Genomic DNA, 57,671 nt, shown 5'->3' with positions numbered 1-57,671 from the left:
GCCTCGCTTTCGGGTCGGGTACCACTTCCTCGACGGAAGCGGCGGACACCGGGTACGAGGCGCTGACGCACCGAACCATTTACAAACGATTTTCAAGATTTTTCGGAGGCCTCCGAAACCGGGGCTGGCAGACGCACCCCTGTGCCTGCCAGCCCCCGGACCTGGTGTGTTTAGGCGCCTCGCTCCCCGCCCTGGTCTGGGTTCGGGCTGGTCGCCAGACGCCGCACCCACTGGGCCAGCGCCGCCCGGCCACGAGCCCACAGCCACCGCGTCCCCGCCTCGAGCAGACGCCCGGCCACCTGGCCACAGGCCATGGTTCCCAGCAGGGACATTGGGTCGTTCAACTCCACCATCGGCTAGTCGCCCTTCCGCTCCCGGGCCGGCCCGACGGGCCGACCTCGGAACGTACGTGGCAACCGACGTCGATTTCCTTTACTCGTCTGGTCCAACCTCTTCCCGGCTCATCTCCCGCCGGACCTGGGCACGGTGGTACTCGAACGCCCCTGCCACTCGAAGAAACCCAGATCGGCGGCAGGCACCCCCGCCTGCCGGGTCACAAAGGCAATCGCCTCGTCGCGCAACTCGCCACGGCCACGAGGGAACCGGCCGTACCGGGTGAAGAACTTCAAGATCGGCGCGAAGCCGAGACGGGTCGGTCCACGCTTGCCGGCCACCTGAGCCAGCTCATCGCCGACCAGCATCCAGTCAATGATCAACTCTCCCTCGTCGATCTGGCGGACGACCACGGGTCTCCTCCGGCGACTACAGGCCCGGCACGACCGAGCTGAGCGAGCGCGGGACGTCCGCCGTCTCGTCGGCGGCCTCGGCGGCAGGCGGCCCGACGGGAGCCGTCCGGTCCACCGACGAGGTCCGGGCGGTCTCGGCGCGCTCAAACCGCCCGGGGGCGTCGTCGAGCGGCACACCGGCCCCGTGGGCGTAGATGACAGGCGCGCAGGTCCGCGACGTCCACCTCTGCTCCCGCCGGCGGACCTCGTCCGGCCAGTCCGTGAGAAAGACGTCCGCGCGGCTGGCGAGGCCCCGGAGCACCCGGCGCCCCGGGGCCTGGGTGATGTCGAGCGCGATGCTCCTCTTGCCACGGTTCGCCCGCTCCAGCAGTTCATCCAGCGGGTCGGGCGAACCGCCCGCCGGGGCCGGGCGTGTCGCCTGGCCGACGAGCCAGGGGTGCTCGATTTTGATCACGTCGGCCCCCCACTGCGCCAGCACCGCCCCGGCGGTGGGGACGAAGACCCAGGAGGCGAGTTCGACGACCCGTACGCCGGCCATGACGCCGGTCGTCTCGCCGCCCTCCGCGCCGGTCCCACGGCTGGAAGATCCATACATTGCCCGTCCCATGGTCGCCTCGGCCGGCGCGACCGCCGAGGGAGCGACCGCACGCTCAGATTAGATAAAGTATGCGGTTATTGAGCCGGTGTCGACACGGCCCACGGCCCACGGTCGATGGACACGGGTGGCGGGTGGCGGGACGCTCATCCGGCCCGCCGACCGTGGACCGTGGACCGTGAGCGGACCAGACCTGGATGGAGATCTCGTGCTCGATGATGATGTGCGACAGGTCATCGCCTCGACCCGGCGTTTCGTGCGCGAGCGCGTGGTCCCGGCGGAGGCGGAGATCGAGCGGACCGACGCGATCCCGCCCGACCTGCGCCGTGCGGCGGCGGCGATGGGCCTGTTCGGGTTCGCCGTCCCCGAGGAGTACGGCGGCCTGGGGCTGGACATGAGCGCTGAGGTCCAGCTCGTCTTCGAGCTGGGCTACACCACGCCGGCCTTCCGCTCGATGTTCGGGACCAACAACGGCATCGCCGGCCACGTCCTGCTCGAGGGCGCCACCCAGGAACAGAAGAAGGCCTACCTGCCGCTGATCGCCTCGGGCGAGTGGACGGCCGCGTTCGCCCTCACCGAGGAGAACGCCGGCTCCGACCCCGCGGGCCTGGCGACATCCGCGCGCCGCGACGGCGACGAGTGGGTGATCAACGGTGCCAAGCGCTTCATCACCAACGCGCCGCTGGCCGACGTCTTCATGGTCTTCGCCCGCACCGACCCCGGTGCCGGGGGCGGGCACGGCATCACGGCGTTCATGGTGGAACGCGACGCGCCGGGGCTGAGCGTCGGCCCAAAGGACCACAAGATGGGCCAGGCGGGCGCGTGGACGGCGGACGTCCTGCTGGCTGATGTGCGGGTCCCGGCGTCGGCGGTGATCGGCGGCGAGGACGGGGTGGGCCGCGGCTACGCGACCGCGATGCGCTGCCTGGCCCACGGCCGGATCCACATCGCCGCGCTGTGCGTCGGGCTGGCCCAGCGGCTGGTCGACGAGTCCGTGTCCTATGCCGCGACCAGGGTGCAGGGCGGCGGCGTGATCGGTACCCACCAGCTCGTGCAGGGACTGCTCGCCGACTCCGCCACCGACCTCTACGCGGCGCGGGCGCTCGTCGTCGACGTGGCCGCCCGGTTCGACGACGGCAGCGACACCCGGATCGGCCCCTCGTGCGCGAAGTACTTCGCCTCCGAGGCGGTCGGGCGGGTCGCCGACCGGGCGGTGCAGATCCACGGCGGGGCGGGCTACATGCGCGGAGTCCCGGTCGAGCGCTTCTACCGTGACGCCCGGCTGTTCCGGATCTACGAGGGCACGAGCCAGATCCAGCAGATCGTGATCGCACGTCAGCTCCTGCGCGACGCCGGCGTCAGGTAGGCGCGAACGGCAGGTGACGGCCGACAGCGCGGGGCCGACCCGGTTCGGGGCGGCCCCGCGCTGTCGGCCGACCCGAATCAGCCGACCCGTTCGAAGATCGCGGTGATCCCCTGGCCGCCGCCGATGCACAGGGTCTCCAGCCCGTACCGGGCGTCCCGGCGCTCCATCTCGTGGAGCAGGGTCGCGAGGATCCGGCCACCGGTCGCCGCGACGGGATGACCGAGCGAGATCCCGGAACCGTTGACGTTGAGCCGGTCCAGGTCCGAGGTCGTGAGCCCCCACTCCCGGGTGCAGGCGAGCACCTGCGCCGCGAAGGCCTCGTTGAGCTCGATCAGGTCGATGTCGGCGAGCTTGAGGTTCGCCCGCTCCAGCGCCTTCGCCGTGGCCGCAACGGGTCCGATCCCCATCCTCGCGGGTTCCACACCGGCGACCGCCCAGCTCGCCAGCCGACCGAGCGGACGCAGGCCGAGTCGCCTCGCCGCCTCCGGATGGGTGACGACACACGCCGACGCCGCGTCGTTCTGCCCACTGGAATTGCCCGCAGTGACCGTGGCCTCCGGGTCGGTCCTACCCATGATCGGGCGCAGCGCGGCGAGCGTGTCGAGGCTGGCGTCGGCGCGGGGATGCTCGTCGACGTCCACGACGACCGAACCGCCGCGACCCGACACCGACACCGACACGATCTCGTCCGCGAACCGACCGGCGGCCTGCGCGTCCACGGCCCGGACATGCGACCGCAGCGCGAACTCGTCCTGCTCGGAGCGCGAGATCCCGTACTCCCGCCGCAGGTTCTCCGCCGTCTCGATCATCCCGCCCGGGACGGGGAAGTTCGCGCCGCCCGCGGTCACCCGGCCGCGGGCCAGGGCGTCGTGCAGCGTGACGTCCCCGCCGCCCGACCCCCGGCGCATCCGGGTCGAGTAGAAGGGGGCGTTGCTCATGCTCTCCGCTCCCCCGGCGATCACGACGTCGGCCACTCCGGTCTGGACCTGCATCGCGGCCGTCGTGACCGCCTGCACGCCCGATCCGCAGCGGCGGTCGAGCTGCAGGCCCGCGACGGTGACGTCGAGGCCGGCGTCGAGGGCGACCACCCGGCCAAGCGCGGGTGCCTCCATCGTCGGATAACACGACCCGAAGATCACGTCATCGATGTCCGCTGACCGCAGGCCGGTCCGGTCCAGCAGGCCGCGCAGCACGGCCGCGCCGAGCGCCTGCGCGCTCAGCGCCGCGAGCGCACCGCCGTAGCGCCCGACCGCGGTGCGCACCGGTTCGCAGATGACCGCCTCACGCATGAGTCCTCCGTTAGTTGTCGGGTGGCCCGGGGGGACCGGATGTGTGGCGCCGGAGGTGAACTGGACCAGAACGATGTCGCTGTCATAACACGCGGGCGCCGGCTTCCTGGCGTCCCGTGGTGCACAATTCCGGTGTCCGATCCGAGCCGGGGCGGCCGGTGTCGGGGTGGGAGGGAGGACGGGTTCGATGCGGTTCGTGGGATTGCGGGACGGACGGCGGGTCGTGGTCGGCCTGGTGTTCGGTGCCGACGGGGCCGGCCCGCAGGGCGGGCCCATGGGCACGGCCGGGGACGAACGCCCCCGGGTCGCCCGCGTCGCCGAGGTCGACGAGTTCTACGGAGACCTCGCCGGCTGGACGGCGAAGGCCCGCCGGATGACCGCCGGTGAGCATGACCTCGCCGACGTCGAGCTCGTCCCGCCCGTACCGGCCGGAGCCCGGATCCTCGGCATGGGGCTGAATTATCATGCGCACGCTGCGGAGACCGGGCTGGAACTGCCCAGGCGGCCACCGATCTTCGGCCGGTGGACCGCGTCCCTGACGGTGGACGGCACCCCCGTCCCCGTCCCGCCGGGCGAGCGGGGCCTGGACTGGGAGGGCGAGCTCGCCGTCATCGTCGGGTCCAGGATGACCGATGTCGACGAGGACGCCGCCCTGCGCGGCGTGTTCGGCTACGCGGTGTTCAACGACCTCAGCGCCCGCCGCGCCCAGGGCGCCTCGGCGCAGTGGACGCTGGGCAAGAACTCCGACCGCAGCGGGCCGATGGGGCCCGTCGTGACCGCCGACGAGGTCGGCGATCCGGCGGCGGGCCTGCGGCTGGTCACCCGCGTCAACGGCGAGGTGGTACAGGACGGCGACACCAGCGACATGATCTTCTCGATCGGCCGGATCCTGTCGTTCGTGAGCCGCACCCTGACCCTCAACCCGGGTGACATCCTGATCACCGGAACTCCCGCCGGGGTCGGCTACATCCGCAAGCCGCCCCGCTACCTGGGTCCGGGTGACGTCGTCGAGGTGTGGATCGAGCGGGTGGGCACGATCCGCAACCCGGTCGTGGACGCGTCCGCCCGGCCGTGACCCGGCGGTGGGCCGAACCCGTGGCGGGTCGGGTCGGCCCACCACACCCGTGTTCCGCGTCAACGCGGGCCGGGGTCACCGGGCACGTTCACGCCTTCGGCCCACCGGCGACGTAGATCACCTGACCGGACACGAATCCCGCGCCCTCGCTCACCAGGAACGAGACGGTGTGGGCGATGTCCTCGGGCTCGCCGACCCTGGCCACGGGAATCTGGGCCGCGCGGGCGGCGGCGTAGTCGTCCCACGTGTGCCCCAGGCGCTCGGCCGTCGCCCGGGTCATCTCGGTCGCGATCAGACCGGGCGCCACCGCGTTGCAGGTGACGCCGAACTTCCCGAGCTCGATCGCCACCGTCTTGGTGAATCCCTGCAGGCCCGCCTTCGCCGCCGAGTAGTTCGCCTGGCCGCGGTTACCCAGCGCCGACGTGCTCGACAGGTTCACGATCCGCCCGAAGCCCGCCTCGACCATGAACTTCTGCACAGCGCGGGTCGTCAGGAACGTGCCCCGCAGGTGCACCCCCATGACGAGGTCCCAGTCGGTCTCGGACATCTTGAACAGCAGGTTGTCGCGGGTGATCCCGGCGTTGTTCACCAGGACGGTCGGCCCGCCGAGCTCGGCGGCCACCCGCTCCACCGCGGCCGTGACCTGCTCGGCCTCGCTCACGTCCACGCCGAGGGCGATCGCGGTCCCGCCGGCGGCGACGATCGCCTCGACGGTGCCCTTCGACGCGCTCTCCTCCAGGTCGAGCGCCGCCACGGCCATGCCGTCGGCGGCGAGCCGGCGCGCCGTGGCGGCACCGATGCCGCGGGCGGCCCCCGTGACGATCGCGACGCGGTCCTGGGCAGCGGGCATGCTGGTCTCCTCGCACGATGACGTTCGTTTGTCGGACGAATGGCGACCGGGCCGCGCCGGGACCGCTTGGAACCGGGCGAGACCGGGCGGAGACCGGGTCGCCGAGAAAGTCTGTCAGGCGCCGACGACCGACGCGTCCAGGACGGCGACGACCTGCCCGGCGGGCCTCACGGGTAACGGGTTGACGCCGGGCTTCGAACGGCGGATCCCCGCCCCGCGGATCAGTCCGAACGACCTGCTCCGCGGGGAGGGGATCCGCCGGGCCAACGGAAATTGAATGGCCGTCGGCACGGAAACCGGCCATCGTTGATCTCGGCGGCACGCGGGGCACCGGTCCCGCGCCGTGACCGAGGAGTGATGCCCCGTGACCCCCGTCCACGAGCTGGCGGGAGCGACCGCGCCGATCTGGATGTGGACCTCTCCACAGGAGGTCGAAAGCGCCGCGCTCGACCAGCTCCGCACCATCGCGGAACTCCCCTACGTCCACCACCACGTCGCCGTCATGCCGGACGTCCACCTCGGCAAGGGCGCGACGGTCGGTTCGGTGATCGCGCTGCGTGACGCCGTCTCCCCGGCCGCCGTCGGCGTCGACATCGGATGCGGGATGGCCGCGCTGCGGACCAACCTGACCGCCGCCGACCTGCCCGATGACCTCGGGCCGGTACGGGCCGCGGTCGAGGCGGCCATCCCCGTCGGCCATCGCGGGCACACCGAGATCTCCCGCCGGGTCCGCGGCTACGCCGACCTGTGGGGGACCTTCGGCGACCTGCACCCCAAGGTCACCGGGCGCAGCGGCAGCATCGACCGGGTGATGGCGCAGATGGGCAGCCTGGGCTCGGGCAACCACTTCGTCGAGCTCTGCCTGGACACCGAGGACGCCGTCTGGCTCATGCTGCACTCGGGCTCGCGCAACATCGGCAAGACCCTCGCCGAGCTGCACATCGCGGCCGCGAAGAAGCTCCCGCACAACACCGGCCTGCGCGACCGGGACCTCTCCGTCTTCCTCGCCGGCACCCCCGAGATGGCCGCCTACCGGGCCGACCTCACCTGGGCGCAGACCTACGCGCGCCGCAACCGCGACACCATGCTCGCTCTCTACGTCGACGCGCTGCGCGACCACCTGCCCACGCTGCGCGTGCCGACCCCGCCCACGCACGGGCCGCACGCCGCCGACACCGCCTTCGCCGCGGTCAACTGCCACCACAACTACGTCGCCGAGGAGCACCACTACGGAGCGGACGTCCTGGTCACCCGCAAGGGCGCGATCTCGGCCCGGGCCGGCGAGTACGGGATCATCCCCGGCTCCATGGGCACCCGCTCGTACATCGTCCGCGGCCTCGGTAGCGCCGAGTCGTTCCACTCGGCCGCGCACGGCGCCGGGCGGCGGATGAGCCGTACCCGTGCCCGCAAGGAGTTCACCACCGACGACCTCGTCGCCCAGACCACCGGCGTCGAGTGCCGCAAGGACCCCGGAGTCCTCGACGAGATCCCCGCCGCCTACAAGGACATCGACGCCGTCATCGCCCACCAGAGCGATCTCGTGGACGTCGCCGCCGAGCTGCGCGCCGTCCTCTGTGTGAAGGGCTGACCCGGCCCGGACCAGCCCGCGTCCGCCCGGTCCGCGCTCCGCTGGCCGGGCGGGCGCTGCGTTGCCGGCGGGCGCCGGGCCGCCGGGCGGACGCGGGTCAGCGCGGTCCGTGGCCGTCCCGGACGGCGCCGCGGATCAGCTCGATCACCCAGCCGGCGACGCGGCTCGCCTGGCTGGCGTCCAGCTCCCACACGGTGATCAGGCGCTCGAACGACGGCACGCTCCAGAAGACGTCAAGGGCGGCGGCGACGAGCTCGCACTCGGCCGGCGACCAGTCGTCCGCGGCGGCGGCCACGGCGGCGACGAGCGCGTCGCGGCGGCGCCGGTCGAGCGCCGCGAACGTCGGGTCGCCGGTCGGCCCGCCGCTCGTGGGGAACGACGAGAGATAGGAGTAGACTCGGCCGATGACGTCGCCGAAGGCGTCCAGGCGGAGGGTGTCCACGTCCACGCCGGCCTCCTGCTCGAGGTGGCGCATCACCGCGTCACGCAGCCCCCGCTCGCTGCCGAAGTAGCGGTAGATCGTGCTCTCGTTGACCTGGGCACGCCGGGCGACGGCCCGCACGGTCAGCTCACGCCAGTCCCAGCTCGGGAACCCGTGGACCATCTCGGCTCCGGCCGCGACGATGCGTTCCCGGGTCCGCTCGGCCTGCTGACGGCGCACGGGGCTGTCGTAGGAACGGCGGCCCGACTCCGACTGCTCACCCTCGGGTCGCACCGCCGGCTCGGCCGCCGGTGGCACCGCCCGCTCGGCCCCGGTGGACGCCGGCGGCCCGGCCGTGGGTGACGCCGCCGGATCGCGCGCGGGTCTAGCCACGACCGTGGAACGTGCGGTCGTTGCGCATCGCGGCACCTGCCTCGGCCTGGGGGCTCGCCTGCCCTGCCTGGCCAGTCTGCCAGTTCCCGGACGGGACGCCGTCCCGCGCGGCGGGCTCCCTGCGGGACGCGGCCGGACCAGAAATGGTGAGTGCCCACTCCCCAAGACCTTCCGGAGACCCACCCGCGCCCGCAGGACGCTCACGTCGCCGCGCCCCGACACCGGCCGACGAACCGGGTCACCCGGCATGATCCGGGGGCCTTGGCGCCCGGAGTCCGGGACGGCGGCACACCACTTTAAGGCGAGACTTCTCGCACGAATGACGCTATGCTCCCCGGTCAGATCATCCTGAATGCCGTCGAACCAGGCATCAGGATTGCCCGCCTTCGCGGTCTCGGACCGCCCGTTCCGCATCGCCGTCACCAGCCGTCGAGCCGACACCGAGCCGTGCCGCCCACCTGGAAGCAGCCCCCGCGCCTGGAAACAGAGGATGAATCATCCCGATGAAGAAGTCAGGTACCCGCCGACACGATTACTGGGTCTACTGATGACCCTGGGCCTGGCGTTCACCGCCTGTTCCAGTTCCAGTTCCAGCGACGACGCCGACGGCGGGGAGACGACGGCCGCGCCCGACCTGACGGTGAACGGGGCGCCGGGGGTCACCCAGGACGAGATCCGCTTCTCGGTTCTCGGCACGAAGACCAACAACCCGACCGGCTCCTGCATGCTCGACTGCTTCTCCCGGGGGATCAAGGCCTGCTTCGCCTTCCGTAACAGCACGGGCGGGGTGCACGGCCGCAGGCTGACCGTCACCACCGAGATCGACGACGCGCTCGGGCAGAACCAGCAGGGCGCGCTGCAGATCATCACCAAGAACGACACGTTCGCCGACTTCGGCGCCGCGCAGCTGCCCACCTGCTGGGGTGACCTGGCCAAGGCCGGCGTCCCGCAGTACGTGTGGGCCATCCAGCCGCAGGCCATGGCCGGCCAGGACTCGATCTTCGGCAACGCCGGAGTGACCTGCCTGGAGTGCACGAACCGGACCTTCACGTACGCGGCGGAGCTCGCCGGCGCTAAGAAGATCGGCGCCCTCGGCTACGGGGTCTCGGAGAGCTCGAAGCGCTGCGCGTCGACCATCACCGACACGATCGAGCTCTACCACGACAAGACCGGCCAGGAGGTCGTGTACAAGAACGACGACCTGGCCTTCGGCCTGCCGAACGGGATCGGCCCCGAGGCTCCGCGATGAAGCGTGCCGGCGCCGACATGATCGGCACCTGCCTCGACCTCAACGGCATGAAGACGCTGACACAGGAGCTCGAGCGCCAGGGCATGGGCGACATCCCGCTTTACCATCCGAACACCTATGACCAGAAGTTCGTCGCCGCGGCGGGCGACCTGTTCGAGGGGGACTACATCGGCGTCGCCTTCCGCCCGTTCGAGGCCGACGCGAGCGGCAGCGCGCTCGCCGACTACTTCAAGTGGATGAACGAGACCGGCGCCGAGCCCACCGAGGCCGCGATGAACGACTGGATCGACGCCGACCTCGCCTACCAGGGAATTCTCGCCGCCGGACCCTCCTTTGACCGCGCCAAGGTCATCGCCGCGACGAACGTCATGACCGAGTACAGCGCGGACGGCCTGATCAATCCCGTCGGCTGGAGCCGCCAGCACGAAAGCCCGACGCAGGACGACCCGGCGACCCACGGCTACAAACAGGAGTGCTTCGCCATGGTCCAGGTGCGGAACGGGAAGTTCAAGGTCGTGGGCGGTACGGAGAAGGATCTCTTCTTCTGCTGGCCGAACAACGACCGGTCGCGGTCCGAGCCCCGGCCCGCCAAGCATCAGCTGAGGCCGACCAGGCCGATCGTCACCTCGACCGGACGGATCAGGAACACAGTGGACGGCGGCACACCCGGCAACCGGGATCCCCGCGCCACCGCCTCGTGCATCTCGTCCGCCGAGCTCGCGGACGCGAGCGCCATCCGCCGCGCTCCCACTCTCGACCACAAGTGAAGAAGTACTCACCCACTCCGCCCATCGGAGAACTGACGCGAGGTGGCCGGATCCCCGCGGGCGCGAGCCTGGCGACGCGGACGCGAGCACGACGGCGCCGCCGCCGATCCTCCGCGCCGCGCTCGCGGGGGCGGGCCGCACCCTCGGGAGACGACGACGCAGCCACACTCGGCGACGGCGACGGCGACGGCACCGGCACCGGCACCGGCACCGGCACCGCGATCGTGCCCACGGGGCGGCCCGGCGTCGCGGGCGGGCCTCGCGGTGCCGGGCGACCGGGGCCGGTCTCGCCCTGCCCGGAGACAGCCGAGCGCTGACCGCCGGCATGCATCCCGACCCGGACTGATCACGTTCGGCGGTATTCCCATGCCACCAGTTGACACCCCTGTCACGGTGCCGGCCGGCGACCCGGGACAGAATCATTCAACCAATTGTCGACCAGCCGGTTCGACGCTGCCGCCGCCCGCTTCACGACCGGCCGAGAACCGCCCTTCACCCGGATTTACGAGAAGCGCCGCCGGGCCGCGGCCGATGTCACGATCAGTGCGGGATTCGTACTTCCCGAGGACCGGTCCGCACTAGTGGACCGCACCAAACCAGGCCGCATATCTGTCTGATTCCCCCCTGTTCCCGGCCTGGCAGCGACCTGTTCCCGGCGGCCACGCGGACGCCGGCCACGCCGTGCCGGGCGGCGCCCGACCGCGGCCGCCGGGCCGCCGTCCGGGCCCCGCGCGCGGGCGGCACCGGGGGCCGCGGCCGCCCGCGCCGGTCGGCGGGGGCGGGATGGGACCGCGCCGGCCCGGCCGCCCGAGCGTCCAAAACCGCTGTACCGGTGGGTGCCGGCGGCTTGGCACCGCCCAGCGGCCAGCGCGGCGGACCGGCGGCGCCGACCGTGCCGATCCGGCACCACGGGACGTCCCGACCATGCGCTCCCGGCCACGACGGGCCACCCCCGACTGCTCACCAGGACACCACGGGCCAGGCCTCCTTGCAGCGCGAACGACCCGCACTCCAGTCCCGCCCGACCCGGCCACATCCGGTCGTGATGGAAATCACGGGATCTTCGTTTCGACACCCCACCCGGCGAGTTCCCCACCCCGTTTCAGTGGCGACGAGCAGTGGCCTGGGTCACCGTTCCCCCGCACCACCCGAACCACGAGAGCTTCCTCACAGCAACATGCACGGGCAGCCGTCAACGCCACCCGGCCAGACACCAAAAGAATGCTTAGAAAAGCATTCTCCAATGGACCGAAAACTTGCACAGAACGGCATTTTCATAACAGCGATATATGGGTTCCCCCCACGGGAACGACGTGTCCGATATGTCGCGACCACCACTGAGCCCACAAGATCAACATCGCCGGGGGGTGCCACCGAGCCCTACTCTGGCCCACGATGGGCTGGTCAGTGACGGTGCGGACGGAGGTGACACCGGGACACCCGAAATGTTGGCAACGGCGTGATCACCGGCTATAACTCTGTCCGAGAGATATCGGCGTATTCGCCGTCGGTGACGTTACGCAGACCGGTTCAGTCGTTGTCCGTGCGACCTTCGAAGGATCAAGGAAGCGAGCTGCATGCTGCTCACTGTTGCGAGACGTGTAGGCCGTAGCCTGCTGGTGGTCTTACTCGTGACCATGGGGGCCGTGGCGCTACTGAGCCTGGCTCCGGGGTCAGCGGCCTCCGTCATCCTGGGGGAGAACGCGACACCGGATGCCATCGCCGCTCTGAACGCCAAGCTGGGACTCGATCGGCCTCTGTGGTCGCAGTACACGCACTGGCTCGGCAACGCCGTCACCGGCGACCTGGGCACCTCCCCGGTGACCAACCAACCCGTCCTGGACGCGATCGTCGAGCGGCTGCCGGTCACCCTGCAGCTCGCCGCGATGGCTCTGGTCTTCGCGCTGCTCGTCGCCGTGCTGCTGGCGGTGGTGTCCGCAAGCTGGCCGGGTACTCCGATCGACCGGGCGATCACCGCGCTGTCCTCGGTGTTCCTCTCCGTACCCGCCTTCATCGCGGGCCCGGTCATGATCTACTTCTTCGCGCTGCAGGCCGGGTGGTTCCCGGTGACGGGCTGGTCGCGCATCAGCGAGGGCCTCGGAGACAACCTCCGCGGCGCCATCCTGCCCGTCCTCGCGATCTCCCTGACCGAGATCGCGTCCTTCCACCGGCTGCTGCGCACCGACCTGGTCGGCACGCTGCGTGAGGACTTCATCGGGGCGGCCCGCGCCAAGGGCATGAGCCCGTCCTACGTGATGTCCCGCCACGCCCTGCGGCCGTCCTCGTTCTCCCTGGTCACCCTCGTGGGCATCAACCTGGGCCGGCTGATCGGCGGCACGGTGATCGTGGAGTCCCTGTTCTCGCTGCCGGGCCTGGGCCAGCTCGTCGTCTACTCGATCACTGCCCGCGACATCATCACCGTTCAGGGCATCGTCGTGTTCATCGCCGTGGTCTACGTGGTCATCAACATGCTCGTGGATCTCAGTTACGGCTGGCTCGACCCGCGCGTCAGGAAGGCTGCCAACGCATGACCACCCCCGACGTGGTGGACCGCGAGGTCCACTTACCGCCGGCCCCGGCGCTGGACACGCCGATCGTCCCGGCGGTGCGAAAGTCCCGCTCGATCCTGGTGTACCTGGCGTACGTCTGGCTGATCGCGGTGATCGCGCTCGCCGCGCTGGCGGACGTGCTGCCGCTGGCGTCGTACTCCATTCCCATCGGGAAGCCGCGCCAGGGACCGGATTTCAGCTCGTTCGACCTGTGGCTGGGCACCGACCAGCAGGGCCGGTCGATCCTGTCGCGATGCGTGTACGGTGCGCGGGTCTCGCTCCTGGTCGGAACCGTGGCGGGCCTCATCGGGGCCGTCATCGGAACCCTGCTGGGCATGCTCGCCGGCTATCTCGGCAAGGCCGTCGACTGGATCATCCGGCTGATCACCGACGCGATGCTGGCGTTCCCGCCGCTGATCCTGCTCCTGGCGCTGTCGTCCATCCTCACGCCGAGCGTGCGGACGCTGCTGGTGGGCCTGACACTCCTGATCATCCCGACGTTCGTCCGGCTCGCGCTGGCGAACACCCTCGCCTGGTCGTCCCGCGAGTTCGTCACCGCCGCCCGCAACATGGGCGCGGGGCACACGCGGATCCTGGTGAAGGAGATCCTCCCGAACCTGCTGCCACCGCTGGGCGCGTTCCTGCCGGTCGTGATGGCCGCGCTGATCGTGGCCGAAGGGTCGCTGAGCTTCCTGGGAATGGGCATCCCGCCGCCCCAGCCCAGCTGGGGCGGCATGATCTCCGACGGCAAGGAGGCCATCGCCGACTCCCCGCACATGGTGCTGGTGCCGGCGGTCGTCATCTTCTTCACCGTCTTCGCGCTCAACCAGGCAGGCGACCACCTGCGCAGCCGCTTCGACCGGACGATGCGCGACTGACGACCCGCCCGAGCAGGACACGCGACCGAACGCACCCCACTTGGCGTGCGCGACTGGCTCTTCCCAGCGCGCACCGCCTGGGCCGTGAACAAACGGCGCTGCCCCCACCCGCCGTTTGCACGGCTTCCCGTTCCACACTCTCCGTTTCTAGAGCTGACGAAAGGTCAACGATGTTCCGTAAGTCCCGGTTAGTCGCCACCGCTGTCGTGTGCGGCGCGGCACTCGCCCTGGGGGCCTGTGGTGGTGGAGGCGGTGACGACACCGCTTCGTCGACGAGCGGCGCCGCGGGCCAGCCGGTCGCCGGCGGCGAGGGCCGGATCCTGCTGCTGAGCGACCCGCGCAGCCTGGACCCGGCGACCCTCAGCAACCAGGCCGCGATCACCGCCCCGGTCGGCAACGCGCTGTACGGCACGCTGATGATCACCGACGAGGCCGGCAAGGTCAAGTACACGATGGCCGAGTCGTTCGCCACGACCGACAACGGCAAGACCTTCACCCTGAAGCTGAAGCCCGGCCTGGTGTTCTCGGACGGCACCCCGCTCAACGCGGAGGCCGTCAAGTTCAACTGGGACCGCATCAAGGACCCGACCGTGGGCTCCTCCTACGTCGTGGACGCGCGGATGATCGAGTCGACCGAGGTGGTCGACGACGTCACGCTGAAGGCCACGATGGTCAACCCCGTGCCGGCGTACGCCCAGGCCGTCCTGAACTCGTCGCTGAACTGGATCGCCTCGCCCGACGCTCTGAAGGCCGGACGGGACTCCTTCGACAAGAACCCGATCGGCGCCGGGCCGTTCACCCTGGCGAGCTGGACCCGCCAGGCGGACATCAAGTTCGTCAAGAACCCCAAGTACTGGGACGCGCCCAAGCCCTACCTGGACCGCCTCACCATGCGCTCGGCGACCGACGCCACCCAGCGCCTCAACACGGTGATCAGTGGTGGCGCCGACGTCGCGATCGACACGAACACGGTCAACATCGACAAGGCTGAGACGTCCGATCTCAACGCCGTGGTGACCACCCTCAACGGCGGCAACTTCATGGCGTTCAACTCGCGCCGGGCGCCGTTCGACGACATCCGCGCCCGCCAGGCGGTGTCGGCGGCGATCGACCTCGACGCGCTCAACCTCGCCGCCTACAACGGCACCGCCCCCATGCCTGACACGCTGTTCGACAAGACCTCGCCCCTCTTCTCGGACACGCCTCTACACAAGACGGACAAGGCTCTCGCCCAGAAGCTCCTCGACGAGCTCGCCGCCGACGGCAAGCCGGTGAAGTTCACCTTCTCCAGCTTCCCGTCCTCGGAGAACCGGGCGATCGCGGAGAACATCCAGGCCCAGCTGAGCGCCTTCAAGAACATCACGGTCTCCGTCAAGATCGTCGACCTCGGCCAGGTCGCGGCGCTGCGCACGACCTTCGACTTCGACCTGCTCGTCTCGTCGGCGTCCTTCCAGGACCCGGAGCCGCGGCTGTGGCAGGCGTTCAGCCAGGACTCCGTGGCGAACCTGTCCGGCGTCAAGGACAAGGAGCTCTCGGACGCGCTGCTCACGGGTCGGACCGCGACGACGGAGGCGGACCGCAAGGACGCCTACGCGACGGTGCAGAAGCGGCTGGTCGCGCTGAGCCCGGTCGTGTTCTACCAGCGGTCGACGAACGCGGCGATCGGCACCGCCAAGGTCGGCGGGATCGTCCAGTACGGCAGCGGCTCGCTGCTGGTCGAGGAACTCTGGATCAAGAAGTAGCCGTAGGTCCGGAGGATGGATGAGAGGTCCCTACGCCCATGAGTACTGATCCTGTCCTGCAGGTGCGCAACCTGCGCGCCTACATCGGCACCCCGCGTGGAGTCGTGCGCGCCGTCGACGACGTCTCCCTCGACCTCGACTCCGCCCAGGCCATGGGCGTGGTCGGGGAGTCGGGGTCCGGCAAGTCGGTGATGGCCCGCGCGATCATGGGCCTGATGCCGGCGCGGTCCGGGTGCTCCGGCCAGGTGGTGTTCCAGGGCCGGGACCTGCTCACCCTCCCCCGCAAGCAACGCGCCGAGATCTGGGGCAAGCAGATCGCCATGGTGTTCCAGGACCCGGGGCGATCGCTCAACCCGGTGGTCCGGGTGGAACGGCAGCTCACCGAGGGGATGCGCAAGCACCTCGGCGTCGGCCGCTCCGAAGCACGCGGTCGGGCCCTCGACCTCCTCCGGGAGGTCGGGGTGCCCGACCCCGAGCGGCGCCTGCGCAACTACCCGCACGAGCTCTCCGGCGGCATGCGGCAGCGGGTCATGATCGCGACCGCGCTCGCCTGCGAGCCGACACTGCTCATCGCCGACGAGCCGACCACGGCGCTGGACGTGACCGTCCAGCGCCAGATCCTCGACCTGTTACGCCGGGTCCAGCGCAATCACGGAATGTCCATGATTCTGATCAGCCACGACCTGGCGGTCGTCGCCGGCCGCACCGACCGGGTCGCGGTGATGTACGCGGGGCGCCTGGCCGAGGCCGGGGCCACCCGGCAGGTCTTCGAGGCCCCCCGGCACCGCTACACCCACGCGCTGCTCGAGGCGACCCCGACCATCGACCACGAGCGGCACGCACCGATGCGGCTCATCCAGGGCTCGCTGCCCAACCCCATCGACCCGCCCCCGGGATGCCGGTTCGCCGCGCGCTGCGGGCACGTCGACCCCAAGTGTGCCGACCCCGGGCCGCAGATGGTCTCCGTCGGTGCGGATCACGATGTCGCCTGCATCAGCCCGGTGCAGGACGGCGCCGCGGTCGTCCCCGGAGGTGAGCTCGTTGGCCGGTAGCGGAACCGCCCATCTGCGCGGCGAGGATGCGCTGCTCAGCGTGCGCGACCTGGTGGTCGAGTACCCGACCAAGGGCGGGGTGGTCCAGGCCGTCTCCAAGGTCAGCTTCGACGTCCTGCCCGGCGAGACGCTCGGGATCGTCGGTGAGTCCGGCTGTGGGAAGTCCACGACCGGGCGCGCCGTGCTCCGGCTGGACAGGCTGACCTCCGGCCAGATCACGTTCGCCGGCGAGCGCATCGAGGGAGTCGGCGAACGCCGGATGCGCGAGCTCCGCCGCTCCATCCAGATGATCTTCCAGGACCCGGTGGCGTCGCTGAACCCCCGCCGCAGCGTCAAGGACATCGTCGTCGAGGGCCTGGCGGTCGCCCGTGCCCCGGCGTCCGAACGGGCCACCGTGTCGGCGTCCGTCCTCGGACAGGTCGGGCTGGACGGCGACCGCTTCGCCGACATGCTGCCCCGCCAGCTCTCCGGCGGCCAGGCGCAGCGGGTGGCGATCGGCCGCGCGCTCGCGCTGCACCCGCGGCTGCTGATCTGCGACGAGCCGGTCTCCGCCCTGGACGTCTCCGTGCAGGCGCAGATCCTCAACCTGATCGAGGAGCTGAAGGCCGAGTTCGACCTGACCGTCGTGTTCATCGCGCACGACCTCGGGGTCGTACGGGCGGTCAGCGACGACGTCCTGGTCATGTACCTCGGCAAGGTGTGCGAGTTCGGCGACTCCGACCTGGTGTACGACCAGCCCGCCCACCCCTACACCCGGGCGCTGCTGGACTCCGTCCCGCTGACCGACCCGGAGCGCGGCTTCACCGGCCCCGCGTTGGAGGGCGATCTGCCCTCCCCGCTGTCCCCGCCGACGGGATGCCGTTTCCGCACCCGGTGCCCGTTGGCCGAGGAGCGCTGCGCCTCCGAGGAGCCGGAGATCCGCGAGGTCCGCCCGGGCCAGTACGTGGCCTGCCACTTCCCGCTGACCTCACCGCTGGCCGAATCGGCGGCCGCGGCAGCGGCCACGGAAGTGGCCACGCCGGTCACCGCCACCCTGACCGAGACCACGCCCGACGCCACCGAGCCCCCGGCGAGCGAGCTCACAGTCACCACACCCGAGGCCACCAAGCCCCCGGTCACCGAAGAGCCCTCGGTCACCGAGCCCGCAGCCGCCAAGTCGGTGACGGCCGAGCCCGCAGCCACCGAGTCGGTGACGGCCGAGCCTGTGGCGGCCGAGCCGGTCGCAGGCAAGCCCGCGGCCAGCGAGCCCGCGGTCGCGGCCGCCAAGCTCACGCCCGGCGAACCGGCGACTGCGACGGCGGCGGAGCCCACGGCTGCCGAGTCCAAGGTCGCCGAGCCCAAGGTCGCCAAGCCCAAGGTCGCCAAGCCCGTGGTGGCCGAGCCCACGCTCGCCACGTCGGTGACCGCCGAGCCCACGCTCGCCACGTCGGTGACCGCCGAGCCCGCGCTCGCCACGTCGGTGACCGCCGAGCCCACGCTCGCCAAGGCCGCCGCGGCACCCGCCACCACGGGCGACGAGGCGGCGGCCGCGGACGACCAGGCCGCGGACGACCAGGCGGCGGACGACCAGGCGGCGGACGACCCGCCGACGGTCGAATCGGCCGTCGGTGAGCAGACCTCGACCGCGACCGAGGCCTCGACGACGCCGACCACCGACGAGTCAGTGGCGGCCGGGACCGCCGCCGTGCCAACCCCGGCCACCGACGACCCGGCCACGGCCGAGACCGCGACGACGCCGAGTGGCACCGCGGCGCCCGCGAGCACCGAGCCTCCCACAGCTACAGCGACCACGGAGCAGGCCACGGACGCTGGTGACCCGCCCACCGTCGAGACGACCGTGAGCGACGACGCGGACGGCAGCGCAGCCGGGGAGACGAAGAAGACCTCTGGGGGCACCACCGCCTGACCTGGAGCCGATCCCAGATTTCCGGGATCGGCTCCGGCAACGCCGCATCAGACCTTGGTCTGCGCCTGGGGCCTCGCTTGCCGGAGGCCCCAGGCGGTGGCACGTACGTCGGGCGAGATGAGCCGTCAGCGAGGACACACCTCGGGCGTCACCCGTTGAGCAGGGGATTGTCCCAGGTGTCGAGGGCGGCGACCTTGTGCAGCGGACGGCGGCGGACCGGTCCGTGCTTGCCCACCGGCCAGCCGACGGACACCAGCGAGGCGATCCGCCATTCGTCCGGGATACCGACGACGGCACGCAGTTTCTCCTCAGCGAAGGTGAACCACGTGCTCGGGACGGTGCCCAGGCCCTCGGCACGCGCGGCGAGCAGGAAGTTCTGCATCGCCGGGTAGATCGAGCCGCCCTCGACGAACTCGGGCACGAAGCCCGTCAGCCGGTAGCAGAACAGCACGTAGACGGGCACGCTCTCGAAGTTGTCGACGAGGTGCAGCATCGTGCGGGTCAGCCGGGCCTCGCGCGAGTCGTCGTCGGGCGCCGGCCGCTCGTCGGCCTGGCCGTAGATGGTGCGGACCCAGTCCCACCCCTCGCGGAACGCCGGGCCGAGCACGGCGCGGACCTCCGGGGAGCGCAGCACGACGAACCGCCAGGACTGGGCGTTGGACCCCGACGGCGCCCAGGTCGCCGCCTCCAGGCAGCGGGCGAGCACCTCGTCGGAGACCGGGTCGGGCCGGAAACGGCGCAGCGAGCGCGCGGTACGCATGGCCTCGCGGAGCTCGATGGCGGGCGCGGCGGATCCCGGTTCCAGATCACTCATTCGGCAGCTACTCCTCTGGTCCGACCCGCGACGGGCATGGCGACATGTCAACCTTCACCACACCCGTGACGCGCGTCAAACCGCCCGGAGCCCACGGCCCGCGGCGGGGAGCCGGCGGCGCTCCCGGCGGAGCGCCGCCGCGTACCGCGAACCTCGATCAGGTCAGATTCTCGTCAGCCCACTCCAGCAGTACGGGGGCGAGTTTCGGCCAGTTGAAGAAAAGACCTTCCTTCGCCGCCTCCGGGGTGTGCCGGTCGTTCCATTCAGTGTCGCTCCACGGCGGCTCCTTGAGCTCCGCCCTGGGCAGCAGCTGCGCAATCTGCTCGGAGGTCTCCCGCCGGTGGTGAATATCGCTGACGCCGCTGCGCAGGACAAGCGCCGGGATATCGAGCTTGCGCGCGTCGTCATCGGGAAGGCCAGGCACGAGCTCGCCTTCCCGCGGGCAGTAGACCGACATCCAGCGTTCCATGGTGGCCAGGAACTCCTTGCGGTCCTGGTCGAGAATACGCTGGCGGTTCCCCGGGTTACGGCTGATGGGCTCGCTCCATTCCGGGAGCGCCGCGACCGCTTCCATTCCGTCGTTCCAGGCGGCGGTGAACGAGCCGCTGCCGTAGTGCACACCAATGCTCATCAGACCGTAGATGCCACCGCTGAGCCACCAGATGGCCAGGCCGGAGGTGACGTCCCGATGACGTGCGGCCGTGAGCAGCGACACCCTGGAGCCACCCGAGCCGCCCGCGATGACCGTGGGCCCGAGGTCAAGATGCCTGATCAGCGCGGCGAGCGTGTCCGCCTGCATCTCCGACTCGGACGCCCCGTCGAAGCTGACGTCGGACTCGCCGGTGTTCGGCCGGTCCCAGATCAGGACCCGCCGACCGGTCAGCGCGATCTCCTGGGCCAGCTCGCGCACACCCGGCGTGTCCTTGCTGTAACGCCCACCCGGCGTGATCGCCCAGGGCTGGCCTGTCTCGCCGATCAGCTCGTAGGCGACCGACAACCCGTTAACTGTTGCTCGTGTCATGAGTCACATATTAACATCGACATCCATGTCGATATCTTTGAAAGAGAGCGACCTGTTCATCGTCGATGCGGATTCGCACTGGTCAGAGCCCCCGGATCTGTTCACCAAGCGTGCACCGGCTGCATACCGTGACCGGGTGCCTCGCGTAGAGGATGTCGACGGCACCCCGATGTGGGTCTTCGACGGTAAGCCTGTCGGGCGTTTCAGCGCAGCCGGTGTCATCGGCCGCGACGGCCACAAGGAGAGCGCGGACACCGCGCTGCACCACTGGACGATCGACCAGGTCCACGTCGGCGCCTACGACCCGGCCGTCCGCCTGGGCGTGCTCGACGAGTGCGGCATCGACGCGCAGATCATCTTTCCGAGCACGATCGGCCTCGGCGGCCAGGACCTGGGCGCGGCCAGTGACCCCGCGCTGACCCGGCTCTCGGTCGAGATCTACAACGACGCCATGGCCGAGATCCAGAGCGACTCGGGGAACCGGTTGTTACCCCTGCCGCTCATGCCGGCCTGGGACGTCGACCTGTGCGTCGCCGAGGCCCGCCGGGTCCACGCCCTCGGCGCACGCGGGGTCAACATGACCTCGGACCCGCAGGACCTGGGCGCCCCCGACCTCGCCAACCCGGCCTGGGACCCGTTCTGGGAGGTGTGCACCGAACTGCAACTGCCGGTCCACTTCCACATCGGGGCCAGCGTGACCACGATGACGTTCTACGGTAAGTACCCGTGGCCGTCACACGACAACAACACCAAGCTCGCCATCGGCGGCACACTGCTGTTCATCGGGAACGCACGGGTGGTGACGAATCTGATCCTCTCCGGGATCTTCGACCGGCACCCCGACCTGAAGACGGTGTCGGTGGAGAGCGGTGTCGGCTGGATCCCGTTCATCCTCGAGGCGTTGGACTACGAGATGTCCGAGAACGCTCCCGAGGAGCTCGGCCGGATGCGCAAGCCGCCGTCCGAGTACTTCCGGAGCAACATCTACGCCACGTTCTGGTTCGAGAAGAACCGGAACAAGCTCCCGGCACTGATCGACGCGGTCGGCGAGGACAACATCCTCTTCGAGACGGACTTCCCCCACCCGACCTGCCTCTATCCCGACCCGCTGGGGACCGTCGGGCCGAAGCTGGCCACGTTGTCTCCGCAGGCCCGGGCGAAGATCCTGGGAGAGAACGCCCGCAGGCTGTACCGCCTCTGAACCAGTCAGCCGGGGCAGCCGGGGGTCCTGCCCCGGTCGCCCCGGCGCTTCATGTCCAGACACAATCGGGCATCCGTACAGGATGCGAGTCAGGAGTAGGAACGCGTGAAGACGATCGGGCACTGGATCAACGGCAAGTCCGCCCCCTCGGCCTCCGGCCGCGTCGGCCGCGTCTTCGACCCGGGCCGCGGAGTGCAGACCGGGGAGGTCACCCTCGCCTCCCCCGCGGAGGTCGACGACGTGGTGCGCGTCGCCCGGGACGCCGCCGTGAGCTGGGGCGCGTCCTCGCTCAGCAACCGCTCGACGCTGCTGTTCCGGCTACGCGAGCTGCTCGACGCCAGCCGTGACGAGCTCGCCGCGGCCGTCGCCGCCGAGCACGGCAAGGTGCACTCCGACGCGCTCGGCGAGGTCGCCCGCGGCATCGAGTGCGTCGAGTTCGCCTGCGGCATCCCCCACCTGCTGAAGGGCTCGCACAGCTCGGAGGTCTCCCGGGGCGTCGACGTCCACACCGAGCTGCACCCGGTCGGCGTGGTCGCGGGCATCACCCCGTTCAACTTCCCCGTCATGGTGCCGCTGTGGATGCTGGCCAACGCGGTGGCGACCGGCAACACCTTCATCCTCAAGCCCTCGGAGAAGGACCCGTCGGCCTCGCTGATCCTGGCCGACCTCGTCACCCGGGCCGGTTTCCCGGACGGCGTGTTCAACGTCCTGCAGGGCGACGCCGAGGCGGTGCGCGCCCTGCTCACCCACCCCGGGGTGGACGCCGTGTCGTTCGTCGGCAGCACCCCGGTGGCCCGCTCCATCTACGAGACGGGCACCGCCGCCGGCAAGCGGGTGCAGGCACTCGGCGGCGCGAAGAACCACATGGTTGTGCTGCCGGACGCCGACATCGAGTCGGCCGCGAACGCCGCCATCTCGGCCGGCTACGGGTCCGCCGGCGAGCGCTGCATGGCGATCTCGGTCGTGGTCGCGGTCGGCGCGATCGCCGACCCGCTGGTCGACGCGATCGCCGCACGCATCCCCGACGTGGTGGTCGGCCCGGCCTCGGACGAGTCGTCCCAGATGGGCCCCCTGATCACCGCCGAGCACCGCGACCGGGTCCGGTCCTACGTCCAGGGCTCGACCGACGAGGGTGCCCGCGTCGTCGTCGACGGCTCCGCCGGCCGTGAGGAGGGGTACTTCGTCGGCTGCTCGCTGCTGGACGGCGTCAGGCCGGGGATGCGCGTCTACGACGACGAGATCTTCGGCCCGGTCCTGAGCGTGGTGCGGGTGGACAGCTACGACGAGGCCATCGAGCTGATCAACAGCAACCAGTACGGCAACGGCGTGGCGCTGTTCACCCAGGACGGCGGCGCTGCCCGCCGCTTCACCCGCCAGGTCGACGTCGGCATGATCGGGATCAACGTGCCGATCCCGGTGCCGGTCGCCTGGCACTCGTTCGGCGGCTGGAAGGCGTCCATCTTCGGCGACGCCCCGATCTACGGCCCGGAGGGGATCCGCTTCTACACCCGGCCGAAGGTCGTCACCTCACGGTGGCCAGAGTCGACCCCCACCGCCGTCGACCTGGTCTTCCCCGCGAACCGCTGACAGCCCCGGGTTCCGGGGGGACGGGGCACACACCAGGCCCGCTCCCCCCGGCGCCCGGCCGGCACGGCTAGGCGTCCGCCCGGCGCAGGATCTGGCGGGCCTGCGCGACGAGCGGCGCGTCGATCATCTGGCCGTCGAGCAGGAAGACGGCACTGCCCTCGCTGCCCTTCACCACCCGCCGGGCCCAGGCGACGTCCTCGTCGGACGGCTGGAACGCCCGGCGGACGACGGCCGCCTGTGAGGGATGGATGCACGCCTTGGCCACGAAGCCGGACGCGACGGCCTCGTCGGCCTCCGCGGCAAGGCCGGCGACGTCGGCGACGTCCAGGAAGACCGTGTCGATCGCCGGCACGCCGGAGGCGGCGGCGTGCAGCAGGACGGTGGACTTGGCGTGCCGCGCGACGTCGCGGTACCGCCCGTCGGGCAGCCGGCTCGAGCTGCCACCGAGCGACGCCATCAGATCCTCCGCGCCCCACATCACGCCCGCCAGGTTCCGCGCGCGCACCACCTCGGCGCTGGCGAGGACCCCGCGCGCCGTCTCGCACAGCGCGACCACCTGGTAGGGGTCCGCTTCCTCGACCTCGCGGACGTCCTCGGTCTTCGCCAGCATGATCGTGCGGTACCCGGTGCGGGCGAGGCAGCGGATGTCCTCGTCGTAGTCGGCGGTCGACCGCGGGTTCACCCGGACGATCACGCGGGCCGGATCCACGGGGTGCTCGACGAGCGCCACACGGGCCTCAGGGCGCCGCGCGGGGGCGACCGCGTCCTCGAGGTCGAGGATCACGGTGTCCGCGGCCGCCAGGGCCTTCTCGTACCGGTCCGGCCGGTCCGCCGGGCAGAACAGAAGCGACGATCCCAGTGCCCAGTCGGTCACGCTGTCTCCCACCTCGAAACTCCCGGCAGAACATCGACCACCGGATACGTCAGCCGGCGTCCGGGCCGGCAGGCTCCCCGCCGGCGCCCTCACCGGCCGGCAGCCGCAGCATCAGCGCGGTCCGCTCGGCCTGCGCGACGAGCACGCCGCGCTGGTTGCGGGCCCGGTGCACGAAGACGACGATGCCGTTCGCCGGCCGCGAGCGGGAATCCCGCTTCGACAGGACCTCGGTCTCGGCGTAAATGGTGTCGCCGGCGAGGACGGGCGCGGGGAAGCTGATGGCGCCGAAGCCGAGGTTCGCCACCGTCGTGCCCTGCGTCAGCTGCGGGACGCTCAGCCCGACCATGACCGACAGGGTCATCATGCTGTTCACGAGCCGCTCACCGAACTCCGTGGACGCGCTCGCGGCGGCGTCGAGATGCAGGCTCTGCGGGTTCATCGTGAGAGTGGAGAAGAAAGTGTTGTCGGCCTCGCCGAGGGTGCGGCCCGGGCTGTGCACGTAGATCGCGCCGGTCTGCAGCTCCTCGAAATAAAGCCCGCGCTGCTGAATTCGCGTCACATCTCCGCCTGATCTGTCTGCCCGATTTTCGCCCGCACTATTCCACCGACGATTTTCCGGATTATCCGTCCCGCGACGAACTGTACTGTACGGACCAGCCAGCGCGACTGTCAACGCGCGTATACGCGGTCGCCGCGCCCCGGACTAACCCTTATAGCAATTTCGCGCGCGACGGTCGACCGTTAGCCGCCGATAGTGGTCGACGTCGCCCGTAGCGCACCGCCCGGCGTCGCGCACGGCCCCGGCAGGGCCCGCGGCTCGGCACGCGAACTTCCACCCATCATTCAAAGTGAGCGTTTCCTCTCCGATGTCAGGCCAGGCCGGACGGCACTCGTCCCACCTCCGACGAGGGGCTCCGGCGGACGGGCCGGGCGGGCGCGGGAGGCAGGGGGTCTTGCGGGTTGCCCGCGTCATATGTTTACACTGACGTCAACTTTGAACGTCGGCTCGGAAGAGCCGTCATCCGGCGGACACACTGCGGCGCCGCCCCCCGGTCGCGCCGTCGGCGCACCAGGGCGGGACGGGCGATGACATCGGAACCGAAAGTCCAGCTGGCGCTGACGCCCGACTCGCGCTGGGACGTCGACACGGCCGGCCTCGTGGCGGCGGCCGCGGGCGCCGGGTTCGGGTCGGTCGGGCTCGCCGAGGCCAACGCCGACGCCGCCGGAGCGGCCGTCCTCGCCGCGGCGGGCCTGCGCTGCCACGAGATCCTGGCCCTGATCGTGACCGACGACGAGCAGGCCACGATCGACCAGGCTCGCCGGGTCGCGAAGGCCGCGGCCGCGGTGAACGCCCGGTGGGTCCTGACCGGCTTCCGGGTGGGGCTCGACGAGCGGAGCGCCCCGTTGATCGCCCGGTGCGCCGCGCTGTTCGCCGCCGCCGGCGCCGGGATGGCGGTGGAGTTCAGCCCGCTGGGCGGCACGAAGTCGATCGCCACCGCCGTGGACATCGTGGAGGCCGCCGGCCCCGACCGCGCGGGCGTGCTGATCGACACGTGGCACTTCTTCAACGGGGAGAGCACCTGGGAGCAGCTCGAACAGGTGCCCCTGGACCGCATCGCCTACGTCCAGTTCGACGACGCGCTCCCGCCGATCTCCCCGAACGGGATCAAGGAGACGATGCACCGCCGCGCCATGCCCGGCGAGGGGATCTTCGACCTCGAGCGGTTCGCCGCCACCCTGCTCGACCGGGGCTGGTCGGGCCTGGTCAGCGTCGAGGTGCTCAACGCCGAGCTGCGTGGGCTGCCCGTCGCCGAGTTCGCCCGCCGCGCCTACGAGACGACCGCCGGGTTCTGGCGATGACCTCGCGCCGCCCACCCGGGACGCGCGCGTGACCAGGACCGGCGCCGGTCCTGGAGCCGGCGCGGCCCGCGCCGGAGCCGGTGCCGGTGCCGGTCCTGGCGCTGCGGCCGGTGCCGGTGCCGCCGCCGACAGCCGTCCCGACGGTGGCGGTGGCCCCCGCTCGCGCCGCGGAGCCGAGACCAGGGCGCGCCTCGTCGAGGCCGCCAAGGCGGTCTTCGAGGAGAGGGGCTACCACGACACGCGGGTGGCGGACATCGCCGAGCGCGCCAGCGTGTCGCACGGGTCCTTCTACCACTACTTCGACTCGAAGGACCAGATCTTCCGGGAGGTGGCGGCGGTCATCGACGCCGCCCTCAGCGCCGGGATGGCGATCATCCTCGCCCGCAACTCGAGCATGTCGCCGCACGAGCGGCTGACCGAGGCGATCCGGGTCCACTTCGAGGCGTACCGCGCCGAGGCGCGGATCATGAGCGTGATCGAGCAGGTCTCCCGGCACGACGAGCAGGTCTACACCGTCTGGACCCAGCTTTTCGGCCGCCACTCGGACGACGTCGCCCGTTCCATCGAGCAGCTCCAGCGCCACCGGCTCGCCGACCCCGACCTCGACCCGGCCGTCACCTCGGCCGCTCTCGGCGCGATGATGTGGCGCTTCGCCGAGCAGTGGCTCGTGCAGGGCCAGCCCGTGTGCGACTTCGACGTCGGCATAGCGCAGATCACCAGGCTGTTCGTGAACGCGCTCCAGTTGCGCGACCCCACGGGGATCCCCCACGACGAGCCGCGGCGGCCCCCGGCACAGCCCGGGAGCACGGGCGGCGCGGGCGATCCGGCCTCGTCCGCCCACCAGTGAAGGAGACGAGACGGATGCGCACCCCCGGCGGCGACGCGTGACCACACCGACGACCGACCTGCTGGACCTGACCGGCCGGGTGGCCGTTGTCACCGGCGGCGGGACGGGCATCGGGGCGGCGGCGGCGCGGCTGCTCGCCGCCCACGGTGCCGACGTGGCCATCGCCGCGCGCACCGTCGACGGCCTGGAGCGGACCGCGGCGGACATCCGGGCCGCCACCGGCCGCCGCTGCCTGCCCGTGCCGACGGACGTCAAGGACGAGCAGCAGGTGATCCGGCTGGTGCGGCGCGCCGTCGAGGAGCTCGGCCGGATCGACGTGCTGGTCAACAACGCCGGCGGCACCCGCATGGGCCCGCTCTCCTCGCTGCCGACCAGGGCCTGGGACGCCAGCTTCGATCTCAACGTGCGGGCGGCCTACTTCTGCACCCGGGAGGCCGGCCGCCACCTGGTGGCGCAGCGCTCGGGCGCGATCGTCAACATCTCCTCGGACGCCGGCCTGCACGGGGTCCGGGGCGGCGCGCACTACGCCTCGTCGAAGGCCGCGCTGCAGATGTTCACGACGGTCACCGCGGCCGAGTGGGGGCGCTACGGGGTGCGCGCCAACTGCCTCGCCGTCGGGCCGGTCGCCTCCGAGCGCGCGGTCGAGGCGTGGCGCGTCGCCGGCATCGACACGTCCGAGTTCAGCACGGCCACCCCGCTGGGCCGGCCAGGGACGCCCGCGGAGGTCGCGAACGCGATCCTCTTCTTCGCCAGCGACGCGGCGTCCTACATCACCGGGCAGACCCTCGCCGTCGACGGCGGCCCGAGCCTGGGCGGGATCCGCGACACCTGAGGCGCGACTCAGAACCTCGTGCGTCTCCTGAGCGGACGCCGAGCCCGCCCCGGTTCGAAATCACCAGATCATGATCGTGAACGCCGACCCAGCACCGTCAACATTGTTGACTATCTTGATTGTTGACCATCGTGACCTGGTCTCGGGAGGACGAAGGGAACGGCGGCGTGGGACTCGCGACAGGTCCGCCCCGCGCGCAGCACCCGTGACCATGGGGCGTGGCAGGAACGACGGCTGACGGCACAGCCGACACAGCAGGCACGACACCTTCTCCGGGCGAGTGCGGCCGGTTCTGGGAGGACCGTTACCGGCGCACCGACCGGATGTGGACGGGAGCCCCCAACGAGCTGCTCGTCCGGGAGGTCGGCGGGCTGGCGCCCGGGACGGCGCTGGACCTCGGGTGCGGCGAGGGCGGTGACGCCGTCTGGCTGGCCGCCCGGGGCTGGCGGGTCACCGCGGTCGACGTCTCACCCACGGCGCTGGCCCGGGCCGCCGGCGCCGCGGCGGCCGCCGGCGTCGACGCGGGGGTCACCTGGCGATGCGAGGACCTGGCCGACGGCGTCCCCGAGGGCTCCTTCGACCTCGTCCTCGCCCTTTTCCTGCACTCCCCGGTCGGCATGCCGCGAGCGGAGGTGCTCCGCGCCAGCGCCGCCCGGGTGGCCCCGGGCGGGACGCTGCTGGTGGTCGGGCACGCCGGTGCCCCGTCCTGGGAGCCGAGGAAGAAGCCCCACACCAGGCTCGCCGGTCCCGACGACGTCCGCGCCGAGCTGGGCGCGGCCACCGAGGGCTGGGCGGTGGAGCTGCGGGAGATGTACGAGGCGCCCATGTCGCGCCCGAACGGCCAGGTGGGCTTCCGGGTCGAGAACGCCCTGCGCCTGCGGCGCCCGACCTGACCGGGCACCCCGGAAGTGGGCGACCGCCCGGCGGCGGGCCCCACGCATTCCCCGGCCAGGGGGCACAGGACGAGATCGGCCCCGCGCCCCCGTCTGGGAGGCGCGGGGCCGACCGGGCGTCCGCGGGAGCGGTCAGGTGGTCACGATCGACACGCCGGCCGTGCCGGGCGCGCCGTAGAGCTGGGCGTAGCCGACCCGCGGGTTGCCGGGGACCTGCCGGTCGCCGGCCTGCCCGCGCAGCTGCAGGACCAGCTCGTGGATCTGGCGCAGACCCGAGGCGCCGACGGGCTCGCCGTTGGCGATCAGCCCGCCGTCGGTGTTGACCGGCAGCCGGCCGCCGATCTCGGTGGCGCCCTCCGCGAGCAGCTTCTCCTGGTCGCCGTCCGCGCAGAAGCCGTTCTCCGCCATGTGCATGATCTCGGCGCCGGAGTCGGTGTCCTGGACCTGGATGACGTCGACGTCCTCCGGGCCGATGCCCGCGGTCTCGTAGGCCGCCTTCGACGCGAACACGGTGGGGGCCTCGGCGTGCTCCACCGCGGCCCAGGAGCTGTGCACCTCGTGCGCGCCGTAGGTACGGGTCCGCAGCGTGCTCGCCCGCAGGTAGATGGGGTTGGACGTGTACTGGCGGGCGATGTCGGCGCGGCACAGGATGATCGCCGCGGCGCCCTCGTCCGGGCTGCAGAACATGTACTTCGTCAGCGGGTAGTTGAGCATCTGGGAGGTGAGGATCTCGTCCTCCGTCAGCGCTTTGCGACGGAAGGCGTTGGGGTTCAGCACGCCGTTGCGGTAGTTCTTCGCCGCCACCCGGGCCAGCGTGCGGTGCGAGATCCCGTGGTCGTGCATGTAGCGGTTGATCTTCATCCCGAAGAACTTCGTCGTCAGGAAGTGACCGATGTCGCCGTACCACGGCGGGGCGCTGTAGTGGACGGGATCGGCCGTGAAGGCGCCGAAGGCGTGCTTGTCCATGCCGACCGCGAGGCCGATGTCGTACTTGCCGTACCGGATCGCGTCGGCGGTCAGCTCCAGCGCGGTCGCGGCCGTCGCGCAGCCGTTGTAGACGTCCATGAACGGGATGCCGGTGAGGCCGAGCAGGCCCACGACCGCGTCGGGGTTGTCCACCTCACAGCTCCCGCCGAAGGCGAACTGGACCTGCTTCCACTCCAGGCCGGCGTCGGTGAGCGCGGAGCGGACGGCCTCGGCGCCCATCTGGATCGCCGACTTGTTGCCGAAGCGCCCGAAGGGGTGGATACCCACCCCGATGATCGCGACGTCCTCCATGTCAGTTTCCTCCCTCGGACGGCGCGAACGCGTACGACATCACCTGGGTACCGTCCTCGTCTGTGCGGAACGGGTAGATCACCAGCTCGAGCCCCATCCCGAACCTGATCTCGTCAGGCTTGCTGACGGTCAGGCGGCCCTCGACGCGCACGTCGTCCCCGAGCTGCACGAGGCCCACCGCGAACGGCTTGAAGGTCTCGGGCGTCTCACCGCTGGCGTAGGGCTCCTTGGGCAGGAACTCCTGGGTGGTCCACGTCCACAGGGTGCCCTCGCGCGGCAGCAGGCGCTGCTCCATCTCGAGCTTGCCGCAGCGCGGGCAGGAATCCTGCACGGGGAACGTGACCGCCGCGCAGCTGCGGCAGCGGGCGCCGATCAACTGTGGTTTCTCCGCGGGCCAGGTGAACACGTCGGGAGCAAAGGGAATCTGTGCCATCAGAACACTCCTAGCATGGTGACCGGCCACGGACAGGTCACTGAAAATCATCCGGATGTCGGCCGGCGGAGGCCACGGCGCTCAGCTCGGCATCGGACGTCTTCGACGGACCGCACCGGTGTCACCTCGCCCCGGGACTCCGCGAACGCAGGTGGCCGGGTTCCGCCGATCGCGTGGGCCGCGGACCAGCGCACGGCCGGGACGAGGGACGAGCAACGGGATCCGGCCCTCCACATCGTGCGGATCGTGCGCCGGGCGCCGGCGATCAGCGGGTCGCCCGAAGGCGCACAGCCCCCGGGTAGGGGCAGCATATGCACATTCCCGACGTACCCGCACGGGAAACGATCTGGCGGCGGAGCGACGGTCCCGGCAACCGGATCACCGCGGTGGACGGGCCCGCGGCCCGGCCAGGCCGGCCGGGGGTGGCACCCACCGCCGCCCACGGAATGTCGCCGTGACCCACATCGGCCGCGGGCCGCGATGACTCGCGGAGTCGGGCGCCGACCACGGCCGGTGGCGGCCGGCGTCGCACGGGGCATCGGGCGCGGCACCCGAATCCCGGCCCGCGGCCGGCCGGTATCGCTTTGAACGGGAAAGATCCCATTCCGCAACCGCGGAGTCACCCGGGCTGGATAACCGTGTTCACGGGGTGAGTAAGGCGCGCCAATCAGCAAAGGCGGCTGCGGGTACCCCCACCTGTATCCACACCGCCGGTAGCACGTACCAGTACCTCACCGCTCACATTCGTGAATCTGCCGCAGACAGGTGACCCACGGTCACGACGAGTGCGTTCCGGCGAGTGAATGGGTAGGAAGGGCTCTCGGGTGCCGCTCGGCGCCCGGCCAGTCATGCTTTCGACACGACGAGGTGGCCAGTGAGCCTGAGCATCCGCAACCAGCTGACCGGAACCGTAAGCGAGATCACCCGGGGGGCGGTGATGAGCACGGTACTGATCACGCTGCCCGGCGGGCAGAGCCTGACCGCGGCGGTGACACTCGACGCCGTCGACGACCTCGGCCTCAAGGAGGGCTCGGGGGTCGACGTCCTGATCAAGTCCACCGAGATCTCGCTGGCCACCGGCAACGTGGACGGCCTGAGCATCCGCAACCAGCTGCGCGGCACCGTCTCGAGCATCGAGACCGGCGGCGTCATGGCCGTGGCACATGTCACCCTCGAGCAGGGCGGCGAGCTCACCGCGGCGATCACCCTCGCCGCCGCGACCGAACTCGGCCTGGCCGCGGGCACCGCCGTGACCGCCCTGGTCAAGTCGACCGAGGTGGCCGTCGCCGCCGCCTGACGAGTCCAGCGCGGCCCGCGTGCCCCCACCTGGCCGGACCCCCTCCCCGCGGCCTCCGGGCCGCGGGGACAGCCGCCCGCCGCCGGCGCGGACCCGACCGGAGGCGATCCGCGGCGGTACCCGGGCGGCACGTGCAGGACGGCGCTCGCTCCGCCAGTCGTGCCCTGCCGCGAAACGTGCTCGACCCCCGGAGGGTCGAGCGGGATCGGCCGGGCCACCGTGCGCCATTTCGCCCGCAACGGCGACATCGTCTGGTTCACCTACGCGTCCGGCCGGGAGCGCACCGCCGCCATTCTGGCCGAAATACGGCGCGAGAACGGCGCAGACGTCCAGGCCTTCGAATTCCACCAGAGTGATCGGGAAAGCCACCGGAAGCTGGCCGAGGTGCTTCCCGGTCCGCCCGGTGCGTCTGGTGCCGACGGACCTCCCCGCCGGGGACGGCGGGCGCCTGCCGTTCGTCTCCCGGCGGCCGGGCGATGGCCCGGCGCCCCAGGGGCCGGCGGCTCCCCACCCGAGGCCAACCGGCCGGAAGGGGGCGATGACGCACCGTCATCCACCCCGTCCCACCCGGCCGGGGCCGGCTTCGTGAGCAGGACGGACGTCCCGCCGGCGGGCCGCGGGCGCTCGCCGGCACGGACCTTCAGCAAACGGGGCACTCGGCGTCAATAGGTAATCTCGGGACGATCCGGTATCAGGCCGGCTCGAGATCATGGCCGGTCGAGGAGGACTCAGCGGTGGCGGAAAAGGTTGGCCCGGAGTTCGGTCCGTTGGCGGCGCTGGCCGGTGAGTGGGAGGGCGACCAGGGGGTGGACGTCGCCTTCGGGAACACCGAGGGCTCGATGATCACGACCCCGTTCCGCGAGCGGGTCACCTTCAAGCCGTTCGGCCCGGTGGACAACGGCACGCAGCATCTCTACGGCCTGGACTACCACATGGCCGCCTGGCGGACCGGCGAGGAGAACCCGTTCCACACCGAGATCGGCTACTGGCTGTGGGACGCCGAGCTCGGGCATGTGATGCGCTGCTTCATGGTTCCCCGCGGCCAGGTGTTGATCGCCGGCGGCACCGTCGCGCCGGACGCGACCACCTACACGCTGCGCGCGGAGGTCGGCTCGACGGTGTACGGCATCCTGTCCAACCCGTACCTCGCGCGCGCCGCGAACACCACTCTCTACGAGGTGACCATCGCCGTCGCCCCGGACGGCAGCTTCACCTACGACTCCACCACCACGATCGACCACGCGCGGGTGTCCGAGCCGGTCGCCCACACCGACCACAACGTGCTGCGCCGGCTGCCCGAGGCCTAGCCGAGGCCGCCCACCAAGCCCAAGCCCAGCGCCCTCGCACGGCACCTTCGCACACTCCACCTTCATACGAACCACCGAGCGCCGGACTGTTCCAGTCCGGCGCTCGCGCATGAGGCGGCCTTCTCGCGCGCCCCCAGGCCACGACGGCCGCGATGCCGGCGCAGCGTGAACTGCACATATGACAAACAGGTCGCCCCGATCAGGAATCCCCCGCGGGAAACAAGGCGCCCTATTCTCAAAAGAGGCGACCATACGGGCACACATCTGTCTATTGACACGTGAGCCGTTACTAACGATGCTGGGTGACGCCCAGAGCGGGACATTTCCCCGCTCGCGCCAGGCCGGACCGTACAAGCACCAGAGCATCTGAATTCTCTCCTGCAGCGGACGCACCCCCCGGCAATTGACCCTGCCTGCGTCCGCCCGGATTTCGTGACTTACGTCGGCGCACCCCCGCGGGCCGGTGGACCCTCGTCCACCCGCTCGCGGCCGAAGGATGCGCGTCATGCCCGCAATTCAACTCTGGAGTCCGCCATGCCCGAAAACACGCCCGACGCCGTCGAATCCACCCCCGGCCTCAATCGCAGGCACTTAATCGGCACGGCGGCGATCGGCGCCGCCGCGGTCGGCGGTTTCACCGCGGGCCCGGGTGCCACCCGGGCCCGGGCCGCCACCCCCGTGCCGGCCACTGTGCAGCGGGAGCGCGCCGTTGTCATCGGGAGCGGCTTCGGCGGCGGCGTGACCGCGCTGCGGCTGGCCCAGGTCGGCGTGTCGACGCTGGTCCTGGAGCGCGGGCTGCGGTGGCCCACCGGGCCGAACGCAACGACGTTCTGCCGCTTCGCCAACATCGACAACCGCTCCGCCTGGCTGACCGACCACGCCACGGTCGGCGGCGTCGTGAAGACGTGGGAGCCCTACACCGGGGTGATCGAGAGCATTCCCGGCAACGGAATCACGGTGAACTGCGGAGCGGCCGTCGGCGGCGGCTCCGTCATGTACCACGGCATGACACTGAAGCCCTCGAAGGCGAACTTCGCCGCGTCGATCCCGGTGGCCGCGAACCTCTACGACGAGCTGAACCTGTGGGCGTATCCGCTGGTGGCCAGCATGCTGGGAGTCTCCACGATTCCCAACGACATCCTGAACAGCGACCCGTACAAGTCCTCCCGGGTCTTCCGGGACGTCGCTCCGGGCGCGGGCCTGGAGCCGTTCCAGGTTCCCCTGCCGATCGACTGGCAGTACGTGCGCGGTGAGCTGAACGGCCAGTACCAGCCGACCTACACCACCAGCGACATCGCCTTCGGTGTCAACAACGGCGGTAAGCGCTCCATTGACGTCACCTACCTCAAGGCCGCGGAGGCGACCGGTCGGGTCCGCGTCGCGACGCTGCACGTCGTCCGCGACATCGCGCTCGACGCGAACAAGAAGTGGGTACTGACGGTCGACCGCATCAACACCGGCGGCATCGTCCAGGAGACGAAGACCATCGTCGCGGACGCGGTATTCCTCAACGCGGGTTCCGCCGGCACGACCCGCCTGCTGGTGAAGTCCAAGGCGAAGGGGCTGATCCCCAACCTGCCGGACGCCGTCGGAACCCAGTGGGGAAACAACGGCGACCGCATCTACGTGTGGAACGGCATGAACGGCGACATCGGGACCCAGCAGGGTGGTCCCGCCTGCGTCGGCGGTCGCGACACCACCAGCTCGATCCCGCTCACCATCATCCACGCGGGCTCCCCCATTCCGAGTACCGCCGGCAAGCTGATGACGGTCGTCGGCTTCGGGATCGTGAACCCCGCCGGCACCTGGGCGTACGACTCCGCGAAGGACGACGCCGTCCTGACCTGGCCGTCCAGCGGTGACGCCGCGCTGCAGGCGCTGATCGCCGCGCGCATGCAGAAGATCGCCCAGGTGGGCGGCGGCATCATGATCGACACGAACGCCCAGGCGAACTCGACCTGGCACGCCCTGGGCGGCGTGCCCATGGGGTCCGCGGTCGACCTCTACGGCCGGGTCATCGGCCAGAAGGGCCTCTACGTGCTCGACGGCGCGCGGATCCCGGGCTCCACCGGCGCCTGCAACCCGTCCATGACGATCGCGGCCCTCGCCGAGCACAGCATGGCCAAGATCGTGCTCCAGGACGTCGGAAGCGTCTTCTAGGTTCCCGTTCCCGGCACGCCCCCCGGGGTACCGGATCCCGCGACCTGCGGAATCCGGTACCCCCGGCCCGCTGCGGCGGAACCGACGCCCGCGCGGCCGGCGCGCGGGGGCCGCCCGACCGAGACGCTCCGCAGACGAACAGCCATAATTCGGTCATAACAGGACCGATCCTCGCGGTACGACCTCGACGTCACAGGTCAGCCGTTCCGCGAAGGCGACGGGGGCGACGCCGTGGATGGTCGGACGTAGCGGAGGGACGGGAAGTGGGCGACAAGCCGGCGGGTATCCGCCGCTGGAACAAGCTGGTGGAGGAGATCCCGACCGTCCAGCTACGGACGGATGTTCCGCACTCCGCGCGTATGTATGACTACTATCTCGGCGGAAAGGACAACTTCCCGGCCGACCGGGAGGGCGCCGAGCAGGCCATCGCCGTCTTTCCGAGCCTGCGGGACGCCGCCCGCCAGAACCGGGCGTTCATGGTCCGCGCGGTGCGGCACCTGGCCGCCGAGGTGGGCATCCGGCAGTTCCTCGACATCGGCACGGGCATTCCGACCAGCCCGAATCTGCACGAGGTCGTCCAGGGCGTGGACCCGGCCGCCCGGGTGGTCTACGTCGACAACGACCCGATCGTCCTGGCGCACGCCCGCGCGCTGCTCACCAGCAGCCCGCAGGGACGGGCCGCCTACCTCGACGCGGACCTGCGCGACCCCGACAGCATCCTGGAATCCGAGCAGCTGCACTCGACTCTGGACCTCTCCCAGCCCGTCGCGCTCTCCCTCGTCTCGGTCCTTCACTTCGTCGAGGGCGACGAGCCGTACGCGATCGTGCGCCGGCTGCTCGAGCGGCTCGCTCCCGGCAGCCATCTCGTCCTCAGCCACGGCACCGCCGATCTCGACCCGGGCGCCCAGCGGATCGTGGACAGCTACCGGCAGCGGGGGCTCGCCTGCCAGTTCCGCACCCGCGACGAGGTGACGCGTCTCTTCGACGGACTGACGCTGCTCGAGCCCGGCGTGCAGGTGATCCACCGGTGGCGGCCCGACGGCACGGCGGACGGCCTGACCGACGCCGAGGTCCCCGGCTACAGCGGCGTCGCCCGCAAGTAGGCCGCCCGCGCCGAACACGACGAACCGGCCGGCGCCAGGTGCTCCCCTCCGCCGCCGGCGGCCTCGTACAGTACTGCGATGGGCTCCGGCGTCCCGCTCCTCACCGACGCGTTCGGGCGGATCCGGGAGATCGTGCACGAGGTCGTCAGCGGGCTGACCCCGGACGAGCTGAACCACCGGCTGGACGGCCGGGCCAACTCGATCACCTGGCTCGTCTGGCACCTCACCCGGGTGCAGGACGACCACGTCGCCGCCGCGGCCGGGTCGGAGCAGGTCTGGTCCACGGGCGGCTGGGAGCAGCGGTTCGGGCTGGCCGTACCCACCGGGCCGCAGGCCGGGTACCGGGCGATCGGCTACGGCCACAGCTCAGCCGACGTCGACGCGGTACGCGTCACCGATCCCGGTCTGCTGCTCGGCTACCACGACGCCGTCCACGAGCAGACCGTCCGCTACCTCGGACAGCTGCGGGACGCGGACTTCGACCGGATCGTGGACGAGGCGTGGGACCCGCCCGTCACGCTCGGCGTGCGGCTGGTGAGCGTCGTCGCGGACGACCTCCAGCATGCCGGCCAGGCGGCGTTCGTCCGCGGGCTCGTCCACCCCGGCTGACCACCCGGCGCTCCCGGCACTCCGGGCCGACCGCCCGGCTGACCGGCGCTCCCGGCACTCCCGGCCGTCAGCCCGCCGGGGTCAGCCGGGGCCCCGGGGTGAAGGTGATCGGCACCGACTGCGGCGCCCGGTTGAACGTCGAGTGGTAGTCGATGTCCGCGCCGGGCTGCAGGCGGACGTCGACGAGGCGCGTGACGATCTCCTCGAGGGCGATGCGCAGGTTCATCCGGGCGAGGTTGGAGCCGGCGCAGCGGTGCGGCCCGGCGCCGAACGCGATGTGCCGGTTGCGGCCGCGGTCGAGGTCGAAGGTGTCGGCGTTGTCGAACTCGGACTCGTCCCGGTTCGCCGACGCCCAGTAGATGAGCACCCGCTCACCGGCCTTGATCTGGCGCCCGCCGAGCTCGGTGTCGTGCCGGGCCGTCCGGGCGATGCAGATGAACGAGCCGTCGAGGCGCAGCAGCTCCTCCACCGCGTCGGGGATCAGCTCCGGGTTCTCGCGCAGCCGCGCGAGGATCTCCGGGTGCCGGCAGAACCGGATCATCGACATCCCGAGCGCGCCGGCCGTCGTCTCCAGGCCGCCGAGGACGAGGAGCTGGACCGTCCCGACCGCCTCCGCCGGTGTGATCGGACGGCCCTCGATGTCGGCGTTCATGACGGCGTCGACGACGTCGCCGCGCGGGCCCTCCTCGCGCCGCTTCGCCATGAGCGCCCCGATCCACGCCGCCAGCTTCCCGTGGCTCTCCCGGGACTCCTCCAGGTGCGACAGCGACGCCAGGGTGGCCCAGTGGTTGACCATCTCGAGGTCCTCGGCGGGCGCGTGCAGAGCCATGTCGAAGAAGGCGAGCCCGGGCAGCGGGCGGGCGAACTCCGTCATGAAGTCGCACTCACCGGCCTCGACGAAACCGTCGATGAGCCGGTTCACGAGCGCCCGGGTCTGCTGCTCCCACTCGACGACGACGACCGGCCTGAAGTGGGTGTTTATCAGGCGCTTGAAGGTGCGCTGCAGCGGCGGGTCGATCGTCACCGGCAGGATCTTCATCGGCGTGGGGGTGTACGGGACGGTGATGCCCAGCTCGGAGCTGAACGTCTCCCAGTCCTGCGCGACCCGGAGCACGTCCTCGTATCCGGTCACCACCCAGAAGCCGTCGTACTGGTCGCTGTGCGCCACCGGGCACCGCGACCGGGCCAGGGCCAGCGTGGGGTGCAGATCGCGGGCGAGCTCGGGCGAGAGGTGGTCGAAATGGTGCTCGACCCACTCCGCGTCCAGCTGACCGGTAGCTGCGTCCGTCATCTCCACCGCACCTCGCACACGTCCATGTAAACGTCCCCAGTCGGGCAAACGGGCTGTGTCGCGAGCAGCGTACCAGTGAGTGAGTCCTCGCTAATCTTTTGTCGGCTCCGGCCTCGACAAGAGCGACCGGCCGGCGCTTCACGCTGGGGCACAGGGCATCCGGCGACCCACGCGGTCCCCCGGACGGCGCGCGACCGAGGCCGGGAACGGCCATCCAGGACGGCGTTCCGCCGACGCCCACCACCGGCTGTGCGCGCACGGGCCAACGCCTCGGTGGCGGGGGCAGGCGAGACCCCACCTCAGTGCCGGGCGTAAGGGCGCAGGTATCGAGGCCCCCGGGTAGCCGGCAGCCGCCGGTGGAACGTCCCCGCGACGGAACCGGCGTGTACCTCGTTTGACGCCCTCTGTGCCGCTTGACGTCAGATGATGATTGATCTGGCGGCGAGCAGATGGTCGGCAAGGTCGAGATCACCCGTCCGCTCGATGAGCCTGAGTTCGCGGTCGCTCAAGGCCCCGGTAAACAGTCGCCAGGCTACTGTTGCCGGCATCCGGACCAAAGTCGACGCGGCAGAAACTCGGCTTTCGGTGAGGTCCCAGCTTTCGCTGCGGCGTTGCAGCGTCCAGACGCCGGCCGCCTCTCCGGTGAACTCAGTGACCAGATCGATATCCGGGCCGGTTTTGGAACGGTAGTGGCAGGTCAGGCCCCAGATGAAGACGCGTAGCACAGTGCCCAGGTAGTAGTCGTCATCGAGTCCGGGAGCGCCAACGGCGGCACGGATCTGCTGGCCATGAACCCAGTGCTCGGTGAAATCCCGCCCGATGCCCAGCCATACCGGCACTGGCACGGGTCCCATCCAGGCAACCCGGCCGGTCGGCGCGTCCAACTGCATCTGACCCAGTACTCGTCCATCAGCGTCGCGGTGAAACCTAGCAGCTCACGTATCACCCGGGCGCTAAGAACCCGAGTGGTCTTCACCCAGCCGTCGTTCTTGGCATGCAGCGCGGCCGGCCACAGAATTCCCCCGGTCGGGGGCGTCCCGCCGTGATCGGTCCTCGGAACCAAAGCGGTCAGCGACGCTCCGACGCGGCGAACGAACGGCCGACGCCGTGCCGAAGCTGCGCCAGGGCTCCCGTATCTCTGAATGGCCATTGGCCCGGCGGCGCCGCGCTGCCACGGTTGTGCTGGGAGGGCCGCCGGATGGTCAGGTGTTGCCGGGCGGGCACTGACGCGGCGCGGGCTGCTCCGCCGCGGGCAGGACGACGTCGTGGGCGGTGGCGGTCAGCGACAGCCCGGACCCGCCCGTCGACGCCTCGACGATGTCGAGATCCAGCGGCAGCTGGCCGACCGGGATCTTGATCGGGGGCAGCAGGCCGCCCACGGGCACGGGGATCGTGGCGTTGATGGCCCCGCGCAGCGTCACCTCACTGGGGACGAGCGTGAGCACGTTGTCACGGACCTCGAAGGTGGTGACGCCCCCGATCTCCTGGGAGCCGAACAGCCACAGGTCGGTGCGCCCGGAGATCTCGACCCGCCGCCCGCCGTCGACCGGGTTCACCTGGAGGGCGCCGGGCAGCCCGGCCAGGTAGGTGTTGAGGTCGGCGTAGTCAAGCCGGACGGTCGCCCGGATGTCGTCAACAGGCACCGCGCCGACCGACCCGGAGATCATGTCCCCGAGCGGCACGTGGATGCCGGACAGCTGCGCCTGCACGGCGGAGATCCGGGGCCCCGGGGTGGCGATTCCCTCGATCGTCACCCCGATCTCCTCGAACTTGCCGAGCAGGATCTGGGTGAGGAAGGGGAAGCCGCCGATGTGCACGTCGCGCACGGTCGGCGCGGGGGCACCGCATTCCAGGCTCTCCGCCACACTGACCTTGATCTGCTTGGCCATCTGACCCTCGGCGACCGAGACCGCGGCCCGGTCACCCACCACCAGCAGCACGAAGCCGACGGCCGCCGCGACCAGGGCCCACAGCCACCGGCGCCGCCGCCGGCGTGCCGGAGCCGTACCGGCCGACGGGGTCGTCCCGGCCAGCAGCCGATGATCGTCCGGGGCGGATCCGTAGGACATCGTCGGAGGGATCGGCGGGCGGCCGGGCTCGTCGGGCTCGTCGGGCTCGTCGGGCTGGTGGTTCTCCTCCCACCGGTCCGTGCCCCCCGTTCCGCCGGCCGCCGGCCACGCCGGCCGGCCCGACTGGAACGCCCCGGCGGGGGGCGGGGGGGCCGGCTGCCCCGAGCGCGGGCCGGTGGCGGCCGCCGCGCCGGCGCGGTGGTGCAGGTCCATCGTCGGCTGGTCGCCACCCGGCGCTGGCCACTCGCCCGATGCGGGCCACTCGCCCGACGCGGGCCGTGCCCACGGTGAGCGGTGGGCGGGGATGTCGTCCTCGTCCGCGTGCTGGCCCGTCCCGTCACCGCCGTGGTTCACCGGGACATCTCCGCTCCGCTCGGCGTCGGCCAGGCTCAGAGCCTACTGCCGCAGAAGTCGGGGTCCACCACCTCGATGCCCGTGCCCTCGGCGTTGACCCGGACGAAGGCGTAGCACTCGCGGAGGCGCCCGAAATCCTCGCCGAAGTCGGTTCTGGTGATGAGACCGCCAGCGTCATAGTCCTCCACGGCGCGCAGGCCGTCCATGAAGGACTGCCTGCTCGGGCACTCCCCGGCCTCCTCCAGCCCGCGGACGAGCATGTCCGCGACGACGTAGGCGGTCAGGGCGAGGGTCTGGTCCGGGTCGACGAGCTGGGGGGCGTACCGGGCCACCGCCGCCCGGTAGGCGCCGAGAGCCGGGGAGCTGACCTGGAACGGCAGGTAGTTGGCATAGGAGGTGACCCCCGCGAGCCGGGCGCCGTAGGTCTCCAGCAGCTCCGCGCTGACCTCGCGGCCGGTCAGGATGACCTTGAGCGGTACCTCGGCCTCGCCCGCGGCGTCGACGAGCTGAGCGAGCGTCTCGGTGTCCATCGCGGCGACGAGGGTGTCGACGCCGTTGTTCAGCATCCACTCGGCGATCCGGGAGGCGCTCGCCCGTCCCGGCTGGTACTCGGTGACCTGCTCCGCGGGAATCTCGACGCCGGCGGCTCGCAGGCTCACGATCAGCTGGTCGGCGAACTGCACCGAGGTGCTCCCGCCCGCGTAGTCCCGGACGATCACCGCCCGGGTGCCACCGTGCTCACGGACGAACCGGCCGAACGTGTCGACCGACCCCCCGTCGGTGAAGAGGTAGGAGAACGAGAACATGTTCCGGTACCGGGACCACGCTTCCTCCACCGCGAGGCCGACCACGGGCACCCCCGCCTCGGCCAGGTAGGGAGCCCCGCCGGAGGTGGCGGTGCTCGTCTCCAGGACCGCGAAGACCCCCTCCCGTTCCACCAGCTGCCGGCTCATGGTCAGGTTCGTCGACGGGTTGGCCTGGTCGTCGCGCCACACGTAGCTGATCTGGCGCCCGTGCACCCCGCCGGAGGCGTTCGCGAGCCCGAACCGGGCGTCGATGCCGGCCCGCGCCGCGCTGAACGAGCTGGCGAGGCCACCCGAGTCCGGGTACAGCATCCCCACCTCGACCTCGTCCGCGGTGACGCCGGGCGCGACGCAGCCATCCGCGGTGTTCGTAGTGGCGTCGTCGCCCGCACAGCCGACGAGCGACGCCACGGATAATGCGGCCGCCACCGCACACAACACGGATCGAGCGGAGTTCATATCAGCCCCCAACCAAGAATCAATGTTCGTCCCACGCCATGTCGCGACACCGGCCCCGATAACCGAGGCACACGGGCGGGACCGCGCGCCTCGGAACCGCGGGCACGACCGCCAGGGATTTTCTGTATTCGGCCGGCATCCGCGTGCGGACACCCGCCATTGCCCCGCAAAAGAAAGCGTCACCCTCCTCGGGCCGATGACGGGCCGGGCGCGAGAACACCTGCCGCACGCCCACCGGACCAAAATCTCGGCTGTTCCTGCACCCTAACAGGAACAGGAACCGGACGGCATCAATGCACCCACCCGGCCGGGGCGGCAACTTCAGGACGATGCCCGCCAATCCCAATAATTGCTGTACAGCAAGTTCCGTATCGCCCGCCGGCTGGGCGGAAATGCTCCGCTCTGCGCCGGCCCCGGGGCGACCAAGGCCGGTCCCGTGATACCACCCGCCACAGCGGGAGTCCTCCGGGCGGCCGGCGCCGGGGCCGCTCCGGCTGTGGGGCGGCCGGGCGGCGGCACCGGCCAACCCCACGGCACCCGTACAGACCCACGGAACCCGCCGGGCTCGCGCGCCCGCCGGGCCCGCCGAACGCGCCGCGCCGGCGGCGACATCGCCAGGATAACCCGCGCACTCGCCGGGACGGCCGCATTGAATGCCGCCGGCAGACCAGCCCGGTCTCGACGCGAATTTCTTTCAGCTCCGGATCGACATTCCCGCGTACCGGGGCCGCGGAGCAATCAGGAAGATGCCTGCGAACGGTGGCGGCGAGCGGGCCTATTCCGGCAGCACCGCGCGGGCATGGGCGGCGGGATCAGCCCTCGCCTTCCCGGTAGCGAACGCCGAATTTCCGCGTTCAGCACCATCGGTGAACGCGCCGTCACGGGCGCAGGGAACGCGCTTCAGCCCTGCTCGCCGACGATCCTGTCCAGGTAGGCCTCGATGTCAGCAGCGCGTTCGCGCAGGTCATCGGCTGTTTCCGGCGCGGTCAGCGCCAGGAACCGGCCCGTTTCGATCGCGTCCGCGACGATCTCGCCCACCGGGTCGGCATCGAGAACCGGGAACCGCGGCCCCCGCGGCGGCTTCGGCTCCCCGAAGAAGGTGACGTTCTCGATGATGTTGGTCGCGACCCCGGCCGGGCACAGGCAGGTGACGCCGATGCCGCGCGGGCGCAGGTAGAGGGCCAGCGACTCCGAGAGCCCGACCACCGCGTGCTTCGTCGCCGTGTAAGGGAGGCGGTCGAACCCGTAGGGCAGCAGCCCCGCCGTCGAGGCGGTGTTGACGACGTGCCCCGAGCCCTGCGCGAGCAGCAGCGGCAGGAAGACGAGGTTGCTGCGCACGACGCCGAGCAGGTTGACGTCGATGACCCGCTGCCACGCCTCGAGCGGTATGTCCTCGACCGCGCCGACGGCCAGGATGCCGACGTTGTTCATGACCACGTCGACCCGCCCGAACCGGGCCAGCGCGAGATCGCGGGCGGCCTCCAGGTCGGCGGCGGCGGTGACGTCGCAGCGCGCCGCGACCGCCGCGTCGCCCAGTTCACCGGCGACGGCGGCGGCGCGGCCGGCGTCGACGTCGGTCACGACCACCCGGGTGCCGCGCCGGGCCAGCGAGTGCGCGGCGGCCCGGCCGATGCCGCTGCCCGCCCCGGTGATCACCGCGACCGCGCCGTCGAGTCTGACAGTCATGGCGTCCCCGCTCATCCGTGTGGCCGGCGCGCCCAGCCCGCTGCCGGCGCGGCGGGCTGGTCTACAGGAAGGCCGGCCACGCCGCGGCGGCCGGGTCGGTGCGTTCGAGCACGGCGAGCGTCCGCGGTGAGGCGGGTGCCTTGAGGAAGCCGACCATGCCGTCGAGGAGGTCCGTGACCTGCAGGGCGAAGGGCACCACGGGACGGCCGTGCGCATGTGCGCGCTCCCGGTCGGCGGCGGCGTCGACGATGAACGCCATCGCCTGCGCGACACGACGGGCACGCAGCGGCTCGACGAGGTGGGGCAGGAACCCGCCCAGGCGCTCCTGGAACTCCCGCACCGAGTCGCGGAGCGCCGCCGGCAGGCCCTCGAACACGTCGCTGCGGCCGTACTGCCGCAGCATGTCGACGAAGCACAGGTAGTGGCTGCCGGGCAGCTCGCTGTGCTCCAGCAGGGTGCGCACCTGGCAGTCGAGCAGCGAGCGCAGGTCGTCGGGCCGGTGCTCGGCGATGAGCAGGGTGCGCCGCTCGTGCAGCCAGGGCAGCCTGTACTCGAAGATCGCCTGGACGAGCTGGTCCCGGGAGCCGAAGTGGTACTGCACGGCCGAGTTGTTGCCGTTGCCGGCCGCCGCGCCGATCTGCCGCAGCGAGATCCCGTCCAGGCCGTGCGCGGCGAACAGGCGCTCGGCCGCGCGGACGATCTGCTCCTTCGTCGACGGGGTCACCACCGGCATGCGCCGGATACAAACACCGCGCGGGAGAGCAAGTCAAGCGCCTTACCGGTAAGACGCCCGACTTGCCAACCCGGTGCTCCGGCTACGGCTTGCGGCCGACGCCGCACGACTCCAGCGGCGCGAGCGGCTCGCCGGGCTCGGGGACATGCCGCCAGTACGGCGGGGAGACGATGCCGGGCTCGACGAGCTCGAGGCCGTCGAAGTAGCGGGAGATCTCCGCGACCGAGCGGTAGTGGTATCCGTTCCCGACGGTGGTGACCTGGTTGAGGTCGTCGACGGTGAGGTCCTTGCGGGTCTCCGGCTCGGACGTCCGGTCGTCGGACCCGTCCTCGAGCACCATGAAGCTGCCCGACGGCAGGGCGTCGCGCAGCCGGCTCACGATCGAGTAGGCCTCGTCGAGATCGGGGATCAGACCCATGATCGACATGAGCATCAGGCCGATCGGCTTCGTGAAGTCCAGGGTCTCGGCCGCGAAGTCGAGAATGCGCTCCGGGTTGCGCGCGTCGGAGTCCAGGTAGGTGGTGACACCCTCCGGTGAGCTGGCGAGCAGGGCGCGGGCGTGCGTGAGGACCATCGGGTCGTTGTCGACGTACACGACCCGGCATTCCGGCACGAGGCGCTGGGCCACCTGGTGGGTGTTGTTCTCGACCGGCAGGCCCGTTCCGACGTCGAGGAACTGGCGGACGCCCTCCTCGGTGACCAGGTGGGTGATCGCCCGCGCCAGGAACGACCGGGACGCCCGCGCCACGTCGAGGATCTGCGGGAAGACCGCGATGGTGCGGTCGCCGTGCGCGCGGTCGACGGGGAAGTTGTCCTTGCCGCCGAGGTAGTAGTTCCAGACCCGGGCCGAGTGCGGCCTGGTGGTGTCGAACGTCGGGGGCGGGTAGTTGGTCACGGCGCGTGAGCTCCCGTTCGAGGGCCATTTCTGGCGAGGGCCGATGCTGTCTCCGTCGTATCGGCCGAAATCGTAAGACCCGTTAAGGCGGTTCTCGCGACTGGGGCTGGTCACAGCCCCCGACACGCCGCGAGGGCGCGGCCTCCGTCCGGAGAATCCGCGCCCTCGCGATGACCTGCCGCCGCCGGGCGGCTCCTGCCATTCGGCTACTTCAGTGAGATGGACCGGTCGACGAACTCGTCGGTGGCCACATCGGCGGGCTTGAGCCCCGGGGCGGGCGGCGTCCCGGCCGTGGTGAGCGCCGGGGTCAGGCGTCCGATCAGGCTCTGGACCCGGCTGGTGTCGAAGGTCCCGAAGACCCCGTCGGTGCCGTTGGCGACCAGCCCGAGCTCCTGCTGCCTGGTGTTCCCGTCCTCGAGCAGGCCGGTCGACAGCTCGTAGCCGGCGGTGTCCAGCTTCGAGGTGACCTCGATCATCAGGTCGTTGGCCCGCTTCGGGTCGGCCAGGTAGTCGACCATCGCGCGCTGGAACAGCGGCACGAGCGCCGTCAGGCAGTCCTGACTGGCCGCCAGCTTGTCCTTGCGGACGGCGAGCACGTTCGCGTACGCCGGGTACTCGTCGCCGACGAGGACGTACTTCACCGGCTTCGCCCACTCCTTGACGTCGTGTTCGAGCCGGTACGGCTCGTCGGTGACGAACCCGACCTGGACGATGCCGCCGTCCTCGGCGACGAAACGGCTCACGCTACCGTCGTAGGAGTTGTCGACCTGGGACCGCTGCAGGAGGCCCTCGCCGATCAGGACGTTCATGTACGCCTCGTCGCCGACCAGCACGGTCCTGCCCGACTTGCCGATGTCGGCGACCGACTTGAAGTCGAGCGACGGGTCGCCCCAGAAGAACATCAGCGGCGACTTCGCGTAGGGCGCGAGGACCGCGACCGACGGGTGCTCCGCGGAGTTGCGGATCACCTCGTCCAGGTCCAGGTAGCCGAGCAGGATGTCGTCGTCGGTCTCGAACAGCGACGACACCGAGTCGAAGCCGACCGCCGGCCCGCCGGAACGGATCTCGAGGTTCACCCCGGTGGCACCGAGCGGCCCGGTCACCTTGAAATCGCCCGTGTCGATCTTCGGATTCGCGCCGAGGAGCTGGTAGGTGGCGCCGTAGTCGACCTCCGGCCACCAGCTCGTCTGCACGACGACGGTGTCCGGGCAGACCCCCTTGAGCGGGGTGGTGTAGCTCGCCCCGGCGGCCGTCCCGCCGGCACCGCCGGCGGTCGCGGGCTCGTCCTGGGAGTCGCCGCAGGCGACCAGGCCGAAGGCCAGCCCCATGGAACAGACCAGGGCCGCCACCGTACGAAGTCTCGTCACGTGTGCTGCTCTCCTCGGCGCAGGAAGGAAGGGAGGAACGCGGGAAGCGGACCCAGGAGAGGCAAGTCGCCACAGTGACAACCGCATGCCGTATCCGTCACCCCCGATATGGGCGATAGCCTCCCACGTCCGACACGTCTCGGAGCAAGCGCCTCCCGGCTCACGCCTCCAGGAACCGCAGAACCGCCAGGACCCGGCGGTGGTCGGTGTCGGTGGGCGGCAGGTCGAGTTTGACGAAGATGCTGCTCACGTACTTCTCGACCGCGCTGTGACTGACCTTCAGCGCGGTGACGATGCCGTTGTTCGAGCGGCCCTCCGCCATCAGCCGCAGCACCTCCTGCTCGCGCGGCGTCAGCCGCTCCAGCGGGTCCGTGCGGCGCCGGACCATCAGCTGGGCGACCACCTCCGGGTCGAGCGCGGTGCCGCCCGCGGCCACCCGGCGCAGCGAGTCGAGGAAGCTCGGCACCTGGGCGACCCGGTCCTTGAGCAGGTAGCCGACGCCGCTGGTCCGGGTGGACAGCAGGTCGGTGGCGTACCGCTCCTCGACGTACTGGGAGAGCACCAGCACCGCGATCCGCGGGTACTGGCGGCCGATCACCAGCGCGGCCTGGATGCCCTCGTCGGTGTGCGTCGGCAGCATGCGGACGTCGACGACGACCAGCTCCGGCTGGTGCTCACCCACCGCGGTCAGCAGTTCGTCGGCGTTCCCCACCGCCGCGGCGACCGTGAAGCCGCCGTCGGTGAGCAGCTTCGTCAGGCCGACCCGGATCAGCAGCGAGTCCTCGGCGATCACTACTCGCACGGCAGCTCCACGATGATCGATGTCGGCCCGCCGACCGGGCTGACCACGGTCATGGTCCCGTCCACGGCGGCGGCCCGTTGCGCGAGCCCACGCAGCCCGCTGCCACCGGCCGGACCGCCTGCCAGCGGGCCGTTTCCGGTCAGACGACCCGGCGCTGGGTCGTCTGCCGGCGGGCTGGCCGCACCGCCCCGGCCGTCGTCGCTGACGACGACCCGCAGCCGCTCGCCCACCCGCTCGACGACGACCCCAGCGCGGCTGGCCGCGGCGTGCCGGACCACGTTCGTCAGCGCCTCGGAGACCACGAAGTAGGCGATCGCCTCGATGCTCGGCGCGCACCGCCGGGGCAGGTCCACCCGCAGCTCTACCGGCAGCGGCGCCCGGGCGACTATCCCGGACAGGGCCGCGTCCAGGCCACGGTCGTTGAGCACCGCCGGGTGCAGGCCGCGCACGAACTCGCGCAGCTCAACGAGGGTCTCCGTGGCCTCGTCGTGGGCCTGCTCGATGGCGAGACGGGCCGCCTCGGGCGCGTCGGCGAGCGCCGCCCGGGCCATGCCCAGGTTCATCGCCAGCGACAGCAGGCGCTGCTGGGTGCCGTCGTGGAGATCGCGTTCGATGCGGCGCCGCTCGGCGTCGGTCGCGGCGACGATCTCGGCGCGGCTGCGCGCCAGCGCCTCGACCTGCCGGGCCAGCGTCTCCGCCCGGGTCGGCCCCAGCAGGCGGCGGGCCGCCCCCTCGTCGGCCCGGCCACCGTGCAGGCCACCCGCGGCGCGGCCAGCAGCCAGCCGAGCGCCACCGCGATCCCGCCGGCGACCCCGGTGACCAGCGTCGACAGGTGGTAGCCGAGCTGGCGAGCGCTCCGGGCGGCGAGGCGTCCCCCCGACCGCGACGGCCGTGCGCCGCTCGACGGCCGTGCACCGCGCGCCGGCCGGCGTCCCGGAGCCTCGATGTCGACGTCCAGGAAGGTCGCGAAGCGGGCGCGCTGCATGCCGGCGAGCCCGCGCACCGCCGCCAGCGCGGCGAGCGGCCCGGCGGGGACGGCGACGACGTAGCCGACCGCGAGCAGCCAGTGCCCGGTCGGGCCCTCGACCAGGCTGTAGACCGCGGTCAGCCAGAGCACGGCGATGAGGCCGAGGACGGCCCAGGTCACGAGCCCGGCCAGCAGGCCGGCCAGGGTGTGCGCGGTGGCCCGGCCGGTGCCCGCGGCCCGCTGCGGCCAGCGGCGCGGCCGGCCCGGCACGACCTGTACAGATGTCACGGCATCGGCAGGTGTCACGGCATCCGTGGGTGTCACGGCGTCAACGGTGGGCAGCGGCCGTTCCGGGAGCCATGAGGTGCACCTGCCCGCGGGAGTGCGGAAAACCGCAGTCCCGACCGGCTGGCCGCCGCAGCGACGGGGCTGTCCGCCGCTGCGAGCGTCATCGTCACCGCACCGGGAGCACGCAGCACGGGAGGACAACAGCGGATGATCGAGGCACGCGGTCTCACCAAGAGATACGGGGAGAAGGTCGCCGTCGACGACCTGACCTTCACCGTCCGGCCGGGGATCGTCACCGGCTTCCTCGGGCCGAACGGCGCCGGCAAGTCGACGACCATGCGGATGATCCTCGGGCTCGACACCCCGAGCGGCGGGTCGGTCACCGTCAACGGCCGGCCGTACCGGGAACACACCGCGCCGCTGCGCGAGGCGGGCGCGTTGCTGGAGGCCCGGTCGGTCCACCCGGGCCGCGCCGCGCGCCTGCACCTGCTCGCCCTCGCCCGGAGCAACGGCATCCGCCGGTCCCGGGTCGACGACGTGATCGATGCGGTCGGGCTGCGCGAGGTCGCCTCCCGCCGGGCCGGCCGGTTCTCCCTCGGCATGTCGCAGCGGCTGGGCATCGCGACGGCGCTGCTCGGCGACCCCCGCACCGTCATCCTCGACGAGCCGCTGAACGGCCTGGACACCGAGGGCATCCGCTGGCTGCGCTCGCTGCTGCGGGAGCTGGCCGTCGAGGGCCGGACCGTCTTCGTCTCCTCGCACCTGATGAACGAGATGGCGCTGACCGCGCAGCACCTGGTGGTCATCGGCCGGGGCCGGCTGATCGCCGACACCACCGTGGCCGAGTTCGGCGATGCCGCGGCCCGCGGCGGCGTGCTGGTGCGCTGCACCGCTCCCGACGAGCTGGCCCGCCGGCTCCGTTCACCCGAGGTGCGGGTCGAGACCGCGCCGGCGGTATCCGGCGCTGGTGCCGGACCCGGGGCCGGGACTGTGGCCGGGCCGGCGTCCGGCGGACTTCTCGTGACGGGGCTGAGCACCGACCAGGTGGGCATGGCCGCGGCGGCCGCCGGGATCACCGTCCTGGAGCTCACCGCCCGGCAGGCCTCCCTCGAAGAGGCGTTCATGCGTGTCGCCCACGACGCGGTCGCCTTCCGCCCGACCACGATGACCGACCGTCCGACCTCGATGACCGGAGGACAGCGATGAACCCGACGACACCGGCCCCGCGCGCGCCGCTCACCTCGACGGCCACCCTGGCCGGTCACGTCCCGACGAACGCCCTGGACGGCTCCGCCCCGTCGCCGTCGGCGGTGACGCTGCCGGCGTACCACGACGAACAGCGGGTCACCTGGCCGCGGGTGGTCGCCTCGGAGTGGACGAAGCTGCGCTCGCTGCCGTCCACGCTCTGGTCGCTGCTTGCGGCCGTCGCGCTGGTCGTGGGGTTCGGCGTCGTCTACTCGATGGTCCGGGTGGCCCGGCCGCCGGTGGGGGCGGCGGACCTCGCCGGGTTCGACCCCACCAGCGTGAGCCTCGCCGGCGTGCAGCTGGCACAGCTGGCGATCGGCGTGCTCGGCGCGTTGATGATCACCGGCGAGTACGGCACCGGTTCGATCCGCGCCACGTTCGCCGCGGTCCCGCGCCGGACGCCGGTGCTGTGGGCCAAGGCCGTGGCGGTCGCGGTGGCCACCCTGTTCGGGACGCTGTTCGCGCTGCAGATCGTCGTCGGTCTCCTGCCGGAGGACACCGCGGACTCGGTGAACCGGTACCTGCCGGTCCCGGCCGGGTCCGCGCTCACCCTCGCCCGGCCGGACACGCTGTCGCTCGCCCCCTGGGCCGGCTTCGGTCTGCTGTGCGGCTACGTGGCCGTCCTGCTGGCCCTCGCCGCCCGCCGGCTGCGCCGCCGCGACACCTAGGATTCGGACGAGGCCCTGCGATCAGGGGGAAATCCCCACGAACGGGCGTCGCGACAGGATCTCGACGGAAAGGTTCCTAGGTGCCAGACGGGGACGACGGCGGACTCACAGCGCCGGGGCGGCCGGGGGTGGCCAGCCTGGAACGGCCGGGCGCGGCCGGCCTGGAACGGCCAGGCGTGGCCGGCCCGGCGGCCCGGCCGCGGGGACGGGCGCGGGCGGGCGGTCTCGCCGCCCGGGCCGCACGGACGGTGCTGCCGCCGTTCGCGGTGTTCGCGGCCGTGATCGGCGTCTGGTACGCCGTCACCTACTGGTTCCTCGCCCCCCGCCGCCGGTTCCTGCTCCCCCCGCCACACGAGGTCGTGTCCGAGGGTTTCCTGGACCGCCGCACCGCCGACGAGATCCTCACCGCGCTCGGCGGGACGGCGCAGGTCGCGCTCACCGGCCTCGCGATCGCCGCGGGCATCGGAATCCTCTCGGCGATTCTCATGTCACAGGCCCGCTGGATCGAGAACTCGTTCTACCCCTGGGCGATCCTTCTGCAGACGATCCCGATCCTGGCCATCGTCCCGCTGATCGGGTTCTGGCTCGGCTACGGATTCTGGTCTCGGACGGTGGTCTGCGTCGTGATCTCGATGTTCCCGATGATCACCAACACGCTGTTCGGCATCCAGTCCGTCGACGCCGGCCATCACGACCTGTTCACACTGCGCCGGGTCGGGCGGTGGCGCCGACTGCTCCGCCTCGAGCTCCCGAGCGCGCTGCCCGCGATCTTCGTCGGCCTACGCATCTCGGCCGGCCTCGCGGTGATCGGCGCGATCGTCGGCGACTTCTTCTTCCGCCGCGGCGACGTCGGGATCGGCGCGCTCATCGACAACTACACCCGCGACCTGTCCTCCGGCCCGCTGTTCGCCGCGATCATCGTCTCGGCGCTGTTCGGCCTGGTGGTGTTCTGGTTCTTCGGCCTGGCCGCCCGTCTGGTCGTCGGCCCGTGGCACGACTCCGCCCACGGCTAACGCTGCACGCCCGGTGCGCCCGGTGCGCCCGGTGCGGCCGGTGCGGCCGGTGCGGCCGGTGCGGCCGGTAGGCCCGGAGCGGGCGTCGGGCCAGGATCCGCGGCCTCCAACCAGTACCGCCGGCGCTGGAAGGCATAGGTGGGCAGGTCGACCCGCCGGGCGCCGGTGCCCGCGAAGAACGCCCGCCAGTCGACGGCCTGCCCCCACTCGTACAGCGTGGCGGACGCCTCGGTGACAGCGCGGATCTCGGCGCGACCGGGCGGCAGCAGCACCCACGACTTCGCGCCGCGCGGGATGTCGACGCCGGCCTCGTCGCGACCCACGACCAGCACGTTCGCGGTGCCCGGGGGAACGCGGCACCCGGGCGACGCGCTGCGGGCACCCGCCGCCAGCAGTGCCCGCAGGTCGTCCAGCGACAGCGCGCCCCGCACGTACGCGGCCGCGGCCTCGCCCGCACCGTGCCCGACGACGGCGTCGGGCCGCACACCCCAGGACTCCAACAGCCGGCACAGCGCCACCTGGAGCGCCACCTGTGGCGCCGTCTGAAGAGCCGCCCCCGTGAGAGCCCCGCGGAGGGTCGCCCACTCCGCGCCGAAGGCCGGGAACGCGTCCGCCAGCGCGCGGCCGGTGCCGAGCCCCCACCCGCCCCCGCCGGGCAGCACGAGCACCAGCCCGGCTCCGGCGCGGCCGTCCAGGGCGGCCTCAGTGCTCTCCGGCGGGCCGGCGGCCAGAACGGTCAGGCCGCGCAGGAACTCCGCGCGGTCGTCGGCGACCAGCACCGCCCGGTGCGCGAAGGCGCTGCGGCCGGTCGCGAGCGAGAACCCGACGTCAGCCGGGAGGAGATCGGCCCGCTCGGTCACCAGGTCGAGCAGGCGCCGGGCCTGGGCCCGCAGCGCGGGCGCGGACCGGGCCGACAGCGGCCACGGCACCACCAGCCGGTCCACCGCGCGCCCGGCCGTCCCATCCCCGGCTGCCGCGTCGGCGGGCGGCGGCTGATCCTGCTCGAGGATCACGTGCGCCAGTGTGCCGTTGGCGCCGAACGAGGAGACCCCCACCCGGCGGGGCCGGCCGGCGGTGTCCGGCCAGGGCACCGCTTCGGTCAGCAGCGCCACCGCGCCCTCGGACCAGTCCGCGTGCGGGGTCGGGGCGTCGACGTGCACGGTGCGCGGCAGGACGCCGTGCCGCATGGCCATCGCCATCTTGATGACGGCACCGGCGCCGCCGGCGGCCTGGGTGTGGCCCAGATTCGACTTCAACGACCCCAGCCACAGCGGCCGGCCGGCGGGCCGTCCGCGCCCGTAGGTGGCCAGCAGGGCCGCCAGCTCGATCGGGTCGCCGACCGGGGTTCCCGTGCCATGGCCCTCGACCGCGTCGACGTCCGCCGCAGCGAGGCCGGCGTCAGCCAGCGCCCGGCCGATCAGCCGCTCCTGCGAGGCGCTGCTGGGCGCGGTGAAGCCGTTGGTCGCGCCGCTCTGCTCGACGGCGCTGCCGCGCACCACCGCCAGCACCGGATGGCCGTTGCGCCGGGCGTCGCCGAGCCGTTCCACCAGCAGCACACCCACCCCCTCGGAGATGCCGGTGCCGTCAGCCGCGGCGGCGAAGGACTTGCAGCGGCTGTCCGGGGCCAGGCCCTGCCCGTGCCGGGTCGTCTCCTCCCACAGCTCGGGGGTGGCCAGCACCGAAACCCCGCCGACCAGGGCGAGCGAGCACTCGCCGCGCCGCAGGGCCTGACCGGCCAGATGCAGGCCGACCAGCGAGGACGCGCACGCGGCGTCCAGCGTCACACACGGCCCCTCGAGACCGAGCGTGTAGGAGACCCGCCCGGACGCGATGCTGCCCGCGCTGCCGAAGTAGGCGTAGCCGTCGATGCCCGGGGGCGGTGGGCGCAGCCGGTACCCGTAGTCGTGGAAGATCACACCGAAGTACACGCCGGTGCGGCTGCCCCGCGCCGACCGCGGGTCTATCCCGGCGTGCTCGAAGGCCTCCCACGAGGTCTCCAGCAGCAGCCGCTGCTGCGGGTCGGTGGCCAGCGCCTCGTTCTCCGACATCCCGAAGAACTCCGGGTCGAAGTCGGCCGCGTCGTGCAGGAACCCGCCCCCGAAGCAGGTGAGGGCCGAGGTGTCCCAGCCCCGGTCGGTCGGGAACGGGGTGATGGCGTCGCCGCCGCCGGCGACGAACCGCCACAGCTCGTCGGGTGAGCGCACCCCGCCCGGGAAACGGCAGGCCATCCCGATGACCGCGATCGGCTCACCGGCCTGCGCGATCAGCCCCCGCAGCCGCTCGTTCTCCTTCATCGCCGCGCGCAGCGCCTCGACGAGGCGGTCGGGGGGGACAGTCACCAGGGCCTCCGGCGGTCCGTGTCGGGCTCGGGGTCGGGGTCGGGGCGGTGGTCAGGTGCCCTCGCCGAGGGCCAGCCGGACCAGTGTCTCGGCGTCCATCTCGTCGAACGCGCTGGCCGGCTCGCCGCCGCCGGGCGCGGCCGGCGGTTCCGGGTCGGGCGGGCCCGCGGGCGCAGACGCGGACGCAGGCGCAGGCGCGGGCGCGGGCGCGGCGGCGGGTGGACCCGCGGCGGCCGGAGCCACCTCCGGGAACAGCTGGTCGCGGAGGTGGCCGGCGATGGCCTCGGGTGTCGGGAAGTCGAAGACGAGCATCGGCCGCAGGCGCAACCCGGTCGCCGCGGTCAGCCGGTTGCGGAACTGCACCGAGGCGAGCGAGTCGAAACCGAGCTCCCGGAACGGCCGGTCCGGTGCCACCTCCGCCGCGGACGTGTGTCCCAGCGCCGCGGCGGCGGTGGCGCACACGACGTCGAGCAGGGCCCGGTCCCGTTCCGGGCCGCTGGCCCCCGCCAGCCGCCGCGCCAGCGTCTCGACCGGATCATCGGCCGCGCCGTCGACCGACCGCCGGGCCGGGTGGCGGACCAGGCCGCGCAGCAGCGGCGGGACGGCCCCCGCCCGCGGTGCCCGCGGGTCGAGCCGCATGGGCAGCAGCACGGGGCGGTCCGCGGTGAGCGCGGCGTCGAACAGCGCCATGCCGGCCGCGGCGGAGATCGGCCGCAGCCCGTTGGCGGCCATCCGCTGGTCGAGCGCGGCGGCGTCGAGGTGCCCGGCCAGGGCGCTGCGCGGGGCCCAGTACCCCCAGCCGAGGGCGAGCGCGGGCAGGCCGGCTGCCCGCCGGTGGTGCGCCAGGGCGTCGAGGAAGGTGTTGGCGGCCGCGTAGTTCGCCTGCCCCGCGCTGCCGAACGCGGCCGCGGACGAGGAGAACAGAACGAAGGCGGCCAGGTCGTCGCCCCGGGTGAGCTCGTGCAGGTGCAGGGCGGCGTCCATCTTGGGTCGCAGCACGGTGTCGAGGCGTTCCGGGGTCATCGCGGAGAACACCCCGTCGTCGAGGGTGCCGGCGGCGTGCACGACCGCCGTCAGGGGATGCGCCGCGGGGATCGCGGCGAGCACGCCGGCCAGCGCGGCGCGGTCGGCGACGTCGCAGGCCGCCACCGTCACCCGCGCGCCCAGGGCGGTCAGATCGTCGGTCAGCTCCGCGACGCCGGGCGAACCGGCTCCGCCGCGGCTGACCAGCAGCAGGTTGCCGATCCCGTGGACGGTGACCAGGTGCCGGGCGACCAGCCCGCCCAGCGTGCCGGTGCCACCGGTGATCAGCACCGTCCCGTCCGGCCGCCACCGTGCCCGGCCGGCGTCGGCACCGGCGCCGGCGACCGGCGCGCGGACCAGGCGTTGACCCAGGACGGCGCCCTCGCGCAGGGCGACCCGCGGCTCGCCGCAGGCGACCGCGGCCGGCAGGGCCCGCTCCGACGCCGGCGTCCCGTCGACGTCCACGAGCAGGAACCGGTCCGGGTTCTCCGCCGCCGCCGAGCCGAGCAGGCCCCACACCGCGGCGTCGGCGAGACCGGTGACGTCGTCGTGCGCGCCGACCGCCACCGCCCCCCGGGTGACCACGACCAGCCGGGCGGCGGCGAACCGGTCGTCACGCAGCCATTCCTGCGCCAGGGCGAGCACCGAGCGCAGGGCGGTTCGCGCGGCCGCCGCGAGATCCGGGCCGGCCGCGGCCGAGTCGCTGGTCACCAGCACGACCTCGGGGATGGCCGGCAGGGCCGCGGCCGCCGCCAGGTCCGGGCAGGCCGGGGCATGGACGCCGGCCAGCGCGAGGGCCGTGCGCAGCCCGAGCGGGTCCGGCCCGAGCACCGCCCAGCCCGGCGCGCCGGCACCCGAGGCCCGTGCGGGGGCCACCGGCACCCAGTCGAGGGCGAACATCGCGTCCGCCGCCGAGGCGCGCAGCGCACGCAGCCGGGCGGCGGCCAGCGGCCGGAGGCCGGTCGAGCCGTAGGCCGCGACCGCCGCGCCGGTGTGGTCGGCCAGCTCCACCGAGACCGCGCCGGCGCCCGCCGGGCCGACACGCACCCGCGCCGCCCGCGCGCCGGTGGCATACAGCCGCACGCCCCGGTAGCCGCCGTCGACCGCCACCACCGGCTCCGACACCGCGGGCGGCTCCACGCCGAGCACGGCGGGCTGCTCCGCGGGCTGCTCGGCGCCGGCTGCCGGGAGCCGTCCCCACAGGGCCAGGTGGCCGGCCGCCTCGAGCAGCACCGGGTGCAGGCCGAACCCGGCCACCTCGTGCTCGCCGTCCAGGACGGCCTCGGCGAACAGCTCCGTCCCCGCCTGCCAGGCCCTGGTCAGCCGCGGGCCGTCCGGCCCGTGGCCGTGACCGGCGGCGAGCAGCTCGCCGTACAGCCGGTCGACGTCCACCGGAACCGCGCCGGGCGGCGGCCACGCCCGCGGGTCGGGTACGGACGCGGCCGGGTCGGCGGTGCCCGCCAGCGTCGCGGTGGCGTGCGCGGTCCAGGGCGCGTCCGCCGGGGCCCCGTCGGGACGGGCATGCACCGTCAGCGCGCGGTTCCCGGTGCCGTCCGGTGCTCCGGCGTGCAGCTGGAGCCGGAGCGCCCCATTCTCCGGCAGCACCAGCGGCCCGGTCAGGGCCAGGTCGGTCACCTCCGGGCAGCCGACCTCGTCGCCCGCTTGGATGGCCAGCTCCAGCAGCACCCCGTCCGGCACGACCGGGACGCCGGCCACGGTCCGGCCGGCCAGCCACGGCTGCGCGGCCGGGCTGATCCGGGCCGTCAGCAGCAGGCCCCCGTCGGCCATCGGGACGGCGGCGGTGACCAGCGGATGAGCCGGGCCGTCGCGGCCCGGCGCGGCGGCGGCGGCCGGGCGGGCCGGTGCCGGCCGTGGCCAGAACCGCCGGCGCTGGAAGGCGTAGGTGGGCAGGTCGGCCGGGTGGGCGCCGGTGCCCGCGAACGCCTCCCGCCAGTCGACGCCGACCCCGTGGACGTGCACCTCGGCCAGCGCGGCCAGCAGGCGGTCAGCACCCCCGCGGCCGCGCTGGAGCGTGCTGACGACCACGGCGTCCCGGCCGGCGTCGTGCGCCGTCTCGGCCAGCCCGAATCCCACCACCGGATGCGGGCTGACCTCGACGAAGGTGTCGAATCCGGCGGCCAGCAGCGCCCGCGCGGCGCCGTCGAGCAGGACCGGTTCCCGGGTGTTGGAGTACCAGTACTCGGCGTCCAGCGCCGCGGCGTCCAGCGGCCCCCCGGTCACCGTCGAGTAGACCGGGATCCGGGCGGGGGTGGGAGCCAGTGGGCGCAGGATCTCCATCAGCTCGGGACGGATGCCGTCCACCTGCGCGCAGTGCGTCGCGACCGACGCCGCGACCAGCCGGGCGCGGACACCCTCGGCGGTGAGCTCGGCGACCAGGTCGTCCAGTGCGCCGCTCTCGCCGGCGACGGTGACCTGCCGCGGCCCGTTGATCCCGCCGACGGCGAGCCGGCCACCGAAGCGGTCGAGCCGGGCGGCGACGTCCGCGGGCGGCAGCCCGACCGACACCAGCGCGCCCCGGCCGAGCAGGCGGGTGGCCAGCAGCCTGCTGCGCAGCGCGATGATCCGGGCCGCGTCGGCCAGGGAGAGAGCACCGGCGACGTGCGCGGCGGCGACCTCCCCCTGGCTGGTGCCGACCACCGCGGCCGGCGTCACCCCGTGGGCGCGCCAGGCCGCGGCCAGCGACACCATCATCGACATCAGCGCGGGCTGGATCACCTCGATGGCCTCCAGCGGCGGCGCGTCACCGGCCCCGCGGATCACGTCCAGCAGGGACCAGTCGAGGTAGGGCTCGAACGCCGCGGCGCACTCGGTCATCCGCTCGCGGAACGGCGGGCACGACTCCAGCAGCTCCCGGCCCATGCCGGACCACTGTGATCCCTGCCCGGGGAAGACGAACACCACGCGCGGGTCGGGAACGGCCACGCCGCGCACGACGAGGCCGCCCGGCCGGCCGACGCCCGCGGGGGCCATGCCGTCGACGGGGGCCGTCCCGGCAGCGGGGGCGGTCCCGTCGGCGGGGTCCTGGTCGCCGGCGAGCTCCGCGAGGCCGGCCCGCAGCTCGTCGTG

The 57,671-nt window shown here is 72.1% G+C and carries 50 protein-coding genes; 25 read left to right on the top strand and 25 right to left on the bottom strand.

What is annotated here, in order from left to right:
• Nucleotides 1–170: 170 nt before the first annotated feature.
• The 3 genes from AC559T_RS20115 to AC559T_RS20105 form a co-directional block, all read right to left on the bottom strand.
• Nucleotides 171–353, bottom strand: coding sequence for a hypothetical protein (locus tag AC559T_RS20115; protein ID WP_112106630.1), 183 nt, complete (start codon nucleotides 351–353; stop codon nucleotides 171–173).
• A gap of 108 nt (nucleotides 354–461) precedes the next feature.
• Nucleotides 462–746, bottom strand: coding sequence for a DUF4158 domain-containing protein (locus AC559T_RS20110; protein ID WP_498869719.1), 285 nt, complete (start codon nucleotides 744–746; stop codon nucleotides 462–464).
• Nucleotides 747–762: 16 nt separating this feature from the next.
• Nucleotides 763–1,284, bottom strand: coding sequence for a CoA transferase (locus tag AC559T_RS20105; RefSeq protein WP_498869718.1), 522 nt, complete (start codon nucleotides 1,282–1,284; stop codon nucleotides 763–765).
• Nucleotides 1,285–1,549: 265 nt separating this feature from the next.
• On the opposite strand from AC559T_RS20105, the gene AC559T_RS20100 reads away from it, so the two are divergent.
• Nucleotides 1,550–2,707, top strand: a complete 1,158-nt coding sequence (locus AC559T_RS20100; protein ID WP_498869717.1) for an acyl-CoA dehydrogenase family protein — start codon at nucleotides 1,550–1,552, stop codon at nucleotides 2,705–2,707.
• 77 nt (nucleotides 2,708–2,784) lie between these two features.
• Here the strand turns inward: AC559T_RS20100 and AC559T_RS20095 are convergent, their stop codons facing one another.
• Nucleotides 2,785–3,996 carry an acetyl-CoA C-acetyltransferase gene (locus AC559T_RS20095; RefSeq protein ID WP_498869716.1) on the bottom strand — a complete coding sequence of 404 codons (1,212 nt, stop codon included), beginning with the start codon at nucleotides 3,994–3,996 and terminating at the stop codon, nucleotides 2,785–2,787.
• Nucleotides 3,997–4,183: 187 nt separating this feature from the next.
• On the opposite strand from AC559T_RS20095, the gene AC559T_RS20090 reads away from it, so the two are divergent.
• The gene (locus AC559T_RS20090) at nucleotides 4,184–5,071 is read left to right on the top strand and encodes a fumarylacetoacetate hydrolase family protein (RefSeq protein ID WP_020461453.1); all 888 of its coding nucleotides are present in this window, start codon (nucleotides 4,184–4,186) and stop codon (nucleotides 5,069–5,071) included.
• Between the two features lie 88 nt (nucleotides 5,072–5,159).
• Here AC559T_RS20090 and fabG read toward each other — a convergent pair whose 3' ends face one another.
• Nucleotides 5,160–5,921 carry a 3-oxoacyl-ACP reductase FabG gene (gene fabG / locus AC559T_RS20085; RefSeq protein ID WP_112106633.1) on the bottom strand — a complete coding sequence of 254 codons (762 nt, stop codon included), beginning with the start codon at nucleotides 5,919–5,921 and terminating at the stop codon, nucleotides 5,160–5,162.
• Between the two features lie 364 nt (nucleotides 5,922–6,285).
• Between fabG and AC559T_RS20080 the strand changes: the two genes are divergently transcribed.
• Nucleotides 6,286–7,509, top strand: a complete 1,224-nt coding sequence (locus AC559T_RS20080) for an RtcB family protein (RefSeq protein ID WP_071063256.1) — start codon at nucleotides 6,286–6,288, stop codon at nucleotides 7,507–7,509.
• A 97-nt stretch (nucleotides 7,510–7,606) separates the two neighbouring features.
• On the opposite strand, the gene AC559T_RS20075 is transcribed toward AC559T_RS20080, so the two are convergent.
• A complete protein-coding gene (locus AC559T_RS20075) occupies nucleotides 7,607–8,323 on the bottom strand; it encodes a TetR/AcrR family transcriptional regulator (RefSeq protein WP_498869715.1) in 717 nt (238 codons plus the stop codon).
• Between the two features lie 547 nt (nucleotides 8,324–8,870).
• Between AC559T_RS20075 and AC559T_RS20070 the strand changes: the two genes are divergently transcribed.
• From AC559T_RS20070 to AC559T_RS20040, 7 genes are all read left to right on the top strand, one after another.
• Nucleotides 8,871–9,572, top strand: coding sequence for a type 1 periplasmic-binding domain-containing protein (locus AC559T_RS20070; RefSeq protein ID WP_306769443.1), 702 nt, complete (start codon nucleotides 8,871–8,873; stop codon nucleotides 9,570–9,572).
• Nucleotides 9,569–10,339, top strand: a complete 771-nt coding sequence (locus tag AC559T_RS20065; RefSeq protein ID WP_498869714.1) for an ABC transporter substrate-binding protein — start codon at nucleotides 9,569–9,571, stop codon at nucleotides 10,337–10,339. The genes AC559T_RS20070 and AC559T_RS20065 overlap by 4 nt, the downstream gene beginning before the upstream one ends.
• A gap of 1,577 nt (nucleotides 10,340–11,916) precedes the next feature.
• A complete protein-coding gene (locus AC559T_RS20060) occupies nucleotides 11,917–12,870 on the top strand; it encodes an ABC transporter permease (RefSeq protein ID WP_071063261.1) in 954 nt (317 codons plus the stop codon).
• On the top strand, nucleotides 12,867–13,766 hold the full coding sequence (locus AC559T_RS20055) for an ABC transporter permease (protein ID WP_112106636.1): 900 nt from the start codon (nucleotides 12,867–12,869) through the stop codon (nucleotides 13,764–13,766). Before AC559T_RS20060 ends, AC559T_RS20055 begins: the two co-directional genes overlap by 4 nt.
• A 170-nt stretch (nucleotides 13,767–13,936) precedes the next feature.
• Nucleotides 13,937–15,508: an ABC transporter substrate-binding protein gene (locus AC559T_RS20050; protein WP_498869713.1), complete on the top strand. Its 1,572-nt coding sequence runs from the start codon at nucleotides 13,937–13,939 to the stop codon at nucleotides 15,506–15,508.
• Nucleotides 15,509–15,546: 38 nt separating this feature from the next.
• Nucleotides 15,547–16,560: an ABC transporter ATP-binding protein gene (locus AC559T_RS20045; RefSeq protein WP_248828014.1), complete on the top strand. Its 1,014-nt coding sequence runs from the start codon at nucleotides 15,547–15,549 to the stop codon at nucleotides 16,558–16,560.
• Nucleotides 16,550–18,466 (top strand): ABC transporter ATP-binding protein, encoded by a 1,917-nt coding sequence (locus AC559T_RS20040; RefSeq protein WP_498869712.1) that lies wholly within the window; start codon nucleotides 16,550–16,552, stop codon nucleotides 18,464–18,466. The genes AC559T_RS20045 and AC559T_RS20040 overlap by 11 nt, the downstream gene beginning before the upstream one ends.
• A 148-nt stretch (nucleotides 18,467–18,614) precedes the next feature.
• On the opposite strand, the gene AC559T_RS20035 is transcribed toward AC559T_RS20040, so the two are convergent.
• Together AC559T_RS20035 and AC559T_RS20030 are read right to left on the bottom strand one after the other, a co-directional pair.
• Complete coding sequence (locus AC559T_RS20035) at nucleotides 18,615–19,280, bottom strand: nitroreductase family protein (protein ID WP_498869711.1); 666 nt, start codon at nucleotides 19,278–19,280, stop codon at nucleotides 18,615–18,617.
• A gap of 157 nt (nucleotides 19,281–19,437) precedes the next feature.
• A complete protein-coding gene (locus AC559T_RS20030) occupies nucleotides 19,438–20,301 on the bottom strand; it encodes an alpha/beta fold hydrolase (protein ID WP_112106639.1) in 864 nt (287 codons plus the stop codon).
• 25 nt (nucleotides 20,302–20,326) lie between these two features.
• On the opposite strand from AC559T_RS20030, the gene AC559T_RS20025 reads away from it, so the two are divergent.
• Together AC559T_RS20025 and AC559T_RS20020 are read left to right on the top strand one after the other, a co-directional pair.
• On the top strand, nucleotides 20,327–21,502 hold the full coding sequence (locus AC559T_RS20025) for an amidohydrolase family protein (RefSeq protein WP_200835306.1): 1,176 nt from the start codon (nucleotides 20,327–20,329) through the stop codon (nucleotides 21,500–21,502).
• 105 nt (nucleotides 21,503–21,607) lie between these two features.
• Nucleotides 21,608–23,089 (top strand): CoA-acylating methylmalonate-semialdehyde dehydrogenase, encoded by a 1,482-nt coding sequence (locus AC559T_RS20020; RefSeq protein ID WP_498869710.1) that lies wholly within the window; start codon nucleotides 21,608–21,610, stop codon nucleotides 23,087–23,089.
• Nucleotides 23,090–23,156: 67 nt separating this feature from the next.
• On the opposite strand, the gene AC559T_RS20015 is transcribed toward AC559T_RS20020, so the two are convergent.
• The gene (locus tag AC559T_RS20015; protein ID WP_112106642.1) at nucleotides 23,157–23,963 is read right to left on the bottom strand and encodes an HpcH/HpaI aldolase/citrate lyase family protein; all 807 of its coding nucleotides are present in this window, start codon (nucleotides 23,961–23,963) and stop codon (nucleotides 23,157–23,159) included.
• A gap of 49 nt (nucleotides 23,964–24,012) precedes the next feature.
• Complete coding sequence (locus AC559T_RS20010; protein ID WP_112106643.1) at nucleotides 24,013–24,522, bottom strand: MaoC family dehydratase; 510 nt, start codon at nucleotides 24,520–24,522, stop codon at nucleotides 24,013–24,015.
• 527 nt (nucleotides 24,523–25,049) lie between these two features.
• On the opposite strand from AC559T_RS20010, the gene AC559T_RS20005 reads away from it, so the two are divergent.
• The 4 genes from AC559T_RS20005 to AC559T_RS19990 all read left to right on the top strand — a co-directional run bounded on the left by AC559T_RS20005 (nucleotide 25,050) and on the right by AC559T_RS19990 (nucleotide 28,395).
• A complete protein-coding gene (locus tag AC559T_RS20005; RefSeq protein WP_112106644.1) occupies nucleotides 25,050–25,823 on the top strand; it encodes a sugar phosphate isomerase/epimerase family protein in 774 nt (257 codons plus the stop codon).
• Between the two features lie 28 nt (nucleotides 25,824–25,851).
• Complete coding sequence (locus AC559T_RS20000; protein WP_498869709.1) at nucleotides 25,852–26,670, top strand: TetR/AcrR family transcriptional regulator; 819 nt, start codon at nucleotides 25,852–25,854, stop codon at nucleotides 26,668–26,670.
• A gap of 37 nt (nucleotides 26,671–26,707) precedes the next feature.
• Nucleotides 26,708–27,502, top strand: a complete 795-nt coding sequence (locus tag AC559T_RS19995; RefSeq protein WP_498869708.1) for an SDR family NAD(P)-dependent oxidoreductase — start codon at nucleotides 26,708–26,710, stop codon at nucleotides 27,500–27,502.
• Between the two features lie 218 nt (nucleotides 27,503–27,720).
• Entirely contained in the window at nucleotides 27,721–28,395 is a 675-nt protein-coding gene (locus tag AC559T_RS19990; protein ID WP_112106647.1) for a class I SAM-dependent methyltransferase, read from the top strand.
• A 132-nt stretch (nucleotides 28,396–28,527) separates the two neighbouring features.
• Here AC559T_RS19990 and AC559T_RS19985 read toward each other — a convergent pair whose 3' ends face one another.
• Both AC559T_RS19985 and AC559T_RS19980 read right to left on the bottom strand, forming a co-directional pair.
• The gene (locus AC559T_RS19985) at nucleotides 28,528–29,673 is read right to left on the bottom strand and encodes a thiolase family protein (RefSeq protein WP_112106648.1); all 1,146 of its coding nucleotides are present in this window, start codon (nucleotides 29,671–29,673) and stop codon (nucleotides 28,528–28,530) included.
• Nucleotide 29,674: 1 nt separating this feature from the next.
• Nucleotides 29,675–30,106 carry a Zn-ribbon domain-containing OB-fold protein gene (locus AC559T_RS19980; RefSeq protein WP_498869707.1) on the bottom strand — a complete coding sequence of 144 codons (432 nt, stop codon included), beginning with the start codon at nucleotides 30,104–30,106 and terminating at the stop codon, nucleotides 29,675–29,677.
• Nucleotides 30,107–30,980: 874 nt separating this feature from the next.
• On the opposite strand from AC559T_RS19980, the gene AC559T_RS19975 reads away from it, so the two are divergent.
• The 6 genes from AC559T_RS19975 to AC559T_RS19950 all read left to right on the top strand — a co-directional run bounded on the left by AC559T_RS19975 (nucleotide 30,981) and on the right by AC559T_RS19950 (nucleotide 36,582).
• Nucleotides 30,981–31,403 (top strand): TOBE domain-containing protein, encoded by a 423-nt coding sequence (locus AC559T_RS19975; RefSeq protein ID WP_498869706.1) that lies wholly within the window; start codon nucleotides 30,981–30,983, stop codon nucleotides 31,401–31,403.
• Between the two features lie 159 nt (nucleotides 31,404–31,562).
• Complete coding sequence (locus tag AC559T_RS19970) at nucleotides 31,563–32,072, top strand: SDR family NAD(P)-dependent oxidoreductase (RefSeq protein WP_498869705.1); 510 nt, start codon at nucleotides 31,563–31,565, stop codon at nucleotides 32,070–32,072.
• A 65-nt stretch (nucleotides 32,073–32,137) separates the two neighbouring features.
• Nucleotides 32,138–32,710 (top strand): heme-binding beta-barrel domain-containing protein, encoded by a 573-nt coding sequence (locus tag AC559T_RS19965; RefSeq protein WP_071063289.1) that lies wholly within the window; start codon nucleotides 32,138–32,140, stop codon nucleotides 32,708–32,710.
• A gap of 534 nt (nucleotides 32,711–33,244) precedes the next feature.
• Nucleotides 33,245–34,870 (top strand): GMC oxidoreductase, encoded by a 1,626-nt coding sequence (locus AC559T_RS19960; protein ID WP_498869704.1) that lies wholly within the window; start codon nucleotides 33,245–33,247, stop codon nucleotides 34,868–34,870.
• Nucleotides 34,871–35,133: 263 nt separating this feature from the next.
• A complete protein-coding gene (locus tag AC559T_RS19955; protein ID WP_498869703.1) occupies nucleotides 35,134–35,973 on the top strand; it encodes an SAM-dependent methyltransferase in 840 nt (279 codons plus the stop codon).
• Nucleotides 35,974–36,051: 78 nt separating this feature from the next.
• Nucleotides 36,052–36,582: a mycothiol transferase gene (locus AC559T_RS19950; RefSeq protein ID WP_112106653.1), complete on the top strand. Its 531-nt coding sequence runs from the start codon at nucleotides 36,052–36,054 to the stop codon at nucleotides 36,580–36,582.
• 67 nt (nucleotides 36,583–36,649) lie between these two features.
• On the opposite strand, the gene AC559T_RS19945 is transcribed toward AC559T_RS19950, so the two are convergent.
• From AC559T_RS19945 to AC559T_RS19895, 11 genes are all read right to left on the bottom strand, one after another.
• The gene (locus AC559T_RS19945) at nucleotides 36,650–37,873 is read right to left on the bottom strand and encodes a cytochrome P450 (RefSeq protein WP_112106668.1); all 1,224 of its coding nucleotides are present in this window, start codon (nucleotides 37,871–37,873) and stop codon (nucleotides 36,650–36,652) included.
• Nucleotides 37,874–38,292: 419 nt separating this feature from the next.
• On the bottom strand, nucleotides 38,293–38,763 hold the full coding sequence (locus tag AC559T_RS19940; protein ID WP_498869702.1) for a hypothetical protein: 471 nt from the start codon (nucleotides 38,761–38,763) through the stop codon (nucleotides 38,293–38,295).
• A 312-nt stretch (nucleotides 38,764–39,075) separates the two neighbouring features.
• Complete coding sequence (locus AC559T_RS19935; RefSeq protein ID WP_498869701.1) at nucleotides 39,076–40,296, bottom strand: LmeA family phospholipid-binding protein; 1,221 nt, start codon at nucleotides 40,294–40,296, stop codon at nucleotides 39,076–39,078.
• A gap of 35 nt (nucleotides 40,297–40,331) precedes the next feature.
• Nucleotides 40,332–41,528 (bottom strand): ABC transporter substrate-binding protein, encoded by a 1,197-nt coding sequence (locus AC559T_RS19930; protein ID WP_112106656.1) that lies wholly within the window; start codon nucleotides 41,526–41,528, stop codon nucleotides 40,332–40,334.
• Between the two features lie 930 nt (nucleotides 41,529–42,458).
• Entirely contained in the window at nucleotides 42,459–43,244 is a 786-nt protein-coding gene (locus tag AC559T_RS19925) for an SDR family oxidoreductase (protein WP_071067153.1), read from the bottom strand.
• A 61-nt stretch (nucleotides 43,245–43,305) separates the two neighbouring features.
• Entirely contained in the window at nucleotides 43,306–43,977 is a 672-nt protein-coding gene (locus tag AC559T_RS19920; RefSeq protein ID WP_498869700.1) for a TetR/AcrR family transcriptional regulator, read from the bottom strand.
• 82 nt (nucleotides 43,978–44,059) lie between these two features.
• A complete protein-coding gene (locus AC559T_RS19915; protein WP_112106658.1) occupies nucleotides 44,060–44,872 on the bottom strand; it encodes an SAM-dependent methyltransferase in 813 nt (270 codons plus the stop codon).
• 206 nt (nucleotides 44,873–45,078) lie between these two features.
• The gene (locus tag AC559T_RS19910) at nucleotides 45,079–46,221 is read right to left on the bottom strand and encodes a hypothetical protein (RefSeq protein ID WP_112106659.1); all 1,143 of its coding nucleotides are present in this window, start codon (nucleotides 46,219–46,221) and stop codon (nucleotides 45,079–45,081) included.
• A 178-nt stretch (nucleotides 46,222–46,399) separates the two neighbouring features.
• Nucleotides 46,400–47,041: a response regulator transcription factor gene (locus tag AC559T_RS19905; protein ID WP_498869699.1), complete on the bottom strand. Its 642-nt coding sequence runs from the start codon at nucleotides 47,039–47,041 to the stop codon at nucleotides 46,400–46,402.
• Complete coding sequence (locus tag AC559T_RS19900) at nucleotides 47,032–47,610, bottom strand: sensor histidine kinase (protein WP_498869729.1); 579 nt, start codon at nucleotides 47,608–47,610, stop codon at nucleotides 47,032–47,034. The genes AC559T_RS19905 and AC559T_RS19900 overlap by 10 nt, the downstream gene beginning before the upstream one ends.
• Nucleotides 47,601–48,332, bottom strand: a complete 732-nt coding sequence (locus AC559T_RS19895; protein WP_498869698.1) for a hypothetical protein — start codon at nucleotides 48,330–48,332, stop codon at nucleotides 47,601–47,603. Before AC559T_RS19895 ends, AC559T_RS19900 begins: the two co-directional genes overlap by 10 nt.
• A gap of 171 nt (nucleotides 48,333–48,503) precedes the next feature.
• Here AC559T_RS19895 and AC559T_RS19890 point away from each other — a divergent pair, with 171 nt between their 5' ends.
• The 3 genes from AC559T_RS19890 to AC559T_RS19880 all read left to right on the top strand — a co-directional run bounded on the left by AC559T_RS19890 (nucleotide 48,504) and on the right by AC559T_RS19880 (nucleotide 51,222).
• Entirely contained in the window at nucleotides 48,504–49,502 is a 999-nt protein-coding gene (locus AC559T_RS19890; protein WP_498869697.1) for an ABC transporter ATP-binding protein, read from the top strand.
• On the top strand, nucleotides 49,499–50,209 hold the full coding sequence (locus tag AC559T_RS19885) for an ABC transporter permease (protein WP_498869696.1): 711 nt from the start codon (nucleotides 49,499–49,501) through the stop codon (nucleotides 50,207–50,209). The genes AC559T_RS19890 and AC559T_RS19885 overlap by 4 nt, the downstream gene beginning before the upstream one ends.
• An 80-nt stretch (nucleotides 50,210–50,289) precedes the next feature.
• On the top strand, nucleotides 50,290–51,222 hold the full coding sequence (locus AC559T_RS19880; protein ID WP_498869695.1) for an ABC transporter permease: 933 nt from the start codon (nucleotides 50,290–50,292) through the stop codon (nucleotides 51,220–51,222).
• Here the strand turns inward: AC559T_RS19880 and AC559T_RS19875 are convergent.
• Together AC559T_RS19875 and AC559T_RS19870 are read right to left on the bottom strand one after the other, a co-directional pair.
• A complete protein-coding gene (locus AC559T_RS19875; protein WP_498869694.1) occupies nucleotides 51,219–53,561 on the bottom strand; it encodes a type I polyketide synthase in 2,343 nt (780 codons plus the stop codon). The genes AC559T_RS19880 and AC559T_RS19875 overlap by 4 nt on opposite strands.
• 51 nt (nucleotides 53,562–53,612) lie before the next feature.
• A partial coding sequence (locus AC559T_RS19870) for a type I polyketide synthase (protein ID WP_498869693.1) occupies nucleotides 53,613–57,671 on the bottom strand: 4,059 nt, incomplete at its 5' end.

This window comes from Frankia sp. Hr75.2, assembly GCF_949319125.1.
In the GTDB taxonomy this organism is placed as follows: domain Bacteria; phylum Actinomycetota; class Actinomycetes; order Frankiales; family Frankiaceae; genus Parafrankia; species Parafrankia soli.
This window is presented reverse-complemented; position numbering and strand designations above follow the sequence as displayed.

Excerpts from the sequence above, each read along its gene's own strand:
- AC559T_RS20115 (WP_112106630.1), bottom strand. The coding sequence starts at position 353 with ATGGTGGAGTTGAACGACCCAATGTCCCTGCTGGGAACCATGGCCTGT.
- AC559T_RS20105 (WP_498869718.1), bottom strand. The coding sequence starts at position 1,284 with ATGGCCGGCGTACGGGTCGTCGAACTCGCCTCCTGGGTCTTCGTCCCC.
- AC559T_RS20095 (WP_498869716.1), bottom strand. The coding sequence starts at position 3,996 with ATGCGTGAGGCGGTCATCTGCGAACCGGTGCGCACCGCGGTCGGGCGC.
- AC559T_RS20090 (WP_020461453.1), top strand. The coding sequence starts at position 4,184 with ATGCGGTTCGTGGGATTGCGGGACGGACGGCGGGTCGTGGTCGGCCTG.
- fabG (WP_112106633.1), bottom strand. The coding sequence starts at position 5,921 with ATGCCCGCTGCCCAGGACCGCGTCGCGATCGTCACGGGGGCCGCCCGC.
- AC559T_RS20070 (WP_306769443.1), top strand. The coding sequence starts at position 8,871 with ATGACCCTGGGCCTGGCGTTCACCGCCTGTTCCAGTTCCAGTTCCAGC.
- AC559T_RS20065 (WP_498869714.1), top strand. The coding sequence starts at position 9,569 with ATGAAGCGTGCCGGCGCCGACATGATCGGCACCTGCCTCGACCTCAAC.
- AC559T_RS20060 (WP_071063261.1), top strand. The coding sequence starts at position 11,917 with ATGCTGCTCACTGTTGCGAGACGTGTAGGCCGTAGCCTGCTGGTGGTC.
- AC559T_RS20055 (WP_112106636.1), top strand. The coding sequence starts at position 12,867 with ATGACCACCCCCGACGTGGTGGACCGCGAGGTCCACTTACCGCCGGCC.
- AC559T_RS20050 (WP_498869713.1), top strand. The coding sequence starts at position 13,937 with ATGTTCCGTAAGTCCCGGTTAGTCGCCACCGCTGTCGTGTGCGGCGCG.
- AC559T_RS20045 (WP_248828014.1), top strand. The coding sequence starts at position 15,547 with ATGAGTACTGATCCTGTCCTGCAGGTGCGCAACCTGCGCGCCTACATC.
- AC559T_RS20035 (WP_498869711.1), bottom strand. The coding sequence starts at position 19,280 with ATGAGTGATCTGGAACCGGGATCCGCCGCGCCCGCCATCGAGCTCCGC.
- AC559T_RS20030 (WP_112106639.1), bottom strand. The coding sequence starts at position 20,301 with ATGACACGAGCAACAGTTAACGGGTTGTCGGTCGCCTACGAGCTGATC.
- AC559T_RS20025 (WP_200835306.1), top strand. The coding sequence starts at position 20,327 with ATGTCGATATCTTTGAAAGAGAGCGACCTGTTCATCGTCGATGCGGAT.
- AC559T_RS20005 (WP_112106644.1), top strand. The coding sequence starts at position 25,050 with ATGACATCGGAACCGAAAGTCCAGCTGGCGCTGACGCCCGACTCGCGC.
- AC559T_RS19985 (WP_112106648.1), bottom strand. The coding sequence starts at position 29,673 with ATGGAGGACGTCGCGATCATCGGGGTGGGTATCCACCCCTTCGGGCGC.
- AC559T_RS19980 (WP_498869707.1), bottom strand. The coding sequence starts at position 30,106 with ATGGCACAGATTCCCTTTGCTCCCGACGTGTTCACCTGGCCCGCGGAG.
- AC559T_RS19960 (WP_498869704.1), top strand. The coding sequence starts at position 33,245 with ATGCCCGAAAACACGCCCGACGCCGTCGAATCCACCCCCGGCCTCAAT.
- AC559T_RS19950 (WP_112106653.1), top strand. The coding sequence starts at position 36,052 with ATGGGCTCCGGCGTCCCGCTCCTCACCGACGCGTTCGGGCGGATCCGG.
- AC559T_RS19945 (WP_112106668.1), bottom strand. The coding sequence starts at position 37,873 with ATGACGGACGCAGCTACCGGTCAGCTGGACGCGGAGTGGGTCGAGCAC.
- AC559T_RS19940 (WP_498869702.1), bottom strand. The coding sequence starts at position 38,763 with ATGCAGTTGGACGCGCCGACCGGCCGGGTTGCCTGGATGGGACCCGTG.
- AC559T_RS19925 (WP_071067153.1), bottom strand. The coding sequence starts at position 43,244 with ATGACTGTCAGACTCGACGGCGCGGTCGCGGTGATCACCGGGGCGGGC.
- AC559T_RS19920 (WP_498869700.1), bottom strand. The coding sequence starts at position 43,977 with ATGCCGGTGGTGACCCCGTCGACGAAGGAGCAGATCGTCCGCGCGGCC.
- AC559T_RS19890 (WP_498869697.1), top strand. The coding sequence starts at position 48,504 with ATGATCGAGGCACGCGGTCTCACCAAGAGATACGGGGAGAAGGTCGCC.
- AC559T_RS19885 (WP_498869696.1), top strand. The coding sequence starts at position 49,499 with ATGAACCCGACGACACCGGCCCCGCGCGCGCCGCTCACCTCGACGGCC.